This window comes from Nonomuraea sp. NPDC059023 (genome assembly GCF_042740095.1).
In the GTDB taxonomy this organism is placed as follows: domain Bacteria; phylum Actinomycetota; class Actinomycetes; order Streptosporangiales; family Streptosporangiaceae; genus Nonomuraea.
The window spans coordinates 1-52,805 of sequence record NZ_JBHYIO010000060.1 but is presented as its reverse complement, the minus strand read 5'-3'; the positions used below and the strand labels follow the sequence as shown (position 1 = coordinate 52,805).

General features: G+C 69.7%; 40 protein-coding genes and 1 pseudogene. 25 read left to right on the top strand and 16 right to left on the bottom strand.

Annotation, left to right across the window (positions count from 1 at the left end; translation table 11 throughout):
• The 6 genes from ACFWYW_RS54000 to ACFWYW_RS53975 form a co-directional block, all read left to right on the top strand.
• Positions 1 to 1,802 (top strand): condensation domain-containing protein (locus tag ACFWYW_RS54000; RefSeq protein WP_379641374.1); only part of this gene is annotated, 1,802 nt, incomplete at its 5' end.
• Positions 1,799 to 3,436 carry a hypothetical protein gene (locus ACFWYW_RS53995; RefSeq protein ID WP_379625503.1) on the top strand — a complete coding sequence of 546 codons (1,638 nt, stop codon included), beginning with the start codon at positions 1,799 to 1,801 and terminating at the stop codon, positions 3,434 to 3,436. The genes ACFWYW_RS54000 and ACFWYW_RS53995, both read left to right, overlap by 4 nt.
• Positions 3,437 to 3,443: 7 nt before the next feature.
• Positions 3,444 to 3,638, top strand: coding sequence for a hypothetical protein (locus ACFWYW_RS53990; protein ID WP_379625501.1), 195 nt, complete (start codon positions 3,444 to 3,446; stop codon positions 3,636 to 3,638).
• A complete protein-coding gene (locus ACFWYW_RS53985) occupies positions 3,628 to 8,421 on the top strand; it encodes an amino acid adenylation domain-containing protein (protein WP_379625499.1) in 4,794 nt (1,597 codons plus the stop codon). The genes ACFWYW_RS53990 and ACFWYW_RS53985 overlap by 11 nt, the downstream gene beginning before the upstream one ends.
• Positions 8,418 to 9,191, top strand: a complete 774-nt coding sequence (locus ACFWYW_RS53980) for a hypothetical protein (protein ID WP_379625497.1) — start codon at positions 8,418 to 8,420, stop codon at positions 9,189 to 9,191. The genes ACFWYW_RS53985 and ACFWYW_RS53980 overlap by 4 nt, the downstream gene beginning before the upstream one ends.
• A 15-nt stretch (positions 9,192 to 9,206) precedes the next feature.
• A complete protein-coding gene (locus ACFWYW_RS53975) occupies positions 9,207 to 9,560 on the top strand; it encodes a CU044_2847 family protein (protein ID WP_379625495.1) in 354 nt (117 codons plus the stop codon).
• Here ACFWYW_RS53975 and ACFWYW_RS53970 read toward each other — a convergent pair.
• From ACFWYW_RS53970 to ACFWYW_RS53955, 4 genes and pseudogenes are all read right to left on the bottom strand, one after another.
• Positions 9,505 to 9,663: pseudogene (locus tag ACFWYW_RS53970) on the bottom strand (hypothetical protein); the annotation flags it as partial. The gene ACFWYW_RS53975 and the pseudogene ACFWYW_RS53970 overlap by 56 nt on opposite strands.
• A gap of 87 nt (positions 9,664 to 9,750) precedes the next feature.
• On the bottom strand, positions 9,751 to 11,187 hold the full coding sequence (locus tag ACFWYW_RS53965) for a Tn3 family transposase (RefSeq protein ID WP_379625493.1): 1,437 nt from the start codon (positions 11,185 to 11,187) through the stop codon (positions 9,751 to 9,753).
• Entirely contained in the window at positions 11,094 to 12,176 is a 1,083-nt protein-coding gene (locus ACFWYW_RS53960) for a Tn3 family transposase (RefSeq protein WP_379625489.1), read from the bottom strand. Before ACFWYW_RS53960 ends, ACFWYW_RS53965 begins: the two co-directional genes overlap by 94 nt.
• Positions 12,177 to 12,272: 96 nt before the next feature.
• A complete protein-coding gene (locus ACFWYW_RS53955) occupies positions 12,273 to 13,268 on the bottom strand; it encodes a recombinase family protein (protein WP_379625487.1) in 996 nt (331 codons plus the stop codon).
• A gap of 258 nt (positions 13,269 to 13,526) precedes the next feature.
• Between ACFWYW_RS53955 and ACFWYW_RS53950 the strand changes: the two genes are divergently transcribed.
• A complete protein-coding gene (locus tag ACFWYW_RS53950; protein ID WP_379625485.1) occupies positions 13,527 to 19,187 on the top strand; it encodes a DNRLRE domain-containing protein in 5,661 nt (1,886 codons plus the stop codon).
• Positions 19,188 to 19,364: 177 nt separating this feature from the next.
• Positions 19,365 to 20,051 carry a DUF6461 domain-containing protein gene (locus ACFWYW_RS53945; protein ID WP_379625244.1) on the top strand — a complete coding sequence of 229 codons (687 nt, stop codon included), beginning with the start codon at positions 19,365 to 19,367 and terminating at the stop codon, positions 20,049 to 20,051.
• A 278-nt stretch (positions 20,052 to 20,329) separates the two neighbouring features.
• On the opposite strand, the gene ACFWYW_RS53940 is transcribed toward ACFWYW_RS53945, so the two are convergent.
• Positions 20,330 to 23,404 (bottom strand): Tn3 family transposase, encoded by a 3,075-nt coding sequence (locus tag ACFWYW_RS53940; RefSeq protein WP_379625242.1) that lies wholly within the window; start codon positions 23,402 to 23,404, stop codon positions 20,330 to 20,332.
• A gap of 69 nt (positions 23,405 to 23,473) precedes the next feature.
• Positions 23,474 to 24,469 carry a DUF4158 domain-containing protein gene (locus ACFWYW_RS53935; protein ID WP_379625239.1) on the bottom strand — a complete coding sequence of 332 codons (996 nt, stop codon included), beginning with the start codon at positions 24,467 to 24,469 and terminating at the stop codon, positions 23,474 to 23,476.
• Positions 24,470 to 24,841: 372 nt separating this feature from the next.
• Between ACFWYW_RS53935 and ACFWYW_RS53930 the strand changes: the two genes are divergently transcribed.
• Entirely contained in the window at positions 24,842 to 27,064 is a 2,223-nt protein-coding gene (locus tag ACFWYW_RS53930; protein WP_379625237.1) for a tetratricopeptide repeat protein, read from the top strand.
• A 294-nt stretch (positions 27,065 to 27,358) separates the two neighbouring features.
• On the opposite strand, the gene ACFWYW_RS53925 is transcribed toward ACFWYW_RS53930, so the two are convergent.
• Complete coding sequence (locus ACFWYW_RS53925) at positions 27,359 to 28,216, bottom strand: SDR family NAD(P)-dependent oxidoreductase (protein ID WP_379625235.1); 858 nt, start codon at positions 28,214 to 28,216, stop codon at positions 27,359 to 27,361.
• A gap of 117 nt (positions 28,217 to 28,333) precedes the next feature.
• Between ACFWYW_RS53925 and ACFWYW_RS53920 the strand changes: the two genes are divergently transcribed.
• The 3 genes from ACFWYW_RS53920 to ACFWYW_RS53910 all read left to right on the top strand — a co-directional run bounded on the left by ACFWYW_RS53920 (position 28,334) and on the right by ACFWYW_RS53910 (position 30,713).
• Entirely contained in the window at positions 28,334 to 28,780 is a 447-nt protein-coding gene (locus ACFWYW_RS53920) for a MarR family winged helix-turn-helix transcriptional regulator (RefSeq protein ID WP_379625233.1), read from the top strand.
• A gap of 23 nt (positions 28,781 to 28,803) precedes the next feature.
• Complete coding sequence (locus ACFWYW_RS53915) at positions 28,804 to 29,313, top strand: hypothetical protein (protein WP_379641373.1); 510 nt, start codon at positions 28,804 to 28,806, stop codon at positions 29,311 to 29,313.
• A gap of 479 nt (positions 29,314 to 29,792) precedes the next feature.
• Complete coding sequence (locus ACFWYW_RS53910; protein ID WP_379625229.1) at positions 29,793 to 30,713, top strand: hypothetical protein; 921 nt, start codon at positions 29,793 to 29,795, stop codon at positions 30,711 to 30,713.
• Positions 30,714 to 30,778: 65 nt separating this feature from the next.
• Here ACFWYW_RS53910 and ACFWYW_RS53905 read toward each other — a convergent pair whose 3' ends face one another.
• Positions 30,779 to 31,684, bottom strand: a complete 906-nt coding sequence (locus ACFWYW_RS53905) for a MarR family transcriptional regulator (RefSeq protein ID WP_379625227.1) — start codon at positions 31,682 to 31,684, stop codon at positions 30,779 to 30,781.
• Positions 31,685 to 31,843: 159 nt separating this feature from the next.
• On the opposite strand from ACFWYW_RS53905, the gene ACFWYW_RS53900 reads away from it, so the two are divergent.
• From ACFWYW_RS53900 to ACFWYW_RS53890, 3 genes are all read left to right on the top strand, one after another.
• The gene (locus ACFWYW_RS53900; RefSeq protein WP_379625225.1) at positions 31,844 to 32,092 is read left to right on the top strand and encodes a hypothetical protein; all 249 of its coding nucleotides are present in this window, start codon (positions 31,844 to 31,846) and stop codon (positions 32,090 to 32,092) included.
• Positions 32,089 to 33,441, top strand: coding sequence for a serine hydrolase (locus ACFWYW_RS53895; protein WP_379625223.1), 1,353 nt, complete (start codon positions 32,089 to 32,091; stop codon positions 33,439 to 33,441). Before ACFWYW_RS53900 ends, ACFWYW_RS53895 begins: the two co-directional genes overlap by 4 nt.
• A gap of 167 nt (positions 33,442 to 33,608) precedes the next feature.
• Complete coding sequence (locus ACFWYW_RS53890; protein WP_379641372.1) at positions 33,609 to 33,896, top strand: hypothetical protein; 288 nt, start codon at positions 33,609 to 33,611, stop codon at positions 33,894 to 33,896.
• Positions 33,897 to 34,014: 118 nt separating this feature from the next.
• Here the strand turns inward: ACFWYW_RS53890 and ACFWYW_RS53885 are convergent, their stop codons facing one another.
• On the bottom strand, positions 34,015 to 35,391 hold the full coding sequence (locus tag ACFWYW_RS53885) for an alpha/beta fold hydrolase (RefSeq protein WP_379641371.1): 1,377 nt from the start codon (positions 35,389 to 35,391) through the stop codon (positions 34,015 to 34,017).
• A 133-nt stretch (positions 35,392 to 35,524) separates the two neighbouring features.
• Positions 35,525 to 36,625 carry a serine hydrolase domain-containing protein gene (locus ACFWYW_RS53880; protein WP_379625217.1) on the bottom strand — a complete coding sequence of 367 codons (1,101 nt, stop codon included), beginning with the start codon at positions 36,623 to 36,625 and terminating at the stop codon, positions 35,525 to 35,527.
• Positions 36,626 to 36,830: 205 nt separating this feature from the next.
• Here ACFWYW_RS53880 and ACFWYW_RS53875 point away from each other — a divergent pair, with 205 nt between their 5' ends.
• Positions 36,831 to 37,985, top strand: coding sequence for a sensor histidine kinase (locus ACFWYW_RS53875; protein WP_379625214.1), 1,155 nt, complete (start codon positions 36,831 to 36,833; stop codon positions 37,983 to 37,985).
• The gene (locus tag ACFWYW_RS53870; RefSeq protein WP_379625212.1) at positions 37,982 to 38,662 is read left to right on the top strand and encodes a response regulator; all 681 of its coding nucleotides are present in this window, start codon (positions 37,982 to 37,984) and stop codon (positions 38,660 to 38,662) included. The genes ACFWYW_RS53875 and ACFWYW_RS53870 overlap by 4 nt, the downstream gene beginning before the upstream one ends.
• Positions 38,663 to 38,748: 86 nt before the next feature.
• Here the strand turns inward: ACFWYW_RS53870 and ACFWYW_RS53865 are convergent, their stop codons facing one another.
• Both ACFWYW_RS53865 and ACFWYW_RS53860 read right to left on the bottom strand, forming a co-directional pair.
• Complete coding sequence (locus tag ACFWYW_RS53865; protein ID WP_379641369.1) at positions 38,749 to 39,240, bottom strand: DUF4158 domain-containing protein; 492 nt, start codon at positions 39,238 to 39,240, stop codon at positions 38,749 to 38,751.
• Positions 39,241 to 39,494: 254 nt separating this feature from the next.
• Entirely contained in the window at positions 39,495 to 40,067 is a 573-nt protein-coding gene (locus tag ACFWYW_RS53860; RefSeq protein WP_379625208.1) for a TetR/AcrR family transcriptional regulator, read from the bottom strand.
• Between the two features lie 66 nt (positions 40,068 to 40,133).
• Between ACFWYW_RS53860 and ACFWYW_RS53855 the strand changes: the two genes are divergently transcribed.
• The gene (locus ACFWYW_RS53855) at positions 40,134 to 40,631 is read left to right on the top strand and encodes an FBP domain-containing protein (protein WP_379625206.1); all 498 of its coding nucleotides are present in this window, start codon (positions 40,134 to 40,136) and stop codon (positions 40,629 to 40,631) included.
• Here ACFWYW_RS53855 and ACFWYW_RS53850 read toward each other — a convergent pair.
• Positions 40,618 to 41,040 (bottom strand): MarR family winged helix-turn-helix transcriptional regulator, encoded by a 423-nt coding sequence (locus ACFWYW_RS53850; protein ID WP_379625204.1) that lies wholly within the window; start codon positions 41,038 to 41,040, stop codon positions 40,618 to 40,620. The genes ACFWYW_RS53855 and ACFWYW_RS53850 overlap by 14 nt on opposite strands.
• Positions 41,041 to 41,123: 83 nt before the next feature.
• On the opposite strand from ACFWYW_RS53850, the gene ACFWYW_RS53845 reads away from it, so the two are divergent.
• From ACFWYW_RS53845 to ACFWYW_RS53830, 4 genes are all read left to right on the top strand, one after another.
• The gene (locus tag ACFWYW_RS53845) at positions 41,124 to 41,486 is read left to right on the top strand and encodes a hypothetical protein (protein ID WP_379625202.1); all 363 of its coding nucleotides are present in this window, start codon (positions 41,124 to 41,126) and stop codon (positions 41,484 to 41,486) included.
• 23 nt (positions 41,487 to 41,509) lie between these two features.
• On the top strand, positions 41,510 to 42,724 hold the full coding sequence (locus ACFWYW_RS53840) for an amidohydrolase family protein (RefSeq protein ID WP_379625200.1): 1,215 nt from the start codon (positions 41,510 to 41,512) through the stop codon (positions 42,722 to 42,724).
• 90 nt (positions 42,725 to 42,814) lie between these two features.
• On the top strand, positions 42,815 to 44,518 hold the full coding sequence (locus tag ACFWYW_RS53835) for a DJ-1/PfpI family protein (protein ID WP_379625197.1): 1,704 nt from the start codon (positions 42,815 to 42,817) through the stop codon (positions 44,516 to 44,518).
• A gap of 95 nt (positions 44,519 to 44,613) precedes the next feature.
• Positions 44,614 to 45,885: an FAD-dependent oxidoreductase gene (locus ACFWYW_RS53830; protein WP_379625195.1), complete on the top strand. Its 1,272-nt coding sequence runs from the start codon at positions 44,614 to 44,616 to the stop codon at positions 45,883 to 45,885.
• 52 nt (positions 45,886 to 45,937) lie between these two features.
• Here ACFWYW_RS53830 and ACFWYW_RS53825 read toward each other — a convergent pair whose 3' ends face one another.
• Entirely contained in the window at positions 45,938 to 48,217 is a 2,280-nt protein-coding gene (locus ACFWYW_RS53825) for an ATP-binding cassette domain-containing protein (protein ID WP_379625193.1), read from the bottom strand.
• An 83-nt stretch (positions 48,218 to 48,300) separates the two neighbouring features.
• Positions 48,301 to 48,903 (bottom strand): TetR/AcrR family transcriptional regulator, encoded by a 603-nt coding sequence (locus ACFWYW_RS53820; RefSeq protein ID WP_379625191.1) that lies wholly within the window; start codon positions 48,901 to 48,903, stop codon positions 48,301 to 48,303.
• Between the two features lie 54 nt (positions 48,904 to 48,957).
• Between ACFWYW_RS53820 and ACFWYW_RS53815 the strand changes: the two genes are divergently transcribed.
• Positions 48,958 to 49,398: a hypothetical protein gene (locus ACFWYW_RS53815; RefSeq protein ID WP_379625189.1), complete on the top strand. Its 441-nt coding sequence runs from the start codon at positions 48,958 to 48,960 to the stop codon at positions 49,396 to 49,398.
• A gap of 11 nt (positions 49,399 to 49,409) precedes the next feature.
• Positions 49,410 to 50,612: a cytochrome P450 gene (locus ACFWYW_RS53810; RefSeq protein ID WP_379625187.1), complete on the top strand. Its 1,203-nt coding sequence runs from the start codon at positions 49,410 to 49,412 to the stop codon at positions 50,610 to 50,612.
• Here the strand turns inward: ACFWYW_RS53810 and ACFWYW_RS53805 are convergent, their stop codons facing one another.
• Positions 50,613 to 51,719, bottom strand: coding sequence for an epoxide hydrolase family protein (locus tag ACFWYW_RS53805; RefSeq protein WP_379625185.1), 1,107 nt, complete (start codon positions 51,717 to 51,719; stop codon positions 50,613 to 50,615).
• A gap of 101 nt (positions 51,720 to 51,820) precedes the next feature.
• Between ACFWYW_RS53805 and ACFWYW_RS53800 the strand changes: the two genes are divergently transcribed.
• Positions 51,821 to 52,805: ATP-binding cassette domain-containing protein (locus ACFWYW_RS53800; RefSeq protein ID WP_379641367.1), on the top strand; the 985-nt coding region annotated here is incomplete at its 3' end.

Here is a 52,805-nt window from a genome sequence, read left to right as displayed (position 1 = left end):
CGGTGACCCCGGCGGTGGCCGACGTCGCCCGCCGGCTGCACGCCACGCCGTACATGACGCTCCTTGCCGCCTTCCTCGTGGAACTGCGCCGCGGCGGCGCCCCGGACGACCTCCTGGTGGGCGTGCCCATGGCGGCCCGGCGGCTGGAAGAGCTGGAGGGAGCCGCCGGGATGCTGGCCAACACGGTGGCGCTGCGCTGCGACCTGAGCGGTGCCCCCTCCTTCGCCGACGTGGTGGGCCGGGTGCGCCGCGCCGTACTGGAAGCCCACGCCCACCAGGAGCTGCCCCTGGCCGAGGTGGTCCGCGACCTGGGGGCCATGCCGGGCGCGGCCAGGAATCCCCTGTACCGGACGATGTTCGGCATGGACGGCGTCTCCCCGGGACACCGGATGCACAACGGCGCCGCGAAACTCGACCTCACGGTCATGATCGCCCCGGAGCCGGACGCCGCCGGGTGGGCGATGTCCTGGGAGTACGCCACCCAGGTCCTCGACCGGGCGACGGTGACGGCCATGGCCGCCAGGTACGCCGACCTCGTCGCCGCCGCCTGTCATGATCCCCACCGGCGCATCGACGACCTCGCCTCTGTCACGCCACGCCCCACCTCGCCGCCATCCCCGCCCGGTGCCGTGCCGTCCGGCCGCTTCACCTCCCCGATGTCCCCGCCGCGTGCCGGCCCGTCCGGTCCGCCTGCCCCGCTGGAGCCGGTCATCGCGGAGGTCTACGCCCAGGTGCTCGGCATCGCCGCCGGCAGGGATGACGACTTCTTCGAGCTCGGCGGCCACTCGCTGCTGGCACTCCAGGCGGCCGACGCCGTGGCGGCGCGGCTCGGGCGTCCGGTGCCCGCCCGACTGGTCATGGCACACCCGACCGTGGCGGCGCTGGCCCGCGCGCTGAGTGCCCCACCGGTGCGCGCGCCCGTTCGCCGGGACGGCCCGGTCGTCCTGGTCACCGGCGCCACCGGGCTGGTGGGGCAGGCCGTCACCGCGGAACTGCGGCGACGCGGCCTGGCCGTACGCGCCTTCTCGCGGCCGTCCTCGCGCCCGCGTGCCCTGCGGATCGCCGACGAGGTGGCCGAAGGGGACCTGGCCGACCCGGCGAGCCTGGCCGAGGCGGCGGACGGGGCGGTCGCGCTCGTGCACGCCGCGAGCACCTTCACCGAACCCGACGTCGACCTCGCGGCCATGGAAATGCTGGCGGCAGGACGAGATGGCCGCCCGTTCGTCTTCATCAGCAGCGCCGACGTGTACGGCCGGCCGCCCGGCCCCCACGCCGTCACCGAGGACCACCCCTTTCCAAGAGACCTGACCGAGTACGCGCGAGCCAAGGCGGCGTGCGAAGACCTGTTGGCCGCCACCGGCCCCGGTCACGCGGCGCTGCGGCCGCCGTTCGTCTGGGCGCCGGACCCGTACTGCATATGGCAGTTACGCCAGACCGCCGGAGCACCGGTGGAGGACGCGATCAGGTCCGGCCGCCCGCTGGTCCTGCCGCCCGCGCGGCGCGGGCACGCCTGGGTGGACGCCCGCGACCTGGCCTGGCTCGTGGCCGAGTGCCTGCGGCGACCGCCCGACGGACCGGTCAACGCCGTCGGCGGGCACTTCGGCTGGCGAACGCTGGCCATGGAACTGCTTCGGCTGCGCGGGCAGCGGATCGCGATCGAAGAGGGTGAGCCGGCCGGCCTGTACGCGACGCACCGGCGGTTCAGCGGCGCGCTCGCCGCCAGGCGCTGGGGATTCGCCCCACGCCGCCGGTGGGCGCGCACCCTGGCCGCGGCCGCCCGTGCGGAGGTCGCCGGCTCATGACCACGACGGTGTTGTTCTGCTTCAAGGGCCGCCATGGGCTGGGCCACACCCGGCGCACGCTGCTGATCGCCGAGGCGCTGGCGCGGCTCGCCCCGGACGTGCGCGTGGTGCTGATGAGCCAGGGGCGGCCCGTCGACCTGCTGCGCCGCTCGCCGCTGCCCGCGGTGAACCTGCCGGTGCTGGAGCGGCTGCCCAACGACGCGATGGAGGCCGCCTACCTGGACCTGCTGCGCGCGCTCGGCACCCGGCTGGCGCCGTCGCTGCTGGTCGAGGACACCTATCCCGATCCGCGCCACCTGTTTCTCGCGCCCTTCCGCGATGTCCCCAAGGCACTGGTGATGAGCGGCATGACCAGGGGCGCCTACCTCGAACGCCTGCGTCAGGACGGCCTGCTGCGCCACTACGACAGGATCCTCGTCGCCCGGGAGGAGGCCGCCGTTCTGCGGTCGGCGGAGTTGACCCCCGCGACCCGGACGATGCTCGGCCACTCCGGCCGCGTCCGCTTCCACGGCCCGGTCTTCGCCCTTCCGGACGCCACGGACGTCGCGGCGGCCGCCGCCCGGTTCTCCCCGGACACGCTGCCGCTGGTCGTGGTGAGCGCGGGCGCGGGCGGTGACGTGACCACCCAGGCGTACCCCGAGCGGCTGTTCTCCTCGATGACCGAGGTGGCCGCGCGGCTGCGGGCGGAGCGCGTGCCGACGCGCGTGGTGCTGGTGGCCGGGCCGTACTATCGCGGTTCGACACCCCCGGAGCTGCCGAACGTGACGTTCGTGCCGTTCGTCCCGGAACTGCCGGCGCTGCTGCACGCGGCGCGGGTGGCCGTGATCCGGCCGGGCAGCAACGTCCTGCGCGAGACCCTGTCGGGACCGGCCGCGACCGTCCTGGTGCCGAACTTCTCCTGGGCCGAGGACCAGAAGGCCACCGCCGAACTGGTGGCGGCGTCGCTTCCCCACGTCGGCCTGGCCGCCTGCGACGACGTGGCCACGCTGTACGAGCTGACCAGGGCGGGACTGGCCGCAGCGGCACGCCCGCCCTGGTCGGAGGCGGTACGACCGGAGCCGGAGCACATCGCCGAAGGACTGCTGGAACTCCTGGAGCCACCGCCGCCAGGACCGGACGCCTTCGTCATCGTCAGCGGCGCCGGCACCCCCGACCGGCGCGCGATCGCCGACGAAGAACTGCCCGGCGTGCCGCATGCCCACGACGATCCGCGGGTGCTCCTGCTCGACCGGGTCCCGCCGGTGCACGCGTCACCGGCGTCGCTGTACGAGCGGGGTGTGCGGCTCGTGCTGACGCCACAGGGCGAGGCCCACGACCCGCGCCACGGCGTGAACTACGACCCCGGCTACGGGTTCGACGTTCCCGTCTGGCGGAACGCGTATCGGTTGCCCGAATACGGGCTAGCCGGCGCCGACGTCCATCATGTGCGCGCCTCGGCCGGAAACCCCGGCGCCTTCGGCTACCGGCTGGCCCGCGCCCGCCGCCACACCGCCCTGCCCGCGATCTGGCTCGACCTCGACGACGTGCCGACCGCCGCGCTGCCCGGTCACCTTCGCGCCGTCGCCGCCGGGGGAGCACGTCTCGCGAGCGTGACCGAGTTGCTGGCCCATCACGTAACCGCCCAGTTGATGTGAGGTGCCCATGGCATCAGCCGAAATTATCGTCGCGCAGGTCAACGTCCGCAGCGCCGGCACGTCGTGGGAGGACGTCGCCGATCGCGTCGTGACCCTGCTCGACAGCGGGGTGGTGAGCGTCGTCGACTTCGCCGGCGGCGAGGAGCCGGCCGTGATCCGCGCGATCGGCCTCCCGGCCGCGGGAGCGCACGATGGCGCGTGAGGCGAGGCTGCTCCACGACCTCGTGGGCGCCGACCCCGGCCGCGTCGCCGTCCGGGCAGGCACGCGCACGCTGACCTACGCCGAGCTGGCCGACGCGGCAAACGGCCTGGCCGGACGCCTCGTGCGGGCCGGCGCCGAACCGGACGCGGTCGCCGGCATCCGCCTGCCGCGCGGGCTCGGCCTGCCCGTGGCGGTGCTCGCCGTGCTGCGTTCCGGCATGGCCTACCTGCCGCTGACCCCATGGCACCCGGCCGCGCCGCAGGAGGCGCTGCTGGCTCGCGCGTCGGCCCGCTTCCTGGTCACGGCGTCGGGGCACGCGCTGGACACCGCCGTTCCCGTCGTGCCGGTCGACGATCCCGAACCCGCCGCCCCTGAATCTCCGGTACGGCCCGGCGTGCTGGTCGACGTGCCCGAACCCGCTGCCGTCCCTGAGTCTCCGGTACGGCCCGGCAACCTGGCCTATGTGTTGCCCACCTCCGGCACGACCGGGCAGCCCAAGCTGGTGGCCGTTCCGCACGAGGCGGCGGCCAACACGCTCACCCAGGTGGCCGCCGCCTGGGCGCTCGGACCCGGGGACGTGGCGCTCCAGTTGGCCGACATCGGGTACAGCGCCGCCGTACGCGACATCCTCGGACCGCTGACCAGCGGCGCCACGCTGGAACTGGTGGAGAGCCGGGGCGCGCAGGCCGTGCAGGCCGTCGCGCGGCGGCTGGCCGAGGGCACGGTCACCTGCCTGCTGTCGTGCCTGCCACAGGTGCTGTCGGCTCTCCTCGACCTGGACACGCCCCCGGGAGACCTGCGCCTTGTGGTGATCATCAGCGAGACGCTGCCCGCCGAACTCGTGGATCGGGTCCGTCGCCGGTGGGGGCGGCAGGTGCGCTTCGTCCACCAGTACGGGCTCACCGAGTGCGCGATGACCTCACTGATGGGCGACGTCCCCGAGGATCCGGGTGAACGCGTGCCCGTCGGGTGGCCGATCGCCAACACCCGGGCGCTGCTGCTGGACGAGGATCTGCGTCCGGTGCCGCCCGGGACGCCGGGGGAGTTGTACATCGGCGGCGCCGGCCTGGCTCGCGGCTACCACGGTGACCCCGCGCTCACCGCCGAACGCTTCGTCCCCGATCCGTTCACGCCAGGCGCCCGCCTGTATCGAACGGGGGACCTGGCCTCAAGACACGCCGACGGGGCCATCGAGTGCCACGGCAGGACCGACCGCCAACTCAAGGTCCGCGGCCACCGGGTGGAGCTCGACGAGATCGAACTGGCCCTGCGCACCCACCCGGACGTGCGGGCGGCAGCCGTACAGGCGCACGAACAGAACGGGGAACCGGTCCTGGTGGGGTACGTCGTGCCCCGCGCCGCCGTACCACCGGACTCGGGAAGCCTGACCGCGCACCTGGCGCGGACACTGCCCGAGCCGCTGACGGCCCTCCGGTACGTGATGCTCGCCGGCCTGCCCGCCCTGCCCAACGGCAAGATCGACCGCAGGGCGCTACCCCAGCTCCCGGCCGCGCCCGGCCTCGCCGAGCCGTCCAACGAGGTGAGCGACGTGGAGCGCGCGGTGACCGAGACCTGGCGGCAGGTGCTCGGCGTCCCGGCGCTGGGCCGCGAGGACGACGTCTTCACCGCCGGCGCCCACAGCATGCACGTCGTCCGCGTCACCGCGCGGCTGCGCCGCCGGGTGGCGGCCGAGCTGCGCGTGGAGGAGGTGTTCGAGCACCGCACCATCGCCGCGCTGACGGCCTGGCTCGAGAGCGCGGCGCGCCCACCAGCCGCTTCCGCGCTTCCCCCGGGTCCGGCCACGGTTCGGCAGGTGTCTCCGGCGCAGCGCAGCCTGTGGTTCCTGGACCGGCTGCGTCCCGGCGGCAGCGCCTACACGATCGCCTTCGCCCTGGACTTCGACGAACCGATCGACGTCGCGAGGCTGCGCACGGCCGTGGAACGGGTGGTCGCCCGCCATGACGCCCTGCGCACCGGCTTCGCCGACGAGGACGGACACCCGCGGGCGTTCGTCCGTTCCGGCCCCGCCTTCGAGTTCGCCGTCGCCGACGTGGCGGAGCCGGCCTGGGCCGGGCGTCCCACCGACCTCGCCGCCGATCCCCTGCTCCGCATCGCCGTACGGCCGGACGGCGGCAGAGCCTGGTTCGCCATGCACCACATCGTCACCGACGACGCGTCGGTGGGCGTTTTCCTCCGCGACCTCACGACCGCCTACGCCGGACGGTCGCTTCCCGCCGCTCCTGCGTACGGCGACGCCGAACCTGCCGTGCCGTCACCGGCGTGGGTAGCGCGGTTGCGTGCCGTGCCGGACACCCTGCGGCTCCCGGTCACCCGCCCCCAGGTGCAGACCGACCAAGGCGGCGTCGTCTGGCGCACCCTGCCGGACCGGCTCGTCGCCGCGATGACCGCGTTGGCGGACACGACCCGGGCCACGCCGTTCATGGTGGCGCTGGCCGCGTGGTCGGTGCTGATGTGGCGCTCGAGTGGGCAGGAGTCCATGCTGATCGGCACCATCGGCGCCGGCCGTACCCGATCAGAACACGACGACGCGGTCGGGTTGTTCGCCAATCTCCTGCCCGTGCCCCTCCACATCGATCCGGACGAGCCTTTCTCGATGTTCCTCGGCCGGGTCCGGACCGACGTGCTGGACACGCTCGACCAGGCGGAGGTGCCCTTCGGCTCGCTGGTCGAGATCCTCGCGCCGGAGCGTGGCACGGCGCACGCTCCGCTGGTCCAGGTGGCCTGCGACTGGGTGGAGGAGCCGCCGGAGTCGTGGACGTTCGGCGGCGTGCGGGCGCGGCTGCGTGACATCGAGCCGGAGGCGGCGAAGTTCGACCTGTGGCTGTCGCTGCGCCAACGCGGCGGCACGGTGCGCGCCCGTCTCGAATACCGCGGCGACCTGATCGATCCCGCCACCGCCGACCGGCTCGCCGACCGCCTGGAGACGGTCCTCCAGGCCGCCGTCGACCGGCCGGACCTGCCCGTGCACGAGCTGCCCGTCATGCCCGCCGGGGAGTACCGCCAGGCCGTGTCCGGCGGCGACGACACGCACGCCGAGCGGCCCGAGGGCACCGTGCTGGACCTGCTTCACGACCACGAGGGCACCGCGCTCCGCTGCGGCGATCGGGAGCTGTCCCACGCGCGGCTGCGCGCCGCCTCCGACGCCGTGGCGGCTCGTCTCGCCGCACGCGGAGCGGGGCCGGGCATGGTCGTGGCCGTCTGCCTGCCCAGGACGTCCGACCTGGTCGTCGCCCTGCTGGGCGTGCTCAAGTCCGGCGCCGGCTACCTGCCGCTGGATCCCGCCTACCCGCTGCCCCGGCTGAACGCCATGCTCGCCCTCGCGCAGCCGTCCATCCTGCTGACCGACGGCACGACCGGCCGCGCCGTGACCGTCCCGCCCGGCACGACCGTGGTGGACCTGCGCGCGCCCGCGACGAGCACGTCGAAGCCGGTGCGCCCGCACCCGGACGATCTCGCCTACCTGCTGTTCACCTCCGGCTCGACCGGTGTGCCGAAGGGCGTCGCGATCACCCATCGCGGCCTGCTCAACCTCGTGACCTGGGGGCGCCGCGCCTTCTCCGGCGCGGAACTGGCCACCGTGGCCGCCTGCACTTCCGTGTGCTTCGACCTGTCGGTGTTCGAGATCTTCACGCCGCTGTCGGCGGGCGGCACGGTGGAACTCCTCGACGACGTGCTCGCCCTGCGCCACAGCCCGGCCGCGGACCGGATCACGCTGCTCAACACCGTGCCGAGCGCGCTGAGGGCACTGCTCGACGACCCGCCTGCGCTGCCCGCGCTCCTGCGGGTGAACGTCGCCGGCGAACCGCTGCGCGCGAGCCTCGTCGAACACGTTGCCCAGACGTTGCCCGGCCGCCGCGTCACCAACCTCTACGGGCCCACCGAGACCACCACGTACTCCACCGCCGCTGACTGCCTCCCCCACGAGCCCGTCACCATCGGCCATCCGATCGCCAACACCCGGATCCTGCTCCTCGACCGGCACCTGCACCCGGTGCCGCCGGGAACACCGGGGGAGTTGTACATCGGCGGCGCCGGCCTGGCTCGCGGCTACCACGGTGATCCGGCGCTCACCGCCGAACGCTTCGTCCCCGATCCGTTCACGCCGGGCGCCCGCCTGTACCGCACCGGCGACCTGGCTTCACGGCGCGCCGACGGCTCGATCGAGTACCACGGCCGGACCGACCGCCAGCTCAAGATCCGCGGCCACCGCATCGAGCCCGGAGAGGTGGAGGCGGCCCTTCACACCCATCCAGCGGTACGGCAGGCCGTCGCCGGACCCCGGCCGGACCCGTCGGGTGGGCCACGGCTGCTCGCCTGGGTCGTGCCGGACGGCGAGGTCACGGCCGCCGAACTCCGCGACCACCTCGGCACCAGGCTGCCCGGTTACCTCGTCCCGTCGGTGATCACCCTCATCGACACGGTGCCCCACCTCCCCAACGGCAAGATCGACTGGCCGGCGCTACCTGACCCCGCGCCCGGGACCGACCGGAATCCCGCGATGACCGCGGCGGAGAAGGCGGTGGCCAAGCTCTGGCGGGACCTGCTCGACGTCCCGATCACGGCGGACACCCACTTCTTCGCGGCCGGCGGCCACAGCATCGCCGCGACCCGCCTCATCTCCCGCGTGAACGCGACATTCGGCACATTCCTCCCGGTGAGCAGCCTGTTCGACACCCCGGTTCTCCGCCAATTCGCGGCAGCCGTGGAAGAGGCGATTCTTCGTGACATCATCGAGCAGCGCGGGAACGAAGGGATGGCATGAGCCCGATGCGCGTGGAGATCGACAGCCGCCACGGCGGCCGATGGGTGTCACTGGTCGGGCCGGACGGAAAAGAATGGCTCTGGCGACGACCCGGCACGGCCCGCGACGACGTCGCACCCGGCGACCCGTTCGTCGACGCCGGCGGCCTCGAGGAGTGCTATCCCACGATCGGCGGTGTGCCCGATCACGGGCAGGTGTGGTCGCGCGCCTGGCAGGAGGACGGCCACACGATGCGCGTCACCGGCCCCGGCTTCGAGCTCCGCCGCGACGTCACCGTCGAGACCGGGCGGCTGACCGCCGCCTATCGGCTCCAGGGCGATCCGGGACACCGGTTCATCTGGGCCGCCCACGCCCTCCTGGAGCTCTCCGACCGTGCCCGGGTCGAACTGCCCGAGGGCATCCCCATGATCGTCGACCTGCCGGACCGATCGGAATCCTGCGGCTGGCCGTACCTCGGCGACATCGACGTGAGCCGGTTCGGCCCCGACGACGGCTCCGTGATGGGCGTGCGCATCCCGGACGTCACCACCACCGAAGTGGTGGACGGCGGCAGTCGGCTGACGATGACGCTCGACGTGCAGGACCAGCCCTTCGGCCTCATGCTGTGGCGCAACCTGGGCGGCTGGCCCGACTCCGGCCCCTACCGCTCGACCGGCGTCGAGCCCATGATCGGGCACCGGGCCACACTGGCGAACGCCGGCCCCGGACAGGCCGGCGTCGTGCCGGACTCCGGTGAAGTGACATGGACACTGCGCATGAGCGCGACCTAGAGAGGACCCCGCAGGGTGAAGGAGTACGTCGAGATTCCGCTGGCCGACGGCGAAAGCCTCATCGTGGAGAGCGTGGAGGTACGGGCCGGCACCGTCCAGGCGGGACGGCTGCGCGACGTGGCCGGCACCGCCACCGAGACGTTCGAGTCCGCCATGACCCGGCTGCGCTCGGCGGCCGACTCCGTGGTCCGGCGCATGAGCGACATGGCCCGCCCGCCGGACGAGGTCACGGTGGGGTTCGCGGTCAAGCTCGCCACCCAGGCCGGCGTCGTCATCGCCAACACCTCCGCCGAGGCCAACCTCTCCGTCACGCTCAAATGGACCGCCGGCTCCCCGGAACCCGAGGTGACCACGACCCCCGAGCCGTAGGCTGAGCGGGCACCCGGCAGGTCAGCTGCAGCAGGAGGCGGTGCCCGGCGTTGTCGCCGTCCACGTCGAGCAGGTCGAGCAGGCGTTTGACCCGGTTGGCGACGGTGTTGCGGTGCCCCCGAGCGCCGCCGCGTCGCCGGGCGCGCCCGGGTGGTCGAAGAACGCCCGGAGCGTGCGCAGGGCTTCGTCCTTACGGCGTGGGCCCAGTTCGTCGAGCGGGCCAGGAGGCGGTCGACGACGACGCGGGAGCTGTTGATGGCGTACCACTGCAGCAGCACACGGCGGAATCCCAGGTCGCGGAAGGCGAGGGGCGGTCCCGGTGGCGGGCGGTGCGCGCGGCCGCGCCGCCAGCCCGCGCCTCGGTGGCGGAGGTCTGCAGCCCTTCGAGTCCTTGGGCAGCCCTTCGAGTCCTTGGTAGGAGCCGCCGACTCCGCAGCCCGGCGATCTCCTCCTCGCTCAGCCACTCATAGCCCGCCACCGCGACCCGGAACTTGATCGTGCGGGCCATCACCGTCCGGTTCTGGCCGTCCTCGCCCGCGTCGAAGCCCGGCGGCAGATAGTGCAGGAACTTCGGCTGGGTCGGCATGTTGACCACGGTCGGCGGCACCCGGCACCACGACAGAAACTCGCCGACCGTCTCCATGATCGCGTTCGCGGTCGCTTCGCCGCGGAACCGCGCCGCCGCCCCGGGCCTGCGTGAACGCGGCGGCAACGGTCGTCCACCAGCCAGCGCATCATCGCCGCGCAGCTCCTTGATGCCCATCGCGTAGTACTCGGTTGTCCACGTGATGACTGCGTTGGTGAGGATGGTGAGGCACCAGGACTGCTCGGTCTGGTCTTGCAGGTGCGGCCGGACGATCGTGCCCTGCTGGGCGTAGTGCAGGTCGCGGCGCAGCGCGTGTAGGCTCTCGCCTTTGTTGAGTTGCCGGGAGATCTTCCGCCGGTACACCGGGTCCGACAGGTACCGGGCGGCGTGGATGGTCCTGCGGATGCGGCCCCACTCCTTGATCGCCGCCGCGAGGGTGTTCTGGCGCGAGGCGGCCGACCACTTCCCGACCACCAGGGACGCGGTCGCCTCGCCGAACTTCAGCGATCCGGCCATCCGCAGCATGTCATCGTAGGTGCCGCGGACCAGATCCTCGTTCCACCGGTCGGCCAGCAGCGGCCCGGCGTGCGGGTAGAGCGCGTTGGTGGCGGCCGGGTTGTCGACCCGAAGCATCGTGATCTTCCCCAGGTCGCGGATCCGGGGCGTCAGCGCTTTGCCGACCAGGTCGAACAGTCCGAAGTTCACCAAGGTGGCGCCATGGGTGTCGGTGGCGTGTTCGTGGATCGGCAGGTCGGTCTCGTTGCCGAGTAGCTCGTCCAGGGTGTAGTTGGCCTCGCGGGTGGTGGGGACGATCTGTTTGGTGCCGTAGGTGGACCACTGGTCGGAGACGTGCGTGTAGGTCGACAAGACGCGTCCGCCGTGGATGCTCATGTCCCGGCCGGTCAAGGACTTGCCGCGGACGGGGAAGCGCTGCCCGTCCGATGAGCTCATGGTGCCGCCCCCGAATTTCTTGGCCAGTTCCAGCTGGTAATGGTGATTGACCAGCACCGTATTGGCCTCGCGGAGCGTCTCTTCCCGCACGTACCACTCTTGGGTCCAGGCGAGAGGGTGTCGTAGGAGACGCCGCACGCCTCCGACATTCGGGTCAGCCCGAGGTTGGTGGCGCCGGCGATGAGCACCGCGAGGATGTTGCGCCGGGTTTCCACCGACAGTTTGATCTTCCGGCCGCCGGCGTGGGTGAAGCACTCCAGGAACTTCGTGCCGACGTCCAGCTCGATCAGCAGCGAGGCGATCGGCACGAACGGCAGCATCCCGGCCAGCTCCTCTCGTAGCGCCTTGGCCTCCGCTGGGATGTCCTCGGCTGACAGCGGCGGGATGACAAGCCGCCCTTCCTCATCCAGGCGGACCGCGCCGACATCGTTGGGGGATGCGTTCGCCAGCGTCTCCTCCAGTTCCTCCAAGGCCCGGTGCAGCTCCTCCTTGGCCTGCTCGATCGCATCGGAGGCGGCGGCGGCGGCGGGTTTACGGACCAGCTTGCAGAACTCCGTCCGCTTGCCCCCCCATTGCTCCGGCGTGAACAGGTAGGTGCCCGGATCGGCGTACCGGCGCGAGCCCGGCACGAACACGTCCCCGGAGCGGAGCCCGTCCCGCAGGGCGAGCACCACGCACAGCTCCCAGTAGTGCCGCAACGCTGTGTCATCGCCAGCCTTGCGCGCCTTGACCAGGTAGTCGGCGTACCGGGCCGGCACGAACGACGTCGGCGCGGCGGCCGGGACCTTGCGGCCGCCGGTTCGGTCCAACTCCTTCAACATCGTCAGCGCGGTCATCAGGTCCTGCGCGCCGGGCCCGCCCTGGAAGTCGACCACCGATAGCACCCTGGGGGTGAAGCGGCGCAGGTAGGTGTAGGAGGCCTCCAGCGCTGCCAGGCGGCCGTGGTCGCGCGGCAGCGGCTTCCAGTTGATCGCGGAGACTTCGCGGAGCTTGTCCATCCCGATCCCCTCTCGCAGGATCCCTCCGACCTGCTCATCGTCGATGCCCGGGTCGATCAGGACCGGGAGGATCACGTCCATCAGCAGCTGGCGGGCCTCGCCCTTCTTGGGGTGCCCGTAAGAATCGTGTCATGGGACCCAAACGAGGTCGTTCTCGCAGGTCCGCGAGGGGGGCGATCAGTCGCGGGCGGTCTGGAGGTCTGCGAATTCTGTGTGGGCGCGGGTAACGGCGTCGGGGTGGCGCTGGGTCTTCTCATATGCGGCGAGGGCGCGGTAGAGGCTGGCCAGGGAGGGGTTGTGGCCTTTGCGTTTGCCGGTGGGGATGATCAGGTCTTTGCGGATGGCCTCGATGGATTCGCCTGCGGCACGGCGGCGGAGCACGGTGTGGATCATGTCGTCGGTGATGACGGCGGGACGGCCGCCGTGCTTGCCTTTGCGGGCGGCGGCGTCCAGTCCTTCGAGGGTGGCTTCGCGGATGGCTTCGCGTTCGGTTTCGGCCATTGCGGCGAAGAAGGCGAACAGCATCCGGCCGGGTCCGGCCGGATCGTAGAGGCCGGCGAGGGGTCCGGCGAGCATCTCCAGGACCAGGCCGTGGGCAGTGAGGTGGTCGGCCAGGGCGGTGAGCTCTGAGGCGTCGCGGCCCAGGCGCTTCATCTCGTACACGGTGAGGATGACGCGGCAGTGCGGGGCGTGGGCTTTGATCTGCCGCGCGGTGGCCAGGGCCTTCTCGAACTCGGGGCGGACCTTGATGCGGGTGGAGATCTTTTCGCTGTAGATCTTGTCGCGGTCGATGTTGTGCGCTTCGAGGGCGTCGAGCTGGGATTGCAGTTCCTGGGTGTGGGAGGAGCAGCGGGCGTAGCCGATGCGGATGTCGGCTGACGGCCGATCTGCGTCGACGGGGGGCGGCGGTGCCGTGCCTGGGCGCCAGGGTTGGCCGGGGCCGCGGTCAGCGGGGGTGGGCACCCGCAGATGCTTGGCCAGGCGGGGCACCTTGCCGAAGCGTCCGGTGTGGTAGCTGCCGGCGATCGCGCCGGAGCGGGAGCGGCAGGGAGATCCGGCCGAGACGCCGCAGCGCGGGCAGGGGTGGCGTTCAACTTCGTCAGCGTCGCGGCCGGTGGTGTCTTCGGAGCCGGCGGGCGGGAGGTTTCCGTGCGGCTGATGAGCGTCGGCCATGCCCAGATCTTCTCACAAACATTTCTCACAACTAGTCGACCCACTCACTTGCATGAGAACGAGTTTTGAGAAGGAAGCGGCCTCCCGGATGGCTCCGCAGTCCACCTTGTTGATCTCTTCTCGCAATCGGACGTTTGCGAGAAAGGAGTTGCATCTGATTTATCGAAAACTTGTTCGGCCCAAGGGGTTGTGGCTCCAGCTAAAGCGGGGTACAACTGATCTTGTTTTGCCCGCATTCATCCCGATTGAAGGTGGTAAGTGAGCATCTCACGAAGATTACGCCGATCCCGGCTGCTCGCGATGGCGCTGGCGGTCCTCATGCCCGTCACAGCAATGGCAGCAGGCCCCGCGGCTGCGGAACCCCCCGGCTCGACTCCGATGGCGACGGCTCAACCGGCCGATCCCGGGCTGAAGGCTGCCTGGGAGAAGGCGGCCAAGTCCGGCAAGCCGGTGGAGGTTCCCGCTCGGTTCACCGAGACGATGAAGGTCTGGGCTGAGCCCGATGGCAAGAACCTCCGAGCGGAGTTGCACACCCGGCCCGTCCAGCTGAAGAACCTGGCCAGCGGCACCTGGGAGCCCATCGACACCCGCATCGTGGCCCGTGACGGCAAGCTGCAGGCCGCGCGCGTCAAGACCCCGCTGGGCTTCGGCGAACGCGGGGCCAAGAGCTTGGTGTCGGCCACCGAAGCAGAAGGCAAGATCGGCCTGGGGGTGAGCAGGGCCCTGCCGGAGCCGAAGATCTCTGGCAACACGATCACCTACCCCGACGCGATCGCGCCGGGCGCGGACCTGGTGGTGCTGGCCCTGGCCGACGGGTTCGTCTCCCAGGTGGTCTTCCGGCACAAGCCGGACAGCCCGGTGACGGTACGCCTGCCGCTCACCCTGCCCAAGGGCACCACCTTCGGCAAGAACGCCGAGGGGCTGCCGCAGCTGAAGGACGCCAAGGGCCAGCCGAAGGCGGCACCCATCGTGCTGACCGCGACGGACGCCAAGGTGGAAGCCTCCCCCGAGGAGGGCAAGACCTCCTCGGTCACCGCGAAGGTGGAGACCTCCGGCAAGTCCTCGGAGCTGGTGTTCTCCCCGGATGCGAAGTTCCTGGCCGACCCGGCGGTGACCTATCCGGTGACGATCGCGGCCGCCTCGGAATGGTTCGGCGGCGGCCGCCCTGATGATGCCTGGGTCAGCAAGAACAACCCGGGCAACAACGCCACGGCCGGATATCTGCGCGTGGGCACCACGCAGACCAGCGCCGACATCGCCCGCGTGTATCTGAAGTTCAACACCGAGGCGCCGGAGCTGGTAGGCGCCAAGGTCGTCGACGCGGACCTGTATGTGTGGAACTACAAGTCCGGCGGCCCTGGCGGCCAGCTGTGCGGTGAGATCGGATCGGGCATCGTCGCCTCCCGCATCACCTCCAGTTGGACTTCAACTGGCTTGAGCTGGAACAACCAGCCCTCCAACAACGGCACCGAGGGCGGGAGCGGCAACAAGTACGGCTACAGCGTCGACCCCGGCGCTACGGGGTGGTGCGCCAAGGAAGAGGCGCTCGTCCATCGGATCTCCGGCATGGCCCGCGCCTGGATCGAACAAGGCGTGCCCAACCACGGGCTGCTGCTGCGGGCGGTCACCGAGAGCCCGGCGATCAATTGGCGCCAGTACTACGCCAGCGAATACGGCGGAGGCAGCGATTATCCGGGCTTCCGTCACCCGCCCGCCCTCATGGTCGAATACACACCCGCTCCATCCGAGCCAATGCAGGCGTTGTATGTGCGACCGCGCAGTAGTGCCACGCCTACCCTCGATGAGATTTCGTCCCGCCTCGGCGATTCGGTGGATTTCGAGCCGGCCGACCCCGAAGCAGTGACCCCCGCTCAGCTCGAAAGCGATGCCGAGCAGTCGACGGAGGTCGTCGGCTCCCTGCTGAAGGACGCCGCTCTCCCGGAAGGCATGGCGCCGGAGGAAGTCGAAAGGTGGAGTAATCCGGACATTTGGGAGGATCCCACGCAGCCTCCGGCGCCGAAATCTGCAGTCGCCCATTGGCTGTTCGATGAGACCACTGGAACCACAGCGACCGATTCCATGTTCAACGGAAACAAAGCAATGTTGAAGAGCGGTACACGCTGGGTTCCGGGCAAGACCGGCACCGCACTGTCGAACACCCCCGCCTCCGCGCAGCCGCAGAGTGGGGCCACAGCAGCGGCAAGACATACGGCTGCGCTGCAAGCAGTCAAGCAGGGCACGCAGGTGACTGTCCCCGAAGAGACATCGGAGACCAGTATCACGTACGCCATGCCTGACGGCCGCTCGTTCACCACAGAGGTGAGTGCAGCTCCTGTGCGGGCCAGGCACGGTGACGCCTGGATTCCCATCGACACAACCCTGGCGGAGTTGGGCGGGGTGCTGAAGCCCAAAACGATCGCTGCCGGCACCTCAGTGGAGATCTCCACAGGTGGCTCTGGCCCGTTCGTCACGATGACACACACTGGCGGGCGCAGCTACGCGCTGTCCTGGCCTGCCGTGCTTCCCAAGCCGACGGTCAAGGGCAGCACGGCGACCTATGCCGACGCCGCCGGTTTGGGCGCCGACTTGGTGGTGACTGCGCTGCCGACGGGCTTCCGGCATGAGGTGGTGCTGCGTGAGCGGCCCGCCAAGCCGCTGGAGTTGCGCATCGGCGTCGACGATGACGGCCTGACCTTGACGCAGAGCAAGGCGGGCAGGCTGCAGCTCAAGACCGGCAACGGCAAGAACTGGGGGTCGCTCGCGCAGCCGACGATGTGGGATGGCAGCGCCAAGGGCGTTCAGCCGCTGGCCAAGAAGGCCAACCTCAGCGCGGACGTTGTCACCAAGGGCGGGCGCACCGAGCTCGTGCTCAAGCCCGACCACGCGTTCCTCGCCGACGCCGGCACCGTGTATCCGGTCCGGCTCGCATCGACCGCGCAGCTGCCGATCACCGGCGATGTCGGGCTGTGGAGCCTGGACACCCCAGACTTCCCGGCTTCCCCCAGCAGCCCGGTGATCTCCGCCGGCACCATGACCGGCAACGAGAAGCTTCGCACGTACCTGCGCTTCGACACCGCGGGACTGAGCGGGCAGACCGTCACCGACGCCAAGCTCTCGGTGCTGAACATCGACTCCTCCGCCTGCGGTAGCGCGGTGGGGGCCGGAATCCAGGTCCGGCGAGTGACCGGCGCCTGGGACGCCAACAACCTGCACTGGGCCAACAAGCCGACCGCCACCACCGAAGACGCGCAGCTCAACACGGCCGGCTACGGCGGCAGCTGCGCTGACGGCTACAAGCGCCTGGAGTGGAATGTCACCGGAATGACTCAGGACTGGACAGCCGGCGCCGCCAACCACGGCCTGGTCCTGCAGTCCCCGACCGAGAACAACACCAACAACTGGCGCCATCTCACCTCCTCAGAGAACACCGAGTTCACCAACCCGATCCCGACGCTGACCGTCACCACCAGCGGCCCCACCTCCAAGCCGACCGTCAGCAGCCTGGCCATCACACCGGCCCAGGACGTGGCCGGCACCACGGTCACCAGCTCGCTCACCCCGCAACTGGCCGCCACCGTCGCCGACACCATCGGCGGCAACCTCACCAGCGAGTTCGAGATCGAACACGACCCCGCCGCGCCGACCGGGCAGGGCACGGGCCAGATCTGGGCGGGTACCTCGCCTCCGGTAGCGTCCGGAAACCAGGCCGCTCTCAGCGTTGCGGCGGGCAAGCTGACCGACGGATGGAAGGTGCGCTGGCGCGCCCGAGCGGTCAATGCTGCCGCGGGCACCGCATCGGCCTGGTCAGGTTGGCAACTGGCTACCGTCGACGTCCCTGACACGCCCACCGGACCTTCCGTGAGCGCCCTTCGGGTAACCCCCTCGACCACCGTCGACGGTAAAACCACTACATCTAGCCTCACCCCGGAGCTACAGGCTCACGTTGACGATCCGGCAGGCGGAACGTTGCGAGCCGACTTCGAGGTCGAGCACGATCCCGCCGCACCCCAAGGACAGGGCACCGGGCCGATCTGGGCTGGCGTCGCCGACAACGTGACAGCTGGAACGCAAGCGTCGGTGACTGTCCCCACCGGGAAACTGACCGACGGCTGGCTGGTGCGCTGGCGCGCCCGCGCGGCTTCGACCACCGCGACCTCACCATGGTCGGACTGGCAACTGTTGACGGTTGATCCAGTAAACGCAGGCGACGAGCCGTTGGCAGCCACGGCCACGCCACTCGTCCGCACCGACGAGAGTTTCGCCATCGCCGGCTGGGTCCGTCTCGATGACCGGAACGGACGCTATGCAATCGCTGAGCAAAAGGGTGTCAGCACCGCACCCTTCCACCTGGGAGTCGACCCGACCCACGGGCTCGTATTCACCATGAAGCCATCGGACTCGGCGTCCAGTCCGGATCAGGGCGCCATCTCCGAGACGCCTCCTCCCGTGGGCGAATGGTTCCACCTGGCCGGCTCCTATGACGGAGACTCCAAAGCCCTGTCCTTGTATCTCAACGGAAACCTGATCAAGACTCAGGCAATCAACTTCCGCCCCTGGCACGCTGACGGTCCGTTCACCATCGGCACGGCCATCAAAGGCGGTATCGACGACCTTTGGGTCTTTCCCCGAACGCTCTCCGCAAGCGACGTGAGCAAGCTCCACACGCGCCCCGGGGAGACGACAAGCCCGGCATCTGTCCTGGACGCGGCCCGCGCAGCAGACGTCTCCCGCAAAATGAGAGAAGCGAAGGGCGCCAGCCCCGTGGCGGCGAACTCCTTGCCCTGGCCCACAGGAAAGTCCCACCCGCTTCGCTACACGACTGCGCAGGAATGCGACGACGACGTCGCCAAGGTGCGCCCGAAGTTCACCAGCTTCCGTAGCCGATTCTCCGGATGCTTTTCCGGACAGGTGGTCGGAGTTGATGCGGAGAAGGTGAACAACGCCCTAGTTATCAAGGGACAGCTCACCGGCGACATCACTCTCCTCGTGGACGCTGATCAGGCCAACCGCGTGATCGCGATCCGGGCGAAGTTCGACAACGTCGTCGGCACAGGGTCGCTGCTGACGACATCCGTGGGGCTGAAGCTCAAGACCAAGGGACACCCGAACAGCACGCACTGCCAACCGACACTGACAGACCCGTTCGGCCCGAACCTGCGGGAAAAGTCCCAGGCAGGCTGGAACTCCAGCCCCTTGGAGAACTGGGGGATGAGCTCAAGCGCCGTGGGGGCCGAGGGCAGAGACCTGAAGTCCACATGCCGCTTCTCCATCCTGGTCAAGATGACGCCGATCGGGAGCAAGACCAGGTACGTCAATCTCTGGACAAAGTCCGGGGTCAGCGACAAGGAGTTCCAGGCTCGATGCGACTCCGCGTCATACGTCTACGCGCCCTCCGGTTGTGTCTTCACCTACCGCAAGCCGTACATGGAGATGGGGCGAAACGACAAGAACGACAAGAACGAAACCTGGGAGGAGCAGTTCGACCACATCAAGAAGGCGCTGACCAACCCGAACAGCCCGCCCACTTACCCTGCTCTCGGCGGCCCTTCCTATCCTCACTCGGCTGGGCGGAGCAAGGACATGCCCGGCGGATCGGCGAGCAGACCGCTTCACCGCGTCGTGAGCGACCCGAACTACGACCTCAACGCAGCACAACGTGGCCGGTCGGAGGCGGTATGCCGCAGAGAAATCTCGTCGACGTGGGTCAGTGACGTCGCGTTCGATCCGCTCGCCAAGAACTGCGACGAGTATCCGTTCGCCTCCACCGACGAGGGTTCTCTCGGAGCCAACCCCGACTTCAACTTCTCGGTCCTGCTGATCAGGGCCACCCATAACCAGGCCCACGGTCGCGTCCTGGGCGCCTGGTACGGCAACAACCGCATCCTGAGGGGCGATCCGTTCTGGATCAAGCTCCAGTAGCAGCTGATCCACCAGTCGATCATAGAGTGACCTCGTCATGTTCACGCTGGATCGCACCTGGACAGCTGGATGTCACCTGACATAGCTGTCCCAGGTGGATACTCGAGGGGTGCGGGACGACTATGTCCCGCACCCCTCTTCGGGTGAAGCGCAATATCGGACCAGGGGAGTCACAGAATGGCAATCACCCACGCCGATTTCGACTGGCTCGCTCGTGGCTGGGAACTGGGTGACTCCTGGTGCCTGACATTCGTACGAGGACTCGATGAGGCGGAGGCCCTACGACGGTTGGGCGCCGCCGAGGGAAGTATCCGGCCGCTGACCTACAAGCGGATGACCGACGAGGGATTGTTCCCGCGCACGGTTCTAGCCGGACACCTGGACGGGTGGACTGTGCTCATAGAGCGGAACGGAAGCGAGGCAACAGCTCCTGACGCCGTGCGAGCATTGTCGGCCGGCACAGAACTCATTTCCGTCTTGAGGAACGACTACGCCACCGACCTGTTCGTGTATGCCGTTGACGGGGAGCGCCTGACGTCCTTCGACCCGAGGAAACCCGCATGGCGATACGGCACCGACCCGGATCGCCTACTGAACGCGATGCGGGAGGAAGGCGTCGATCCCTCATACCCGCGCCCGGAGAACGACTCCGCGCGAGATGAGGGCGGAGACGACGACATCAGCGCCGGTGCTCCGACCTTGAACGATGCACTGATGCTCGCGGCCCGGGTGACCGGCGTAGCTCTGTCCCAGAACGTATTGAACGGACCACTTATGGGAGGTGCTGTCGGCCCTCAAGGGTCAATCTCGCACACCACTCTCGATCTGTTTGCGGCAATTCAGCAAGACCCCCCTCGGGAGTAAGGGTTCGGCGAAGTACGAGGCGAAGCCGGTACAGCACGCTGCTTGGTGGTCGGTGCGATGCGGCGGTCAGCTGCTCGCCGCAGCGAGTGCGTCTCGTAGGGGTGAGGCCCCCGCCTCCTAACGGCTGGCGCGGACCACAACCGCGCCGCTGGACAGAGCACACCCGTGGAGGATGCCCGAACCGTCAATGGCGTAACTCGGGCAGTCTTCACCCGATGCGCCACTGGCCGTTCCCCTGCGCCAGGCCAGGGTTACACTCCTCCTCTCCTTGTGGTTGCCTACTGCTCGGGCTCACGCGAGTCCGCGCTGCTCAGTGCCAGCCGTTTGGCCACATCCAGGCGCACCTCGCCGTACGGCAGGACGTGCTGCCAAAACAGCGGGGTCAGGCCTCGCTGATCCTCGGTGGTGAGCTTGTCGGCCCAGGCGGGTTCTGCCAGGACGTCCTGGAGCATCAGGGTGTTGATGTAGACCAGCGCCGCCTGCAGGATGCGCAGGCACAAGACGGTCATCTCCAGCTCCTCGCGCCGGTTGGTGGCGATGTCACCGCCCTTGCCGTAGAAGATCACCGAGTTGGTGCCATTGGAGGACTCCACCACGTTCAGGCCCTCGTGGATCTCCCGCTGCAGCTCACGCAGTCGTAGATAGCGCGCCACGAAGATCGTTTTCTGGGCGCGGCCGACCTCCAGCATCGCCTGATAGGTGGGGTGGGAGGCCGAGTCGGTGAACCGGCGCAAGATCGCCTCGGTGGAGGCGGTGTTCTGCTTGATCGCCGTGGCGTATTTGATCATCTGGTCGTAGTTCTGCTCGATCAGCTCCCACTTGATCGGCCTGGTCATCGCCGGCGTCAGCCCCGGGTACAGGTCGCTTTCACCGCTCTCGACGCGGTAGAGCTTGACCTTGTTGATCTGTTTGATCCGCGGCAGCAGGTCGAAGCCCAGGAGCCTGGTCACCCCGAAACCGATTTCGGACTGGCCATGCGAATCGACGTAGTTGCCCTCCACCTTCATGGTGGTGCCGTGGCGGACCGCGCCTTCCACCATGGCGTGTACCTCCGAGGCCGAGGCGCGCAGCGTCTGGGAGTGCACGACCATCGAGCCGCGCTCGACGTGCCAGTAGATCAAGATCCCGCGGCCCCCATAGCGGGAGTGCCACTCGGTGAAAATATTCTGATCGTAGGCTCGCACGTGCGTGGAGTCGGAGGCCACTGTGGTCGTGCCCTGCCCCCACAGGCTCACATCACGTACCGCGAAGGTGGCGTTGGCGATGGCCACCGCGATGTCGCGGGCGATCTGCGGCGTCAGGTAGCGGCGCCGCACGTAGCGGATGTCGTCCTCGCCGTGGTCGTGTCCGCCGCCGGAGGCCACCGATCGGATCCCCGCGTTGGTGCCGTAGCCGTAGATCGCGAGCATCAGCCGTTCGGCCAGCACCTCGGGCTGGAGGCTGGAGGTGCCGGCGACCGAGGTGGCCGCCTTCAGGCAGCCGGTCCGCAGCACCGCCTCCTTGAGCATGTCGATGAGCGGGACTGTGCCCCAGCGCCTGCCCACCTCTGCCTTGATCTTGCGCAGGTTGCGAGGCTCCGGTGCCGCGTCCAGCTTGGTCAGCTTGATCGCCCCGGACTTGCGCTCGGAGATCTCCACCCAGTCCAGCGTCGGCAGCGCGACGTTCAGCGCTTTCAGCTCGGAGCGCATCTCGGCCTTCAACTGCGCGACGAAGTCCTTCGGGTCCAGGGGTTTGCGCAGCTCGGCGTAGTTTTCCGCGCGCTTGGCGACGAAGTCCTTGGGCAGGTCCTCCTCCGGGTCGCGGAAGGAGTGGGCGCCCACCACCCAGATCTCCTTGCAGCGCAGCGCCTCGCGCAGTGCCTGGAAGGTGACGATCTCATACACCATCCGCACCACCCGCCGCCGGCCGCGTTTGTTGGTCTTGAACACCAGGTCCTCCCACTCCCCGGCGGTGCCGCGATGCTCGGGAATGCTCTCCCCGCGCGGGTAGTAGGTGGTGTTGCCCGCCTTGGCATAGCGGCGGATCAGCTCCACAGCGCGGATGACCGGCTGGTAGGCGGTGTTACCGCAGCGGAACTCCAGCGTCTCCAGCAGCGCGATCAGGCCCCGGCGATAGTGCTTGGTGTAGGAGGCGCGCAATGTGGTCTGCACCGTGGTGCGATAGACCGGGCCCTTGGTCTTGAACTCGTGCACCAGATCGCGCAGCGTCTGCTCACCGCCACTGACCGCCGGAAAGATCACCTCCCGGACCGCCTCATCCGGCTGGCCGAGCGCGGCATCGGCCACCTTGAACAAGATGTTCTCCTTGCCGGTCACCCGCTTGAAGGCGTTGATGAGCTCCTTGGTCACCTTGCTGTCGGCCCGCGCCTTGATCCGGTGCACTGTGGCGATGAGCAGCTCCACCAGCGTGTCGGTGATTTCCCGCTCCCGCTCGTGCACCAGCGCCGCCAGCAGCAGCACCGCCAGTTCCGGCGGGTGGGTGCGCATATGCGACGGTGCTTCCACCGCCGCCCGCGCCCGCCAGGCTGTCAGCACCTTGGGCGCCACATCGGCGAACAAGCCCGGCGGCAGCCCGATGGACCGCACCGCCTCCAGCTTGCGGATCTCGGTCATCATCGACTCCAGGCCCACATTGCCCGGCGCCGACTTGATGAACGCCAACAGCGAGAAACCCTCCTCCTCCTCGTCTTCGTCGGTAGTTTCCGGCCCGATCTCCTCCACCGTCGGCTCGTCGGCCTCGGCCAGCTCTTCGCCCGCCGGACCAGTGTTCTGCTCCGGGTCCGTCTCCTCATCAAAGGTGATGTCGGCCAACGCGCAAATCCGCTCGGTGCCCTCCGGGCCCAGCCGGGCCAGAACCCGCACCGACCAGGTGACCTCCGCCTGGTGCAAGGCCGAGTTCACGATCCGCGTGATGCGGCCGGGCGTGGGTGGCTCGAGTTTCTCCTCACGCAGATGCTTCAGCAGCTCCTCCCGGACCCGCTCGGGCCGCCGTTCGGCGTGCGCCACGTTCTCCGCCAGCCATATGGCGGCCTTGAGGGCATCGGCGGTCGTGCACTTTCCGAAGCCCAGGTGCTTGCGGATCTGACCACGGTGGTAGTCCATCGTCGAGCCGGTCCACTCATAGAAGCCGAGCTCCGATGCGGGTACTTTGACCTGCTTGGCGACGTGCTCGACTACCTCGTCCGGCAGTTCGGAGCGGCCCCGGGGGAAGCGGCCGTAACGGGTATAGAACTTCAGCAAGATCGCGAACCCGAGTCGAGTGGCGCCGCGCTTGCCGGCGATCAGCTCGCGTTCCTCATCCAGCACCGTCCAGTGCTCGACCACCTCGTCGATGTGTATCGGGGGGCGTGTCATGACCGCCCAGCATCAACACCGCAGGTCACAGAACAAGATCAACACGGTTTGGGTCCCATGACACGATTCTTACGGGCACCCCTTCTTGGCCCGCTCCGCGAGGGCCTCGTCGGTCTTGCTCTTGGCGTGGGACTCACGCGCCGACACTGCCTGGTCGAACAGGGCGATGACCTCATCCAGCTGGTCGACCGCGGACTGCGCGACCATCGAGAGCAGGATCGGGTAGCGACGCTCCTGGCGGCGTTGCAGGCCCTGCACCGTAGAACGGCGGGCCACCGTGGCCAGGAACCGGCGCCGCTCCCGGGGCAGCATCGACAGGTCCAGCTGGTGAGCGTCCATCGCCCGCAGGTACAACAGCTTGTCGAGCGACACCCCGATCGCCGTGACGCTCGCCTCAACCGCGGGCGTCGTCAACCACCGCAACCGGGACATCCCGATCTCCGGATCCTCCACCAGCAGCCGGTCCAAGTCGGCCCGCATCGACCCGGTGAGCAGGTGCCCGACCTTCTGCGTGGTCAACTTCCCCGCCGCCGCGCGGGCCGCGGTCACCAGCTCCATCAGCGTGACCGCGCCGGGCCGGACCACCTGGGCAGACTGCAGGTGCTCGACCGCCTGCTGGAACAGCAGGCTCGGGGTGTCGTGTTCCATCGCCCGGTCCAGGAGGAACTGCTCCAGCTCTTTCCACTGGATGCTGCCCGGCTTCGGGTTCTTCCACGTCAGGTACTTCAGAACCGCCTTCAGATGATCACTGCGGGTCTGGGGCCGCTTCCGCGTCGCCCGGTCATAGACCTCGAGCATTCCGGGGAACACCGCGATCTGGTTCGCCAGGCGCAGCAGCGCCGCCTGCGGGATCTCAAGGAGGTTGTCAGGGATGTAACCGAGCCACGGCAGCGTGCACAGCTGGACAGCAAGCCCCAGCCGTGCCTCCGGACCCCGGCCGGGTGCGTCCAGGAACCCATGCTCGCGCGACGTCAACGTGAAGTACTTGTTCAGCTCCTCGCGTCCGATGTCCGGGAACGACCGCAGACGCTCCAACTGCTCATCCGACAGGAACCGCGTCGACATCAACCACCCCGGACGTCACAGAACACACGAACCATGACGAACCGTAGACGAGAAGATCAAAAACCGTCCTGTAAACCTGAATATCTGCAGGTCAGCGATAAATCCATTGGATTTCCGCTGTTTGCTACGGACACCCCCTACACCCGGACATACGAACACACTCCTGCTCTTCGACGCCGAAAAGCGGAACCTCGTGCGGCGGGGGAGTGGCGTCCGACCTCGCAACGGGGGTATGCGGGCCGGGCGCCTTTTACGACGTAGACTCACAGGATCTCCCCCCATGGCGGGACACAGATGAGCTGTGATCTGCCGTAGGTAACGGTTTGCCGCAGCCCTGAGACATGCCCACCCTGGGCCCGTCATCGTGAAGAGATGGCCGTTCCTCCTGAAGGCGCCTCCGATACGCCCCTCAGTCCTGCTGCGCCCGATACTTCGACATCCGGGCCGTTGCCGGAGGGCGGCCGCTCGGCGGCTATCGGTGGAGACAATTCCGGGATCATCGTCACAGGCGATGTGAACCTGCTTCTGACCACACCGGCTCCGGCTCCGGCGTTGGCGGGGTTGCCGGCCCCGCCAGCGGATTTCACTGGCCGTGAGACCGCCCTGGGTCAGCTCCTGGAGTCTTTGCATCCCGCCCGGGACGCCGCCACGGTTGGCACGGATGGGGCGGTGACGGCGTCTGTCGTGGCGGGGATGGCGGGCGTGGGGAAGACCGCGCTGGCCCTGGTCGCCGCTCACCGCGCCCTGGAGGCGGGCTGGTTCGCAGGCGGGGTGTTCTTCTGTGATCTGCACGGTTACACCCCGGGCCAGGACGTTGTAGAGGCGGACGCAGTGGCAGGACAGGTGCTGCGCGCGATGGGGCTGCGGCCGGAGCAGTTACCGACGGCAGGCGATGAGGTGCTGGCGGTGTATCGGTCGAGGTTGGCCGAGCACGCCCGGGAGGGCCGGGGTGTGCTGGTAGTAGCCGACAACATCGCTGCCGCCAGTCAGGTACAGGCGCTGATTCCTGCTCAGGACTGCCATCGGCTGCTGGTCACCTCCCGCAACACCCTGCCCTTGGCCGGCCGCCAGTTCGATCTTGACGTCCTGGCCGAAACCGAGGCGGTCGAGCTGCTGCGTCGGGCACTGGCGGTACGTCGAGCCGACGTGCGGGTGGACGCCGAACCGGACGCAGCCGTTGAGGTGGCGCGGTGGTGCGGACGCCTGCCGCTGGCGGTGCAGATCATCGCCGCGCTGCTGGCTGTCGAACCGGACCGTCCCCTGGCGGCGATGGCCGCCGAGCTCGCCGAGACGCGCGAACGGTTGGACGTGCTGCACATCGACGGTCAAGGAGCGGACCGGCCGTGGGCCGTGCGCGCCGCCTTCGATCTGTGCTATCACCGGCTGGCCGATCGCCATCCGGCGCGGGCCCGGCTGTTTCGGCTGATGGCGTTGGTGCCCGGAGTCGATGCCTCCACCACAGCCGCCACGGTTCTTGACGGCCGGCCGGAAGCGGTAGTGCGGCGTGATCTACGTGAGCTCGCGCTCGCGCACCTGATCGCTCGCGTCCCTGCGCAGCGGTGGGCGATGCACGACCTGATGCGGTTGTACGCAGGCGAGCAGGCGAATCGGCATGCCGATCAGGATGAGTCGCTGAAGGCGGTGTGGCGGCTGCTAGGGAGCTACCTCCAGTTGATGGCTGCGGGCGATGCCCAACTGGCCGCGGTCGACGGGCAGACTACCGAGGATGGGTTCGCTGATCGGGCCGCGGCGCTGGCCTGGTTCGACGCCGAGCATGCCAGCCTCGTGGCCTCGGTCGGCGTCGCTCACCGAGCCGGCCTGCACGCCGAGGCCGACTGCCTCGTTGGATATCTATCGTGGCGGCGCCACCTACATGACCTGCTTGCTGTCTGCTCCATCGCCGTGACCTGCACGCGGGAGACAGGTGATCGGGAAGGCGAGGGGCGGGCGATAGGCAACCTCGCCACGGCGTTACGCCAGGCGCGCCGACTCGAGGAGGCGATCGCCATGCATTCGCAGGCCGTCCACCTCTTCCAGCAGCTCGGAGACCGGCACCGGGAAGCCGAAGCCCTGGGCAACCTGGGCAACACCCTGAGGGAAGCACAGCGAGCCGGCGAGGCGATCAGCATCCACATACAGGCTGCCAAGATCTTCATCGCGTCCGGCGATCGGCATAGCGAAGCAAAGGCGCTGAACAACCTCGGTATCGCCGTGCAGGACGTCCATGAATGGGGGAAGGCAATCCTGTTCCATACCAAAGCAGCCGACATCTTCCGAGAGCTCGGCGACCAGCGCGGCCAGAGCATAGCGCTGAGCAACCTCGGCGCCGCGCTGCAGCGCGTGGGGCGCTACGAAGAGGCGATCACCAGGTACGAGCGAAATCTGACCATCTGTCGTGAGCTGGATGATCAATACGGTGAAGGCGCGACATCGAACAACCTCGGCCTCGCGCTGCAGTCAGCGCGACGGTTGGCCGAGGCGATCACCGCGCATGAACAGGCCGCCGCCATCTTTCAAGCGATAGGTGACGAGCACAGCCTGGATATCGCCAGGCGGAATCTGGCGAACGCCCGGCGACTGCGGGATGGTGGTTGATCGACCACCCTGCCTGCGGCGCGCGACGCAAGGATCACCCGGAGCTGACCCCGGCCTGTCGCCCCCGGGCGATCCCACCCGCTACCGCCCGGGGCTGACCAGCCGATCGTCCCTCAGGGGGTTCCGGTAGCAATGGCAGAAAAAGATCCAACGGATATACCCTGACCTGCGACGATGGTCAGGACGCTCTGGAATCACCACAGGTCAGCGATAGATCCGTTGGATTTCCGCTGTTTGCTACGGGGACTCCCTCAGCGCCAGAAGCGCGTAACAGCCGGGTCAGGATTGGGCTGGTCACTGCGGCGCCTGCGCGAGGATGGCGGTGGTGTGGGCGTAGACCTGCTGCCCGAAGGCGGGGTCGCGGGAGGCATCGGATGACGTGTCGAGTTCTGCGGCGCTGTAGTAGCCGCCGGTCGCGCCGTCCCATGCAGAGTCGCTGGCCAGTCGAATGCTAGTGCGTGCGCCCTTCTCCGGGCCGGCCAAGAACGCCTTCCCCACTATCTGAACCATCTTGAGGACGCCGCCGGCGTTGCGCCCGAACGCAGTCGCGACGCTGCCGGGATTTGCGGCGTTGACGGTCACTCCACTACCGGCAAGTTCCCTGGCCAGGGCATAGGTATAGGCAAGGTTGACCAGCTTGGAGTCGCTGTATGCCTGGAGCTGGCTGAATTCAGTGGGATAGGTCCAGTCCTGCAGTTTCGGGTTCCCGCGCTTCTCCAGCGTCGAGGACAGGTTGACCACGCGCGAAGGCCGTCCTGTCACGGAGGCCCCGTTGCGCAGAGTGTCCAGCAGCGCCGAAGTGAGAGCTGCGGCTGCCAGGTGGTTGACGGCCAGCGTCCGTTCCACCCCGTCGGGGGACAACGCGCGTTGGGAGAACGCCGCGCCCGCGTTGTTCACCAGCACGTGCAGGCCCTCCGGGGTCGCCTGCAGCACCTGCTCGACGAGATCCCGCACACCCGCCAGCGACCCGAGGTCACCCGACACCGGCACGAACCGTCCCCCGCCAGCTCCAAGTTCTCGGGCAACCGCAGCGGCCCGCGCCTGGTCGCGCGCGTGGGCCAAGACGACCGCCCCGGCCTGACCCAGGGCCGCCGCAGTTGCCCGACCGATCCCGCTGGTCGTCCCCGTCACCAGGACGGTCCGCCCGTCCATCGTCCAAATCCCTGTCGACGCCCGACCTGCCATTTGCCGCCTCCTTCATAGATACTGAACCCCGACAGTACATTAATTACTGAACATATACAGCATTTCCCTCGTGAGGAGTCGGGCGTGGATTCAGCAGCACACACAGAGGGTCCCGATGAGGCCGCGAATGGCGCGGCGCTCGCGGAGAGCCTCTTCACGGCGGTCCATAAATTGCGGCAGAGGGCCAGTAGGCAGCTGTTCAACGAGCAGGTCACCTACGAACGGCTCCGACTGCTGACGTTTCTCCGCGATGACGGCGACCTCACCATGACTGAGATGAGTCGTCGACTCGGTGTGACTCCCCGGGCCGTGACCACCCTTGCGGTATGCCTGGAGTCCGCAGGCATGCTGACCCGACAAGCCCACACCCGAGACAAGCGCTCTATCGTCCTACACATCACCGATACCGGACGTCTGGCCGCCGACCGCCTCTGGGACGATCACCGCGACGCAATGGCCGCCGTCGTCGACAAGCTCACCGACGACCAGAAGACCGCACTTCGCGACATCCTTGACGCTCTCGACACCTGAAAACTGGATCAGGCACACTTTCCGTGATTCGGGCCCAGTCGCCCCCGTGGCGGGGGGACATTGCTGGTCGTATTCGCCGCCAGCTGAAGATGCTGGCCGATCGACTGCCACTCGTCATCGGTGAGATCGCCACGTGCCACCAGGAAGGTCTACTGGATCACCCCGATTGTGATCCGAACTCAGAACACGGCCTGGTGCTGACCCACACCACCGCCCTCGGCGTGCTCGCGCTTCCCGGAGCGGCACAGGCGGTGGCCGGGGTGGGCGCCGGGTTCGGCATCGGCGTGGTGACCGCGATCATGGGGGTAGCCGGCGGCCAAGTGCTGATCTCCCGTGGGGTGAGATCGGCGGTGGGGGAGGGGCTCATATGGTTCTCCATGATCAACAATCCGAGTAGCGATAAGGCAGATCATCGCTGCTCAGCCGCCGACAGGCATCGCCCACGCCGAATCCGCGCAGCGCAACAGCCTCCCCTGGGCCTGTCGGTGATCACGCTACTGACGGGTGATGAGAATCCCGCTGACATCAAGTGAGAACTCTCAGCTGGTCAGATCGATGCAGGGGCGCGCAGGGGCGGCCATAGCGATTACTTGCGGGAATTCTCCATTCCCGCAAGTTGCCCTGGCGGCTCGCGGCGCAACGGATCTGAATTACTTATTTTTATTTTCTGGAAAATCGAAAATGCTAGAGTGCTTCTGTGAGCGGGGAAACGGGCGTGGTGACGCCTTGTAAGCACTGTGGGACGCCGATTGAGCAGCGGGCGGGGCGGGGGCGGCCCAAGGCGTACTGTCCTGAGGGGGATTGTCAGGCGGCGGCCAAGCGGGAGCGGGAACTGCGGCGGGCCACGCCTGGGCTTGAAGGGGCGTTGGCCAGGGCTGAGCAGTTGTATGACCGGATGGAGACCGGGCTGGCGGCGGCTGTTGAGCCGTTGGCTCGGGCGTTGTCCCAGGAGCTCAGTCCTGCTGGGGTTGAGGCCAAGCTGAGTGCGGTTCAGGCTGAGGCGCATACGCGGGTGGCGATCGCGCGTACGGAGCGGGAACAGGCCTTTGAGCAGGTACGGCTGGCCCGCGAAGCCGTCGAGGAAGCGCAGCGGGAGACCGAGCGGATGCGGGGGCGGGTGGGCGAGGCCGAAGCGGAGCGGGATGCCGCGCTCGGTGATGCCGAGCAGGCCAGAGAGCAGGCGCTGGCGGCGTTGCGGGAGGCGGCTTCCACGGAACGGCAGGCCAAGCAGCGGGCCGATGAGGCCGTGCGGCAGGCCAAGGAGCTGGCGGACGGGGCGGCTCGGCGGGCTGAGGAGGTGGCCGAGGAAGCTGCTCGGCGGGTTGAGGCGGCCGAACTTGCCCGGGAGGAGCTGGCTGGGCGGGTTGAGGCGGCTCTTGGGCAGGTTTCGGTGGCGGAGGCGCGGGCCGTACAGGCTGAGCAGGAAGCTGAGCGGGAACGGGGGAGTGCGGAGGCGGCGGCGGTTGCGCGGCGGGAGGCTGAGCGGGGGCGGGAGGAAGCCGAGCGGGACGTCGCGGCGGCCGGGGCGCGGGCCGAGGCGGCGGTGCAGGAGCGGGAGCGGGCGGGCGCGCGGGCTGATGCCGCGGAGGAAGGTCGGCGGCTTGCGGTCGCGGAGCTCTCCAAGGCGGAGGCTGCCCGGGATGAGGCGTGGGTACGGCTGGCCGAGGCGCGGGACGCCCGGGACGCGGCTCGGGCGGAGTTGGGCGAGGTCGAGGCTCGGGTGGCCGCCGACAGTGGCCCCGAGCTGGACGAAGTACGGGCTGAGCTGGACAGGACGCGGGCCGAGCTGGATCGGGTCAGGGGAGAGTCGCTGGTGGATCGGGCTCGGCTGGAGGATCTGCGGGCCGAGCTGGAGACGGTCAGGGCGGAGGCGGCCCAGTTGCGGGAGCGGGCGGTCGTCGCGGAGCTAAGGGGCGGTGGGGCCGGACGGTGACGGGCACTCAGGTCAAAGCACGGTGGAGGGGCGCTCGGGTCAAAGGACGGTGGAGGGCGCTCGGGTCAAGGGGTGGTGAGGGCGGTGCGCTGGGCTGGGGTGAGGCGGTCTGGGCGGGTGGTGACCGAGTAGGCGCCGGTGGACGCATGCAGCACGGTCAGAGGGTCGGCGATGGCCGGGCGTTGGATGAGGGCGTTCAGGCCGTCGGCGACGCGTTCGCGGGGGAGTGCCAGTGCGGTGGCGAGTTCGCCCACCGTGAGGGGCCGGGCGGCGTGGACCAGGGCGGCGAGTACCGTCAGCGCGTTGTGCACGGCCGGTTCGGTCAGGACGGTGCTGGACATCTCCTCGCTGATCCAGGTGAAGAAACGGCCCATACGCGCCAGCCGGACTCCGGCCGCCGTGTCGGCGCCCAGGATCTCGATGCCGTCTCGCGTCGCCTCGGCGACCTTGTCGTGGGCGCGCGTGTCGGCCGTCCAGGCGCGTAGCCACGAGTCCTCGTGGACGATGTAGCGTTCGCGGCGGCCGCCGGGGTCGGGTTCGCGGCCGACCAGCCCCAGGGGATGGAGGTAGGCGATCGCCTTGGAGACCGACGCGGGGCTGACCCGCAGGCGCGCCGCCAGCTCGGCCGCGGTCAGGCTGCCCGACTCGGTGGTGAGCAGGCAGACGAAGACCCGGGACGGCATGCGGGGCAGGCCGGTCCCGGACATGAGCGCGGCGAGCCGTTCCGCGAAGTCGTGGGTCACGGTCGGTGACACCGTCCGGTACGGCCGGCGCCGCCCCGCCCGCCGCCCGGTGGCCTGCTGGGCGTGGTCGGCCAGGTAACCGCCGGGCCCGCCGTTGCGCGCGACCTCGCGGCTGACGGTCGAGGTCGGCCGGCCGAGCCGCCTGGCGATCTCGGCGTATCCGAGACCTTCGGCGACGCAGGCGGCGATCTGCCGGCGTTCGTCGTGGGTCAGCCTGCCTCCGGGCATCGGTGCGCCTCCTGGGTGCGTTTGTCGACAAGTCATTGCAACACTCGTTGCGTTTCCCGTCAATACCATTGCAATTATCAGGGCAAAAGCCGCACTTTCCGTTGACGATCTGTGAAACGCAACGTAGCCTTTCCGCGATTCGAAAGGGGTGCGACAAGCATGCACGTAATAGCGATTTCCACGATCAGCGACGAGCGGGGATTCTGGGACACGCTCAAGCAGGCGCACGGCCGGCTGCCCGCGGGCGCGCGGTGGCTGGTGGCGGTGGCGAGCACCGACGGGACCAAGGCGGTCAACGTCATCGTTCACGACTCGATCGACAGCGTGAAGGCCATCCTCGACGGCCCCCACGCCACGACGGAGTACGTCGAGGCCGACAGTGCCAACGCGGTCGGGCTGCCCGGATGACCCCGGAACGGCTGCTGGAGATCCTCGACGAGTTCCAGACCCCGAGCGCCGCGGTCGGCATCCTGCACAACGGTGAGATCACCGAGCTCGCCGCCGGAGTCAGGCATGTCGTGACACGGGAGCCCGCGACGCCCGGCACCATCTACCAGTGCGGCTCCCTGACGAAGACCTGGACCGCGCTCGCCTTCATGCAGCTCGTCGACGAGGGCAAGGTCGCCCTGGACGAGCCGGTGCGGACCTATCTGCCCGAGTTCGCGGTCGCCGATCCGGAGGTCGGCGCCGCGGTCACACCGCGCCATCTGCTGAACCACACCAACGGCATCGAGGAGTCCTTCGGCGATCCCGGTGAAGGCGACGACGTCTATGAGCGCATGATCCGCAACATCGCCGGGGCGCCGCAGGTGCACCCGCTGGCGTACACCCATGGATACAGCGCGGCGCTCGGCTACGCGGTGCTCGCGCGCATCATGGAGGTGGCCGACGGGCGGCACTGGGACGACATCATGAAATATCGGCTCTTTGAGCCGATGGGGTTGACCAGTACGAGCAGCCGGCGTGAGCACGTGGACCGGACACGGGCGGCCACGGGGCACGTCGTCCGCTCGCCGGAGGAAGGGCCGATCGTCTCGCCGGTGGACTACCTGCCGCGCTCCTTCGGCCCCGGCGGCAACCTCAGCTCGACGACCGGGGACGTGCTCGCGCTGGCCCACGTTCTGTTCAACGGCGGCAAGGCGGCCGCCGGCACGCGGATCGTCTCGGCCGCGGCCGTTCAGGAGATGATGCGGTCACGCGTGCCGGTGCCTGATCCGTACATGTTCGGTCCGGAATGGGCGCTCGGACTCATCGTGTGCGACTGGCGCGGCGAAACCGTCTACGCGCACGACGGCAGCACCATCGGCCAGAACGCCCGGCTGCGCGTCCTGCCGGACTCGAACCTCGCCCTCACGATGCTGACCAACGGCGGGCCGCGCGACGGCCTGTACCGGAAGGTGTTCAACGAGATCCTGGCCGAGCTCGGCGCGGTCACGATCCCCGCCCTCCCCGCGCCCGCCCCGGATCTCAAGCTCGATCTTTCCCGGTACGACGGCGTCTACGAGCGACCGGACGTCCGCTACGAGGTGAAGGCGGAGGGCGAGAAGTTGTTCATGACCCTCTTCCTCAACCCGATGGAGGCCGCGTTCCTCGGCAAACCGGACCGCCTGACGTACGAACTGCTGCCGGTGAGCGACACGCACTTCCTGATGCCCACCGAGGAGGACACCCAGACCGTCGCGATCTACGACTTCAAGGACGGCGCGGCCCAGTACCTTCACACCAACTGCCGGGTGACGCCCAGACGCCCGGCATAAAGTTCGGGAATGTACACCTCGTCGCTCTCCGCCGAGGAGGCGGAACGCATCCGCCAGTAGCATCAGCGGGCCTCCGAGGCCGCGAAAGCGAGGCGGGCTCGGGCCAGACGTTCACGTACCTGGGCAGGACTCTGGTGGTTCCGCCGGAGGTGCAGCCGATCACCGGAATGTCCCATCTGCTGGGGGAGGCGGTGCTGAACGAGGTCCGCCCCGACGATCGTGTCCTCGACATGGGCACCGGCTGCGGGGTCAACGCCGCCGCCCGGCGACCTCGACCCCGCCTCCGGCCAGGCCCGGCCGTCCTACACGCCGCCGAAGATGGTGCGAACACCTTCACTCTGCTCGCCTTCTCCGGCCACACCTCGGTCGCCTCGCTGGCGCGTTACGCCCGGGTCTCGCCTGACGCGCTGGCCCGCTGGCGGGAAGGCCGCGACCCGGCGTCCCGCCGACGCTGAAGCCGGGCCGGTGGTCGGAGGGGAAGTACCGGGTGGTCAGCCGGCGGCGAGCGAGGTGGCGGGGATGAGCATGCTGTCCCTGTCGGGTGGCAGGCGGGGCGGTCGGACCGTCGGAAGGCTAGCGGACGGGCTTGACCTTGATCGGTGGGATGCGCCGCAGGCAGGAGGTGTCGCCGAGGCGTTCGTGGCGGATGAAGCCGGTCACGATCGCTTTCGCGCAGCCGGTGGCGTCGAGCTCAGGTATGTGCCCGGTGTTGGGCACCGGCAGGAATCGGGCGCTCGGGAACTGCGCAGCGTTGCGCCTGCCGTTCTCGTCGGAGGTGTTGCTGTCGAGGTCGCCGGAGATCACGAGCGTGGGCACGTCGGGGAGTTTCCCGGTCAGCGTGTACGGCCGGGCCGTCCCCTCCTTGGGCCAGGCGATGCACAGGTCACCGCCGTCGAGCGGGCTGGTGGCGAAAGCGCGCGGGCTGAATGCGCCGAACTCGGCGGGGCGGGCGCCTTGCACGGAGCGGTGGAACTGCCGCCACCGCTCGCGCAGGGGTGCGTGCACCGACCACGGCCTGGCGTAGTCGTTGCACACCACACTGGTGCTCAGTGCCTGGTCGTCCTGGTCGGCGGCTAGTTCCTTGAACACGCCGCCGATCTCGTTGACCAGCGGGCGGAAGTCGCCCCGGGCCGCGTGGTGGAAATGGGCCGGCAGGCGGCCGAGCAGCGACGACTTGCCCGGTGCGCTGCCCACGGCGTGGCTGGCCGGGAAGGTGAGCACGAGGGCCAGTGTGGACTCGGTGAGCGTGAGGGCGCGCGGTTTGCCGTCCACGGTGATGGTCATCGGGCGGGGCTCGGCACGCAGCCGGGCGTTGACGGTCCGCAGGTCGGCGACGACGGCGTCGCCGTCGCAGGCGGCGGCGCGCTCGCAGATGCGCCGCAGGGTGAGGGAGATCGCCCTGGCGCTGGGCCCGCCCAGGGGGTCGAAGCCGACCGGGTAGGCGCCGGAGAACAAGATGGAGCGCACGGTTTCCGGGTGACGTTCGGCGTAGATCGACATCAGGTAGGTGCCGTAGGAGACGCCGTACAGGACGATCTGGTCGAGGCCGAGGCGGCGCCGTACCGCGTCGATGTCGTCGGCGGTCGCGGCCGAGGTGTAGCCCTCGGCGCGGGGGCCCAGGGTGGCGGCGCAGCGGGCGGCGGCGCGGCGCAGCTCGGGCCGGGTGAGCAGGGCGAGGCGGGTCAGGCCGCAGGTCAGCTTGCCGGACTGGCCGGTGCCGCGCGGGTCGATCAGCAGCAGGTCGTGGTCGGCGGCCAGCGATCTGGTCAGCTTGGTGTATCCCTTCGCGGACTCGATGGCGCCGCCGCCGGGGCCGCCCGGGTTGACGACGATGGTGTTCTTGGCGGGTTTCGACTCGTCCTTGCGGCGGATCAGGGCGTAGGCGACGTCGACGGTGCCCAGCGCCGGCTTGCCCGTCACCAGGGGGCGCGACTCGGATCCGCATTCCACACGGTGGCCGGCGACGGTGGGACACCAGGCAGGCGCGCTCTGCGCGGGGGAGGGCGATGACAGCACGGACACAACCGTGGTGATCGCCATGAGAGCGGAAATCAATGATGTTCCTGTCTTTCGCGAAGGCGGGTCAGCCGCAGAACAGCGAGTCGATCACCTTGAAGAGCTGCGCCGGCTCGGCGAACTTCGGGTTGGCCGTCGTCAGGTTGAGCACGGCCCGGTGGCGCCTGTCCAGCGTGGAGGCGACATAAGTGGCGTAGCCGGAGATGCCGCCGCTGTGCCCGTAGACCTGCTTGCCGCAGGACGTGGCATACCGGAAGATGCCCAGGCCGGGCTCACCGTCGCCTTGGTCACCGGCCGGCGGGGCCGTGACGTCGAGCATCTCGCGCAGTTGTGCCGGCTTGAGCACCTTGCCGGCCAGCAGGCGCTCGATGAACCTGTCCAGGTCGGCGGTCGTGGACACCATCCCGCCCGCCGCGTTGGCGGCGGTGGTGTTGAGCCGGGTGAAGTCCACGGGCTTGCCGCCGATCCACAGGTAGCCGCGCGCGTGCGGCCGGGGCAGGCTCACCTTGTCGCCGGGATACCAGGTGGAGCGCAGGCCGAGTCGCCGGGTCGCCTCCTGGTCCCACGGGTTGCCGGTCACCTTCTCGATGATCATGCCGAGCAGGTAGTAGTTGGCGTTGGAGTAGGAATGCTTGGCGCCGGGGGCGAACCGCCGGGGCGAGTCGTCGGCGAGCTTGACGAGTTCCTCGGTCTTGACGTGGGTGTAACGGTACTTCTGCGTGCCTTCGTCGCCCAGGTACTTGGTGTTGCTGGCGTCGTCGCTCAGGCCGCTGGTGTGCCGTAGCAGCATCCGCACGGTGATCTTGCCGCCGTCCTTGAGCACGCCGGGCAGGTAAGTGTCCACCGTGCCGTCAAGCCGGACCTTGCCCTCGCCGACGAGCCGCAGTGCTGCCGTGGCCACGATCATCTTGGTCACGCTGCCGATCCGGAAGTGCCCGTTCAGCGGCACCGGCGTCTTCCTGCCCCACACCGCGGTCCCCGAACGCGCACTCCACGTGCGCCCGTCCTGGACCACGCGCACGACCGCGCCCGCCTGGCTGAGCGCGGTCAGCTCGTCCAGGTTGCGCTGCACGACGGCCTTACGGCTGTCGAGCGCCGCCTGAGCGGGTGCCGAGGTCGCCGTCACGGCCGCCGCCGCGGCCAGGATCGCGGTCAACGTCTTCTTCATGGGATTCGCCTTTCTCACACATCGGTACGGCGGCGCCGTCTGCGGCCCGCTCGTTCATGGGGATGGTTCGACCCTAGAAGCGCCGTTGACCGGGAAAATCGGCCCAGAGACCGATCCGGGGCAGAGCCCGCGGAAGGAGCCGGACGCGGCCGCGTGTCTTTGGATACGCGACCTAAGTCGGAGCTCGTTTAGGCTGGTGCCTCCCATGACAACCCAGGTGCCGGCGTCCGTGTCCGCGCTGCGGCGGTGGCTGACCGGGCATCCGCGCGCGGCTGATCTCCTCTTGGTGAGCACGTTGATCGCCTTCGACGTGCTGGTCTGGGCCGACTACAGCACCGACGACGGCCTCCTGAGGCCCGCGCTGATCGTGGCGCAGGTGGTGCCGCTGCTCTGGCGGCGCACCCACCCCTGGACGGTCCTGGCTCTGGTGAGCACGTTGAGCCTGGTTCAGGGCGTGACCGCGCCGCCGGACGATCACACCGGCGGACTGTTCGTGGCCTTCGCCGGATACGCCGTTGCCCGCCATGCCCGCCCGCCGCTCAGCGCGGCGGCGATTCCCCTCGTGGCCGCCACCCTCCTTCTGCCCGACCTGATCCGGACCTGGCTCGGCATGCCGCCATCCACCGACCCGGGCTGGAGTGTCACGGCCCTTCTGCTCCTGCTCGCGATCTCCGCGGGAGCGTGGTCGCTGGGGTTCGCGCACCGCCGTACCCACCTCTATGCGGTACGTCTGCGCGCCGAGCAGGAGCGCAGCACCAGGCGCGCTGTCGCGGCCGAACGCGCCCGCATCGCCCGCGACCTGCACGACCTGATCGCCCACCACGTCAGCGTCATCGCCATGCAGGCCCGCTCCACCGCCGAGACCCTGCCGGAGGAACCCGGCCTGGCCGTGATCGGAACCTCGGCCGACACCGCCCTGACCGAGATGCGCAGAATGGTCGGCCTGCTGACCGACGACCACGACGGCCCGCAGCCCTCCCTGGCCCACCTCGACGCTCTCACCGCCCCGTTGAACGCCGCCGGGTGCCGGGTGGAGATCACCGTACCCAGCAGCCTCACCGCCCCGGACGCCGTGCAGATCACCGCCTATCGCATCATCCAGGAGGCGCTCACCAACGTGCTCAAGCACGCGGGCGCCACCACCGTCGACCTGACCCTGCGCCAGGCGCCGGGAAGACTGACCGTGACCGTCATCAATGGCCCACCTTCGCGCCTCCGGCCTCCGGCCCCGCAGGGCTCCGGGCTCGGCCTGATCGGCATGCGCGAGCGCACCGCCCTCTTCGAGGGCACCTTCAGCGCCGGCCGTACGCCCGAGGGCGGCTGGCGCGTCGAAGCCGCCCTTACTTGGCAGGAGACATGACCCCGATCCGGCTGCTGATCGCCGACGACCAGGAACTCATCCGCGCCATCCTCAAAGCCACCCTCGCCCGCCGCCCCGGCTTCACCGTCGCCGGCGAGGCCCGCGACGGCGAACAAGCCATCGCCGCCGCCCTCGACCTGCGCCCCGACGTCATCCTCATGGACGTGCGCATGCCCGGCCTCACCGGCGTCGACGCCACCCGCCGCATCCTCACCGAGTGGCCACACCCCGAGCCCTGCCCCCGCGTACTCATCCTGACCACCTTCGACCTCGACGAGTACGTCCACGACGCACTACGGGCCGGAGCCAGCGGCTTCATGCTCAAGAACGCCACCCCCGACCAGCTCGCCGAAGCCGTCCGCGTAGTCGCCGCCGGCGAGGCGATGCTGGCCCCCACCGTCACGCGGCGCCTCATCGCCACCTTCGCCGCGACCCCGCCGCCCTCTCCCAAGGCCGTACCCGAGGCTCTCGCCGCCCTCACCGAACGAGAACTCGACGTCCTGAACCTGCTGGCCCGCGGGCTCTCCAACGCCGAGATCGCCCAAGCCCTGAACCTCACCCAGACCGGCGTCAAAGGACGCGTCAACCGCCTACTTGGACGGCTCGGGCTGGCCAATCGCGTACAGGCGGCGATCCTCGCCCAGGAACATGGACTGACCACGCCGCCGGGGACGTGATCACGGCCGATATAGCCGATGCTTCCCGCCTTTCGGAAACGCGGGGGTTTCCGGCGCCAGCGCCATCGGCGCAAAGCTCCGGAGGTCTATACGCCCTCATCCACTGCGCCCTTGTCCTCGGGCTGCTCGGGGGTCTCGCCGAGTTGGCGCAGGCCGTCGGTGGGTGCGGAGGAAACGATGGCATAAGCCCGCTCCCGCACCGAGCCGACCAGCCGCTCCAGTACCGTCACCCCGGGCAGCAGCACCCGATGCCGCCGCAGCCACGCCACCGACTGATCGAACAACGCCGTCGACCCCTCGGCATGCGTCCATGCCCGCCGTGCAGGAACGTCCGGAACCGCTTCGACAGCACCCGGCCCTCCCACGACTTCGTCGAAGCCGCGGTAGCCGTAGGCATCCCGGATCATCCAGGCGTGCTCGTAGACCGTCGTCGGCCGCTCCCCGTACCTCTTCACCTGCGACGGGTCACCGATGCCCAACTGCTCGGCCAGGTAGTCCACCACCGGCCACGGCACCTGCAGGGGGTCCTCCAGGAACAGACCTTTATGCCGGACCGTCCCGATCGGCAGCGATGGCATCTCACCGAACGTCGCGTACGCCGTCCTCTGCTCATCAGACAAAAACTCCGCAGGCCTGACCGACGACCGTAGGCACACCACACATCTAGATCCTGAACGGAAATGATCAACCGCAAGACGACCTGCCGAAGCGTCCAGCTAAGTTACTCGCGGGTACCGCCAACGGCTGTCCGCAGGTTCCTCAACTCCGGGATTCACCCGGCGGGTCGTCGCCCACAGCGACCTCGTCAAGGACGGCTGGAAGGTCGACTGTTTCACCTTCCTGCCGGCCAGGTCGTGAGCAGCGAGTGGAGGGTGTCGAGGATGCGGGCCCAGGAGGCGCCGGAGTCGCGGGCGCCGTGGCTGAAGCCGCCGGTCCGCTCCAGGCTGACGTAGCCGTGGAAGGTGCTGTGCAGCAGGCGTACCGCGTCGGTCTCGTCGGGCTCGGGCAGCGCGTAGCCGCGCAGGATGGCGCGGGCCATCGCCGAGTGCCGGCGGGCGGCGTCGGCGGCGGGGCCCTCGGGGTCGATCTCGATCTGGGCGGCGGCGTAGCGGCCGGGGTGTTCCGTGGCGTAGTCGCGGTAGGCGTTGGCGAAGGCGGCCAGCGCGTCCTTGCCCGAGCGGCCGGCCAGCGCGGCGGCGGCCCGCTCGGCCATCTCGGCCAGGGCCAGGGCGGCCATCCGTACGCGTAGGTCCTGGGCGTTCCTGATGTGGGAGTACAGGCTGGCGTCCTTGACGCCGAACCTGCGCGCGAGCGCGGAGACGGTCACGTTCTCGAAGCCGATCTCGTCGGCCAGTTCCGCGCCCGCCCTGGTCAGGCGGTCGGCGCTCAGTCCCACGCGTGCCATGTGACCATCTTCCTAGAGGGATTAATCATTTGCATAGTATCTCTAGGAAAAGTTAGCTTCGCCGGTATGAGACCACTGACCGAGCGTGAGATCCGTGCCTCCTTCGTCAACTGCAGCAAGGGGGAGGCCAAACGGCTGGCCGTACCCAGGGATCTGGCCGAGCGGCCTTGGGATGACCTGGACTTTCTCGGCTGGCAGGACCCCGCCGCGCCCGAGCGGGCCTATCTCGTCGCCGACGACGGCGTGACGTTCGCGGGGGTCGCGCTGCGCCGCGCCGCGCCGAACGCCCGGCACGTACGGCGCAGCATGTGCTCCATCTGCCTGACCAGCCACATGGGCGACGGCGTGTCCCTGCTGACCGCGCGCAGAGCCGGGAAGGGCGGCCAGCAGGGCAACTCCGTGGGCGCCTACATGTGCACCGACCTGGCCTGCTCCCTCTACCTGCGCGGCAAGAAGGACGCCGGGCCCGGCGCGCGGCTGCACGAGTCGCTGACGCTGGACCAGCTGGCCGAGCGGACCGTGGCCAACGTCAACGCGTTCCTGGAGAAGGTCACCCTGTCGTAAGCCGCAGCCGCTCGACGAGGTCGTGCAACTGGTCGCGTTCCCCGGCGCTCAGCGGAGCGAGAAAGGCCTCCTGCGCCTCGGCGAGCACCCGCGCCGCCTCCTTGAACGCGCGCTCGCCCGCGCCGGTGAGCGTCACCACGTGCTTGCGCCGGTCCGCCGTGCTGCGCGAGCGGCGGGCGTACCCGCGCTGCTCCAGGTCGTCCAGCACGGCCACCATCGTGGTCCGGTCCAGGCCGGTGGCCTGGCACAACTCCTGCTGCGAGTGACTGGCGCCGCGCATCTCCTCGATCACCCGCACGTGCCGGCCGCGCAGGCCCAGCGGCGCCAGCACGCCGTCGAACCGCGCCCCGGCCTGGGCTCCGAGCTTGACGAGCAGGTAGCCCGTCTGGGTGTCGAGGCGTGGCTCCATGAACCCCAATCTAGGGCCTTCACGCGGGCACATCGATTCCTTATGCTGATAATCAGCTCTACTGATAATCAGAATGAGGGAACATGTTGGACAGGATCATCCTGGTGGTACTCGGCGTGATCACCGCCACGCCGGTCGCCGCCCTGTTCGTGCCCGCGTCCCTGATCACCGCGTACGGCATGGCGGTGCCGTCCGACCCGATGGCCCTGGCGCTGCTGCAACACCGCGGCATGCTGCAGGCGGCGCTGGGCGCCGCGCTCGTCTGGGCCGCCTTCCAGCCCCTGGCCCGGATCCCGGTCGCCGCCGCGGCCATCGTGACCAAGGCGACCTTCCTGGTCCTGCTCGGGCCCGAGCGGTTCGGGGACACGCTCGGCGCGCCGTTCGACGTGCTGGCCATCGTGCTGCTGGTCGTCGTGATCGTCCGCCGCAAATTCGACACCAGATAGTTTGAGGTCGTACTATCAGACGTATGCGTACTCTGATCCGTGGCGCCCGCGTCTTCACCGGCGAGCGCATCCTCCCCAAATCCGATGTCCTGATCGTCGGCGACCGGATCGCCGAGCCCGACGGGCTGCGCGCCGACGTGGAGATCGACGGGACGGGCAAGACCCTGCTGCCCGGCCTGATCGACGCCCACGTGCACGTCTCCGACGGCATGCTCGCCCAGGCGCTCACGTTCGGCGTGACCACCGAGCTCGACATGTTCTGCCTGCCCGGCAACCTCGCCCGCCAGCGCCGGCTGGCGGCCGAGCGCGACGACGTGGCCGACCTGCGCAGCTCCGGCGTGCTGGCCACCGCACCCGGCGGGCACCCGAGCCAGATCATGGCCGCCGAGGGCGGCGCGCTCGACTGGCTCGGCGACGCGGTGGGCCCCTTCGACACGATCGCCGACGCCGGGCAGGCCAAGGCGTTCGTGGCGGCGCGGGTGGCCGAGGGCGCCGACTACCTGAAGATCGTGATCGACAACGGCACGAGCGCCGGGCTCGACCTGCCGGTGATCGGCCCGGACGTGGTCGAGGCCCTGGTCGAGGCGGGGCACGCGGCGGGGCTGCGGACGATCGCGCACGTCGCCACCGCCCGCGACACCGCCATCGCGCTGGACGCCGGCATCGACGGCCTGGCCCACGTCTTCCACGACAGCGCGCCCGGCGACCCGGTGACCGAAGAGCTGGCCGCCCGCGCCGCCGGGCAGGGCGTCTTCGTGGTCAGCACGCTGGCGTACATCGAGTCGATCACCCAGGACCCGCGCGGCGCCGAGCTCGTGCGTGACGAGCGGATCGCCGCCCGCCTGCCCGAGCAGGCCAGAGCGGCGCTCGACCGCGACCACTCGGTCGTCCCCGTCCATCCGCAGGGCGTCGTCAACGCCCTGAGTACGGCCGCCGTCCTGCACCGCGCGGGAGTCGCCCTGCTGGCCGGCACCGACGCGAACTTCTTCACCCCGCTGCACGGCGCGAGCATGCACCGCGAACTGCTACTGCTGGTCGAGGCCGGCCTCACCCCCCAGCAGGCGCTGGCCGCCGCCACCCGCCTGCCCGCGCTCCACTTCGGACTCACCGACCGCGGAAGCATCCTGCCCGGCCTGCGCGCCGACCTCGTCCTGGTCGACGGCGACCCGACCCGCGGCATCACCGCCACGCGCGCCATCGCCGAGGTCTGGCGCCGCGGCGTACGCCAGCCGCGCTGACCCACGGCAGGAAAGACCGGTCACCCAAGATTCCGGACCTGCGCACGCCCATTCCTGGGGTACGGCCCCGCCCGCTCCGATAGTCGAGTCATGACTCAGACGAAGAGATGGCTGCGATTCGGACTGCACTACCTCGAGATGGCCGTCGCGATGCTCGCCGGCATGCTGCTGCTCGGCCTGCTGTGGGACGCGGTCCTGCCCGGAACCCGCAGAACCGACGTCGACGTCCTCATCATGGCCGCCGACATGACCGTCGGCATGGCGCTGTGGATGCGCGTACGCCACCACGCCTGGCCCGCCATCGCCGAGATGAGCGTGGCCATGATCGCCCCGTTCCTCCTGTTGCTCGTCCCGTACTGGTTAGGGGTGATGTCCGGCCATCTGGTGATGACGATCGGGCACGTGCTCATGTTCGTCGCCATGGCGGCGGTCATGCTGTGGCGGCGCGAGCAGTACCTGAACCATGAGCATCGGCTGGATCCTCGCTGGTTCGGGCGCGCGGGGGTCGTGCTGGTCGCGCTGCTGATCCCCGCGTCGGTCTCGGGGGTGAACACCGCGGGGAAGTTCGCCGGTCTGTACGCCGCCCGCGCCGACGCGGTCACGGTACGGCCGGCGGGCAACCAGGCCAGGCACGACCCGGCCAAGCCCACCGTGGCCCTGCTGGTCAGCGGCGGCGGCACCAACGCCGGCGACCTGCTCGGCCCGTACGAGGTGCTGGCCGGCTCCGGCCGCGTCAACACCTACGTCGTCTCGCCCGGAGCCCGGCTGGTGCCGCTGACCGGCGGTCTCGACCTGGTGCCCGACCTGACCTTCGGCGAGCTGGACCGGCGGCTGGCCGAGCGGCGCGACACCCTCGACGCCGTCGTCGTCCCCGCCCTCAACCACCCGGCCGAGCTCGGCGCGATCACCGCGTGGCTACGCCGGCAGGCGGCGGCAGGGGCGCTGGCCGTCAGCGTGTGCGCGGGGGCCCGCACGCTGGCGGCCAGCGGACTGCTGGACGGCCGGCCCGCGACCTCCCACTGGTGGCGGCTGCCCGAGCTGCGCGCGGACTACGGCAAGGTCGGCTGGGTCGGCGGCCGCCGCTACGTGGACGACGGCGAGGTCATCTCCACGGCCGGCGTGCTGTCCGGGATCGACGGCGGGCTGCGTGTCCTGGAACGGCTGGCCGGCATGGACGCGGCCCGCGAGGCCGCCCGCCGGGTCCACTGGCGCCACTACACGCCCGGCGGGTCCGGGTCCGTCCCGGTCTCCAGCTGGGAACCGGCGGACGTGGCCGTCGTCGCCCTGAACTCCTCCTACCAGGTCGGTCCTTCCGCCATCGGCGTCCGGCTGGTCGAGGGGACGGGGGAGCTGGAGCTGGCCTCGGCGTTCGCGACGTACACCGAACACTCCATGATCGGGCGGACGGTCGCGGTCGGAGAGGGGCCGATCAGGTCGCGGCACGGCCTGACGTTCGTCCCGCGCGCCCGCGACGCCGGCGGGCTGGACCGTCTGCTGGTACCCGGTACGGCCGCCGCCCGGGGCCGGGAGGCGGGCGCGGTGTATCTGCACACCGGCGCCGAGTTCGCCTTCGACCCGGTCCTGCGTGACATCGCCCGCACCTACGACGTGCCGACCGCCCGGTGGGCGGCCAAGACGCTGGAGTACCCCGTGATGGACGTGGACCTGCGCGGCAGCGGCTGGTTGTGGCCGGCGACGATCGTCCTGCTGGTGCTCCTGCTTCTGGGCGCCGTCGCGGCCGTCGCCGGCCGCCGGGCGGTGCGCTGGGCGCTCGGCCGCCGGGGGAGCCGGTAGGGCCCAAGGCGTGGGCATTTCCGCGGATGCGGCCTAGTGTGGTGGGTTGACTCTTCTTCTGACTGTTCGTCAGAGGCCTGCCATAGGGGTGACGCATGCGGATCGCGATCGTGGGAGGTGGGCTGGCGGGTCTGACCACCGCGTGGCTGCTGAACGACGAGCACGAGGTGGTCGTGCTCGAAGCGGCCCGGCACGCCGGCGGGCAGGCCCACAGCGTGCGGGCCGAAGGCGTCACCGTCGACCTCGGCGCGCAGTACCTCTCACCGACCGGCTTTCCCGCGCACGGCCGGCTGCTGCGGCTGCTGGGACTGTCCGGCGCCGACCTCGCCCCCGCGCCGCTCACGCTCACCGTGACCGGGCCGGACCGGGCGGCGCCGATGCTGGTCACCCCGCACCTGCCCGACGAGCGGCGCGGTGATCGCGCACCGGTGACGGGACGGCCGTGGAAGGCGCTGGAAACGTTTCTGGCCGCCGCGGCGAAGTTCCAGGCGACCGATCCGAGCTGGGAGATCCCGCTGGCCGAGCTGGTCGAGCCGCTGCCGCTCGCGCGCGAGACCAAGGACTGGCTGCTCTACCCGTTGCTGGCCCACCACGTCCGATGCGCCAACGAGCAGGCGCCCGAGGTGTCGGCGCGGGCGGCGATCGAGTTCTGCCTGAGCGTGTCGGCCGCCTCCGGGGAGCACGCGCCGCTGTGGTCGGCCCTCGTCCCCGGCAGCCAGGACGTGACCAGGAGGCTGGCGGACGCGCTGCCGCCTGGAGCGGTCCGCACCGGCTCACCCGTCGGCGCGCTGCGCCGCGACCACGGGCGGTTCGAGGTCGTGGACGCCGCGGGCCGCGCGGTCGTGGCCGACTGCGTGGTGCTGGCCCTGCCCGCGCCCGCGGCGCTGTCGCTGCTGTCCCCGCTGGCGGGCACGCATCGGCTACGGCTGGCGCTGGGCGCGTTCACGTACACGCCGGCCGAGGTCGCCGTCCACCTGGACCCCGCCTACCAGCCCGCCGACCGCCGGCACTGGTCGGCGGTGAACCTGCAGGTGCACGACGGCTGGGCGGAGGCCGCCCACTGGTACGGCCCGGCCCTCGGGGTGGACGTGTTCAAGAGCTGGATCACCTACCGCGACCGCCCGCCCGCCGAGGTCGTCGCCCAGCGCTCCTTCCGCCAGCTCGTCGTCACCCCGGCGGCCGTACGGGCCCGCGCCACGCTGGCCGCCCGCCAGGGACAGGGCGGGATCTACCTGGCGGGCAGCCATCTGACCGGCAGCGACAGCCAGGAGAGCGCGGTCAGGTCGGCGCTCGCCGTCGCGGAGCTGCTGACGCCGGGTGCCGCCCGGCTGCGCGAGCTGACCGGCGGGATCGTTTCCCCGGCCTGACGTCCCGGGCCGCGTCAGGGGTGCTCGCCGACGAGGCGGGTGAGCAGGTCGATCAGGTGCCGGCGCTCACGTACTTGCGCAGGTGCTGGGCGGTCAGGGAGGAGCCCTGGCCGATGAGGTCGGCCGGGGTGCCGGAGAAGACGATCTGGCCGCCGTCGTGTCCGGCGCCCGGACCCAGGTCGATGATCCAGTCGGCGTGGGCCATGACGGCCTGGTGGTGTTCGATGACGATGACCGTGTTGCCGTCGTCTACCAGCCGGTCCAGCAGAGCGAGGAGCTGGTCCACGTCGGCCAGGTGCAGGCCGGTGGTGGGTTCGTCGAGGATGTAGGTGGAGCCGTTCTTGGCCATGTGGATGGCGAGCTTGAGGCGCTGGCGTTCGCCGCCGGACAGGGTGGTCAGGGGCTGGCCGAGGCCGAGATAGCCGAGGCCGACCGCGTTCAGGCGCTCGAGGATCGTCCTGGCCTGGCCGGTGGTGAAGAAGTCGCGGGCCTCCTCCGCGGACATGGACAGGACCTCGCTGATGTTCTTGCCGCGCAGCCGGTACGACAGCACCTCGGCCGTGAACCGCTTGCCGTCGCACTCGTCGCAGACCGAGCCGACGTCGGCCATCATCATCAGGTCGGTGTAGATCATGCCGATGCCCTTGCAGGCCGGGCAGGCGCCTTCCGAGTTGGCGCTGAAGAGGCCGGGCTTGACGCCGTTGGCCTTGGCGAAGGCGGCGCGGATGGGGTCCAGGACGCCGGTGTAGGTCGCCGGGTTGCTGCGCCGGGAGCCGCGGATCGGCGACTGGTCGGCGACGACCACGCCGTCGCCGCCGGACACGTAACCGTGGATGAGCGAGCTCTTGCCCGATCCGGCCACGCCGGTGACGACCGTCAGCACGCCCAGCGGGATGTCGACGTCGACGTCCCTGAGGTTGTGGAGGGTGGCGCCGGTGACGGGCAGGTGACCGGCCGGGGCGCGGAACGTCTCGCGTAGCCGTACCCGATGGTCGAGGTAGCGGCCGGTCAGGGTGCCTGAGGCGCGCAGCCCGTCGAGGTCGCCGGCGTAGCAGAGTTCGCCGCCCGCGGAACCGGCGCCGGGGCCGAGGTCGACGACGTGGTCGGCGATCTCGATGGTCTCCGGCTTGTGCTCGACGACCAGGACCGTGTTGCCCTTGTTGCGGAGCTGGAGCAGGAGGTCGTTCATGCGCTGGATGTCGTGCGGGTGCAGGCCGGCGGTGGGCTCGTCGAAGACGTAGGTGACGTCGGTCAGGGGCGAGCTGAGGTGCCTGACCATCTTGACGCGCTGCGACTCGCCGCCCGACAGCGTCCCGGATTCGCGGTCGAGGCTGAGGTAGCCGAGGCCGATCTCGACCAGCGAGTCGAGTGTCGTGGCGAGGGTGTCGATCATCGGCCCGACGCCGGATCCCTTGAGCCCGCGGACGAACTCGGCCAGGTCGTTGATCTGCATGGAGGAGCAGTCGGCGATGTTGCGGCCGTCGATGAGGCAGGACAGCGCGGCCTGGTTGAGGCGGGAGCCGCCGCAGTCCGCGCAGGTGCCGAGCTTGATGGCGCGGTCGGCGAAGGCGCGCGCGGCCGACTGCATGGAGTCGCGCTCCTTGCCGATGAACTGCTTCCTGATCTTGGGGACCAGGCCCTCGTAGGTGAGGTTGCTCGTGCCGACCTTGACCTTGGTGACCGGCGCGTACAGGAGCAGCTGCCACTCCTCGGGGGTGAAGTCCCTGAGCCTGCGGTCGGGGGAGAAGAAGCCGGAGTTGACGATGATCTGCCAGTACCAGGTGTCGACGGCGTAGCCGGGGGCGGTGACCGCGCCCTCGTTGAGCGTCTTGTCCTTGTCGATCAGCTCGTCGACGTCGATGTCGGTGACCTTGCCCAGGCCCTCGCACGCCGGGCACATGCCCTCGGCCCGGTTGAAGCTGAAGTGCGGGGCGGGCCCGACGAACGGCTCGCCCAGCCGGCTGAACAGAATCCGGAGCATCGTGTACGCGTCCGTCGCCGTGCCGACCGTCGAACGGGCGTTGGCCCCCATCCGCTCCTGGTCGACGATGATGGCGGCGCTCAGGTTGTGCAGCGACTCCACCTCGGGCCGCGACAGCGGCGGCATGAAACCTTGGATGAACGCGGTGTAGGTCTCGTTGATCAACCGGCGCGACTCGGCCGCGATCGTGTCGAAGACGAGCGAGGACTTCCCCGACCCGGACACACCGGTGAAGACGGTGAGCCGGCGCTTGGGCAGATCGAGGGAGACCCCCTTCAGATTGTTCTCTCGGGCTCCACGGACCTGGATGAGGTCGTGGTTGTCTGCGGCGTCGTAGTCCGAAGGCTGCATGTCTTGAATTATTCCATTGACCTTGCCGTGAAAGGTTTCCTGGAAAATACCGAGGTGAATGCGCGGAAACCTTCAACCTGCCATCAAAGTCGAGCCCCGCCGAGCAGGTGCGTGATGGTCAGCAGGTAGTCGGCCTTCACCCGCTGCTTGTCCGCCTCCGGCGCCTCGGCGAGCGCGATCCCCGCCGCGCCCAGGATGTGGAAGGTGATGCGCGTCATCGGCTCCGTCGGCATGGCCGGAAGCTCCCCGGCCTCGACCAGCGAGGCGATCAGCGTCTCGATCAGCCCGTAGGCGTACTCCGCCTCGAACTCCTTCCACCGGTGCCAGCCCAGTGCCTGCGGCGCCTCCTGCCAGGCGACCCGCCCGTACACCGGGTCGCAGCAGCACTCCAGGAACTGCTCGGTCGCCGCCATCGCCGCCTGCCACGGGCTGCCGGCGCTCGCAGTCGCCTCGACCACCTGGCGGATCATCTCCTTCTCCAGCAGGTCGAGCACCGCCTCGAAGAGCGCCGACTTGTTGGCGAAGTGGTGGTAGACCGCGCCACGACTGGCGCCGATGTCGGCCGCGACGTCTTCCAGCGCGGTGGCGGCGAAGCCATGGTCGGCGAATCGACGGGTTGCCGCTTCGAGCAGCGCGGCCTTGGTCGCCTGGGAGTACTGCTCCCGGCGGCTCTTGACAGGAGGCATACGCGGAGTATACGACATACGCAGTGTATGTTTCCGACGCTAAGTAGGTCACCGATGTCGTGGGAATCGTCGCGCCAACGCCATCAGCTCGTGCACGCCGTACTCGCCGACATCGCCGCGACCGGCCGCCCCTTCGTCACCGGCGAGCTGGCAACGCGGGTGACGGCGGAGTTCGGGGACTTCGACGGGCTCCTGCGCGAGGTGCAACTGCGCTGGTACCGGGCCTTCGACGCCCGCCTCGACGCCCTGCTCGAGGACTGGCCGCCCGACATCGACGCCGCGCTGACCGCCCTGTGGCTCGACCTGTCCGCCGCCATGCCAGGAGCGAGGTTCCTTCTGGACGCCCACGCGGGCCGTCCCGCCCTCGCCGACCTGGACGCGCACCACCGCCGCACGCTGCACGCCGCGACGGGAGTCCACGCGGTACGGCTGCCGCGACCCCCGTCCCAACGCCGCCGCTGCCGGTGGTCCGTCGCCCGCACATCCACCGCGTGAGGAGTTCTCCGATGACGGAACTGCTGTTCAACCCGTTCGAGCCCGGCTTCACCGACGACCCGTATCCCGCCTACCGCAGGCTGCGCGAGTCCGAGCCGGTGCACGAGAGCCCGTTCGGCTTCTGGGTCCTGAGCGGGTACGAGGACATCGCCGGCCTCCTGCGTGCCGGCCTGTCCGTGGACGACCGCAAGCTCGACCCCGGCCCGGTCCGCGACCAGCGCGACCAGCTCGCCCACGCGGGCGACAACGTGCTCGGGATGTCCATGCTCGACCGCGACCCGCCCGACCACACCCGGCTGCGCTCACTGGTCGGCAAGGTGTTCACCCCGCGCAAGGTCGCGGCGCTGGAGCCGGAGATCACCGAGCTGGTCGACTCCATGCTCGACGAGATCCAGGCCGCCGGCCGGGCCGACCTCATGGCGACTCTGGCCTTCCCGCTGCCGTTCGCGGTCATCTCCAAGCTGCTCGGCATGCCGGACGCCGACCACGCCCGCATCCGCGACCTGAGCGGCCTGCTGGTCCGCACCCTGGAACCGGTCGCCGACCAGGAGCTGCTGGCGACCGTGTCCAAGGCCGGCGGCGAGATGACGCGGGTCATCCGCGAGGCGCTCGCCTGGAAACGCGCCCACCCGGCCCAGGACCTGCTCACCGCCCTCATCGCCGCCGAGCAGGACGGCGACAGGCTCAGCGACGACGAGCTGATCGCCCAGGTCGCCCTGCTCTACGTCGCCGGCCACGAGACCACGATGAACCTCATCGCCAACGGCGTCACCGCCCTGCTGCGCAACCCCGCCCAGCTCGCCCTGCTGCGCGAACGCCCCGAGCTGGCCGCCAACGCGATCGAGGAGTTCCTCCGCTTCGACAGCCCCGTCCAGCAGACCCGGCGCATCACGCTGGAGCCGTACACGGTGGGCGGCAGGACGATCCCGCCGCGCAGCTTCGTGCTGGCCTGCCTCGCCTCGGCCAACCGCGACGCCCGCTTCTGGGGAAGCGACGCCGAGGAACTGCGCATCGAACGCGAGCAGGCGCGCAACCACGTCTCCTTCGGCGCCGGCGTCCACTACTGCCTCGGCCCCGCCCTGGCCAGGCTGGAGGGCAGGGTCGCGATCGAACGCCTGGTCACCCGCTTCCCCGCCCTCGCCTTCGACGGCGAGGTGGAGATGAACGGCCGCATGAACCTGCGCGGCCCGGAACGCCTGCTCGTCTCCGTCTGATCAGCGCAGCGCGCCGAAGAACTCCGTGATCTCGCGCGCGACCTGCTCGGGCTCCTCATGGGCCATGAAGTGCCCGCCCCGGCCCGGCGTGCTCCAGTGCCGCAGGTCGGAGCACAGCCGCTCCGGCAGCGAGCGGGGCAGTCCGGTGTACGCGGGCTCGTTGCTGAGCGTGATCGCCGCCGGGACGGAGATCGGCGGGACGGGCCGGTTGTTCGGGTAGTCGTAGTACTGGCGGAAGGAGGAGCCGATGGTGCCGGTGGCCCAGTAGAGGGTGGCGACGGTGCACAGGGTGTCCTTGTCCCAGCGCTTCTCGAGGTCGCCGTCGCAGTCGCTCCAGTCGCGGTACTTGTCGATGATCCAGGCGGCCAGCCCGGCGGGGGAGTCGGCCAGCGCGGCGGCGATCGTGTCGGGGCGGGTCCACATGATCTCGCTGTAGCCCTGGTCGCGCTCGTCGTAGGCGGCCAGGTGGTCGAGGTAGGCCTGCTCCTCCGGCGTCGCGGGCCGCTGACCGAAGTCGGTGGTGAGGACGGCGGAGGTCACGTGCACGCCGGCCACCGATTCGGGGAACAACGCGCCGAGCCACTGGGTCACGCCGCCGCCGATGTCACCGCCGAACGCGCCGAAGCGCTCGTAACCCAGCACGCCGGTCATCAGCTCGTGCCAGGTCTCGGCGACGCCGCGCCGTGTGAACGCCCCCTCCGGCAGCTCGGAGAACAGGAATCCGGGCAGCGACGGGATCACCACGTCGAACCGCCCGGTCAGCAACGGCGCCACCCGCAGCATCTCCACGAAACTGCTCGGCCAGCCGTGGGTCAGCACCAGCGGCAGGGCGCCGTCCGGCCGCTCGGCGCGCAGGTGAACGAAGTGCACCTTGCGCCCGCCCACGTCGGCGAGAAACTGGGGGAAGGCGTTGAGCCTCGCCTCGGCCGCCCGCCAGTCGAACTCCCCGGCCCAGTAGGTAACGAGTTCGCGCAGATAGCCGGGATCGACGCCGGCCGCCCAGTAGGCCGCGTCGGAGGGCGTGGTGTAAAGGGTCCGCCTCAGGCGTTCCCGCAGGTCAAGCAGGACATCGTCGCCGATCGAAATATCGAATGCCTCGATTGTCATGGCCCTTTATACTGGACGCATGTCTACTCCCTACACGTCTTAGCTACCACACACGTTCCTCGCCATCCGTGTGTCCTTAAGTCGTTTCGGAGTGTCATCCCATGCTCACCTTCCGTGGGGTCGACGTGCGCGTCGGCGCCCGTCTTCTTCTTTCCGGCATCACCGCCCACATCGCCCCGGGCGACCGCGTCGGCCTGGTCGGCCGCAACGGCGCGGGCAAGACCACCCTCCTGCGTACGCTGGCCGGGCAGCTGCCCCCGGCGGCCGGCACGATCATCGTGTCCGGGCCGATCGGCTACCTCCCGCAGGACCCGGCCGCCGCCGACCCCGCCGTCACGGTCACCGACCGCATCCTGTCCGCACGCGGCATGGACGCCGCCGTACGCGAGCTGCGCGCCGCCGAGCAGGCCCTGGCCGCCGGTGACGAACGGGCGATGGCCCGCTACGTCCGCGCGGACGACGAGTTCCAGGCCCGCGGCGGCTACCCCGCCGAAGCCGAGGCGGCCCGCGTGGCCGCCGGGCTCGGCCTGCCGGAGCGGGCCATGACGCAGCCGCTCGGCACCCTGTCGGGCGGGCAGCGCCGCCGGGTCGAACTGGCCCGCGTCCTGTTCGCCGACCAGGGCACGCTGCTGCTCGACGAGCCCACCAACCACCTCGACGCCGACTCCGTCACCTGGCTGCGCGGCTTCCTGACCGGCTACTCCGGCGGCCTCGTCATGATCAGCCATGACGAGGAGCTGATCGCCGACGTGGTCAACCGGGTGTGGCACGTCGAGGCGGAGCACGCCGCGCTGGAGATCCACAACACCGGCTGGCACACCTATCTCACCGACCGCGCCGCCGGCGAGCGCCGCGACGCGCGGCACCGGGCCGTGGCAGAACGCAAGGCCGCCGCCCTGCACGCGCAGGCGGACAAGATGCGGGCGCGTTCCTCCACGGCGACGCGGGCGCGCGACATGGCCCGCAGGGCCGACCGCATGCTGGCAGAGGTACGGCCGGCCCGCCGTACCGGCAAAGTGGCGAAGATCCGCCTGCCAGAGCCCGCGCCGAGCGGGCGGACCCCGCTCGGCGCGGTCAGCCTCACCA

What these genes read in the sequence shown, in the direction of transcription:
- ACFWYW_RS53890 (WP_379641372.1), top strand. Translation starts at nt 33,609, where the DNA reads ATGTCCCATCTGCTGGGGGAGGCGGTGCTGAACGAGGTCCGCCCCGAC.
- ACFWYW_RS53810 (WP_379625187.1), top strand. Translation starts at nt 49,410, where the DNA reads ATGACGGAACTGCTGTTCAACCCGTTCGAGCCCGGCTTCACCGACGAC.
- ACFWYW_RS53835 (WP_379625197.1), top strand. Translation starts at nt 42,815, where the DNA reads ATGACTCAGACGAAGAGATGGCTGCGATTCGGACTGCACTACCTCGAG.
- ACFWYW_RS53930 (WP_379625237.1), top strand. Translation starts at nt 24,842, where the DNA reads ATGGCCGTTCCTCCTGAAGGCGCCTCCGATACGCCCCTCAGTCCTGCT.
- ACFWYW_RS53985 (WP_379625499.1), top strand. Translation starts at nt 3,628, where the DNA reads ATGGCGCGTGAGGCGAGGCTGCTCCACGACCTCGTGGGCGCCGACCCC.
- ACFWYW_RS53840 (WP_379625200.1), top strand. Translation starts at nt 41,510, where the DNA reads ATGCGTACTCTGATCCGTGGCGCCCGCGTCTTCACCGGCGAGCGCATC.
- ACFWYW_RS53900 (WP_379625225.1), top strand. Translation starts at nt 31,844, where the DNA reads ATGCACGTAATAGCGATTTCCACGATCAGCGACGAGCGGGGATTCTGG.
- ACFWYW_RS53905 (WP_379625227.1), bottom strand. Translation starts at nt 31,684, where the DNA reads ATGCCCGGAGGCAGGCTGACCCACGACGAACGCCGGCAGATCGCCGCC.
- ACFWYW_RS53865 (WP_379641369.1), bottom strand. Translation starts at nt 39,240, where the DNA reads ATGCCATCGCTGCCGATCGGGACGGTCCGGCATAAAGGTCTGTTCCTG.
- ACFWYW_RS53935 (WP_379625239.1), bottom strand. Translation starts at nt 24,469, where the DNA reads ATGTCGACGCGGTTCCTGTCGGATGAGCAGTTGGAGCGTCTGCGGTCG.
- ACFWYW_RS53825 (WP_379625193.1), bottom strand. Translation starts at nt 48,217, where the DNA reads ATGCAGCCTTCGGACTACGACGCCGCAGACAACCACGACCTCATCCAG.
- ACFWYW_RS53960 (WP_379625489.1), bottom strand. Translation starts at nt 12,176, where the DNA reads ATGGACGTGATCCTCCCGGTCCTGATCGACCCGGGCATCGACGATGAG.
- ACFWYW_RS53875 (WP_379625214.1), top strand. Translation starts at nt 36,831, where the DNA reads ATGACAACCCAGGTGCCGGCGTCCGTGTCCGCGCTGCGGCGGTGGCTG.
- ACFWYW_RS53815 (WP_379625189.1), top strand. Translation starts at nt 48,958, where the DNA reads ATGTCGTGGGAATCGTCGCGCCAACGCCATCAGCTCGTGCACGCCGTA.
- ACFWYW_RS53980 (WP_379625497.1), top strand. Translation starts at nt 8,418, where the DNA reads ATGAGCCCGATGCGCGTGGAGATCGACAGCCGCCACGGCGGCCGATGG.
- ACFWYW_RS53805 (WP_379625185.1), bottom strand. Translation starts at nt 51,719, where the DNA reads ATGACAATCGAGGCATTCGATATTTCGATCGGCGACGATGTCCTGCTT.
- ACFWYW_RS53995 (WP_379625503.1), top strand. Translation starts at nt 1,799, where the DNA reads ATGACCACGACGGTGTTGTTCTGCTTCAAGGGCCGCCATGGGCTGGGC.
- ACFWYW_RS53855 (WP_379625206.1), top strand. Translation starts at nt 40,134, where the DNA reads ATGAGACCACTGACCGAGCGTGAGATCCGTGCCTCCTTCGTCAACTGC.
- ACFWYW_RS53830 (WP_379625195.1), top strand. Translation starts at nt 44,614, where the DNA reads ATGCGGATCGCGATCGTGGGAGGTGGGCTGGCGGGTCTGACCACCGCG.
- ACFWYW_RS53955 (WP_379625487.1), bottom strand. Translation starts at nt 13,268, where the DNA reads ATGGCCGACGCTCATCAGCCGCACGGAAACCTCCCGCCCGCCGGCTCC.
- ACFWYW_RS53945 (WP_379625244.1), top strand. Translation starts at nt 19,365, where the DNA reads ATGGCAATCACCCACGCCGATTTCGACTGGCTCGCTCGTGGCTGGGAA.
- ACFWYW_RS53870 (WP_379625212.1), top strand. Translation starts at nt 37,982, where the DNA reads ATGACCCCGATCCGGCTGCTGATCGCCGACGACCAGGAACTCATCCGC.
- ACFWYW_RS53850 (WP_379625204.1), bottom strand. Translation starts at nt 41,040, where the DNA reads ATGGAGCCACGCCTCGACACCCAGACGGGCTACCTGCTCGTCAAGCTC.
- ACFWYW_RS53860 (WP_379625208.1), bottom strand. Translation starts at nt 40,067, where the DNA reads ATGGCACGCGTGGGACTGAGCGCCGACCGCCTGACCAGGGCGGGCGCG.
- ACFWYW_RS53845 (WP_379625202.1), top strand. Translation starts at nt 41,124, where the DNA reads ATGTTGGACAGGATCATCCTGGTGGTACTCGGCGTGATCACCGCCACG.
- ACFWYW_RS53820 (WP_379625191.1), bottom strand. Translation starts at nt 48,903, where the DNA reads ATGCCTCCTGTCAAGAGCCGCCGGGAGCAGTACTCCCAGGCGACCAAG.
- ACFWYW_RS53940 (WP_379625242.1), bottom strand. Translation starts at nt 23,404, where the DNA reads ATGACACGCCCCCCGATACACATCGACGAGGTGGTCGAGCACTGGACG.
- ACFWYW_RS53990 (WP_379625501.1), top strand. Translation starts at nt 3,444, where the DNA reads ATGGCATCAGCCGAAATTATCGTCGCGCAGGTCAACGTCCGCAGCGCC.
- ACFWYW_RS53880 (WP_379625217.1), bottom strand. Translation starts at nt 36,625, where the DNA reads ATGAAGAAGACGTTGACCGCGATCCTGGCCGCGGCGGCGGCCGTGACG.
- ACFWYW_RS53895 (WP_379625223.1), top strand. Translation starts at nt 32,089, where the DNA reads ATGACCCCGGAACGGCTGCTGGAGATCCTCGACGAGTTCCAGACCCCG.
- ACFWYW_RS53925 (WP_379625235.1), bottom strand. Translation starts at nt 28,216, where the DNA reads ATGGACGGGCGGACCGTCCTGGTGACGGGGACGACCAGCGGGATCGGT.